At 52.3% G+C, this 57,671-nt stretch carries 50 protein-coding genes; 13 read left to right on the top strand and 37 right to left on the bottom strand.

Annotated elements, in window-relative coordinates:
- Positions 1-194: 194 nt before the first annotated feature.
- The 11 genes from HHO50_RS02835 to recA form a co-directional block, all read right to left on the bottom strand.
- Positions 195-347, bottom strand: coding sequence for a hypothetical protein (locus HHO50_RS02835; RefSeq protein ID WP_181304501.1), 153 nt, complete (start codon positions 345-347; stop codon positions 195-197).
- A 1,054-nt stretch (positions 348-1,401) separates the two neighbouring features.
- Positions 1,402-2,235: a translation elongation factor Ts gene (tsf, locus tag HHO50_RS02830; RefSeq protein WP_181304500.1), complete on the bottom strand. Its 834-nt coding sequence runs from the start codon at positions 2,233-2,235 to the stop codon at positions 1,402-1,404.
- A 151-nt stretch (positions 2,236-2,386) separates the two neighbouring features.
- Positions 2,387-3,148, bottom strand: coding sequence for a 30S ribosomal protein S2 (gene rpsB / locus HHO50_RS02825; protein WP_181304499.1), 762 nt, complete (start codon positions 3,146-3,148; stop codon positions 2,387-2,389).
- 24 nt (positions 3,149-3,172) lie between these two features.
- Entirely contained in the window at positions 3,173-3,559 is a 387-nt protein-coding gene (gene rpsI, locus HHO50_RS02820) for a 30S ribosomal protein S9 (protein WP_181304498.1), read from the bottom strand.
- 13 nt (positions 3,560-3,572) lie between these two features.
- The gene (gene rplM, locus HHO50_RS02815; RefSeq protein WP_062544037.1) at positions 3,573-4,022 is read right to left on the bottom strand and encodes a 50S ribosomal protein L13; all 450 of its coding nucleotides are present in this window, start codon (positions 4,020-4,022) and stop codon (positions 3,573-3,575) included.
- 809 nt (positions 4,023-4,831) lie between these two features.
- On the bottom strand, positions 4,832-5,545 hold the full coding sequence (locus tag HHO50_RS02810; protein ID WP_181304497.1) for an RluA family pseudouridine synthase: 714 nt from the start codon (positions 5,543-5,545) through the stop codon (positions 4,832-4,834).
- A gap of 215 nt (positions 5,546-5,760) precedes the next feature.
- Positions 5,761-6,414, bottom strand: a complete 654-nt coding sequence (locus HHO50_RS02805) for a hypothetical protein (protein ID WP_181304496.1) — start codon at positions 6,412-6,414, stop codon at positions 5,761-5,763.
- Positions 6,415-6,550: 136 nt separating this feature from the next.
- Positions 6,551-7,672, bottom strand: a complete 1,122-nt coding sequence (locus HHO50_RS02800) for a cell wall metabolism sensor histidine kinase WalK (protein WP_255478569.1) — start codon at positions 7,670-7,672, stop codon at positions 6,551-6,553.
- Positions 7,647-8,339: a response regulator transcription factor gene (locus tag HHO50_RS02795; RefSeq protein ID WP_181304495.1), complete on the bottom strand. Its 693-nt coding sequence runs from the start codon at positions 8,337-8,339 to the stop codon at positions 7,647-7,649. The genes HHO50_RS02800 and HHO50_RS02795 overlap by 26 nt, the downstream gene beginning before the upstream one ends.
- 405 nt (positions 8,340-8,744) lie before the next feature.
- The gene (locus HHO50_RS02790) at positions 8,745-9,554 is read right to left on the bottom strand and encodes a DUF3108 domain-containing protein (protein ID WP_181304494.1); all 810 of its coding nucleotides are present in this window, start codon (positions 9,552-9,554) and stop codon (positions 8,745-8,747) included.
- Between the two features lie 158 nt (positions 9,555-9,712).
- On the bottom strand, positions 9,713-10,750 hold the full coding sequence (gene recA, locus HHO50_RS02785; RefSeq protein WP_181304493.1) for a recombinase RecA: 1,038 nt from the start codon (positions 10,748-10,750) through the stop codon (positions 9,713-9,715).
- Between the two features lie 540 nt (positions 10,751-11,290).
- On the opposite strand from recA, the gene HHO50_RS02780 reads away from it, so the two are divergent.
- On the top strand, positions 11,291-12,460 hold the full coding sequence (locus tag HHO50_RS02780; RefSeq protein WP_255478568.1) for a hypothetical protein: 1,170 nt from the start codon (positions 11,291-11,293) through the stop codon (positions 12,458-12,460).
- Between the two features lie 43 nt (positions 12,461-12,503).
- Here HHO50_RS02780 and HHO50_RS02775 read toward each other — a convergent pair whose 3' ends face one another.
- From HHO50_RS02775 to HHO50_RS02730, 10 genes are all read right to left on the bottom strand, one after another.
- On the bottom strand, positions 12,504-13,100 hold the full coding sequence (locus tag HHO50_RS02775; RefSeq protein ID WP_181304492.1) for a GNAT family N-acetyltransferase: 597 nt from the start codon (positions 13,098-13,100) through the stop codon (positions 12,504-12,506).
- Between the two features lie 950 nt (positions 13,101-14,050).
- Positions 14,051-14,479 carry a hypothetical protein gene (locus tag HHO50_RS02770; protein WP_181304491.1) on the bottom strand — a complete coding sequence of 143 codons (429 nt, stop codon included), beginning with the start codon at positions 14,477-14,479 and terminating at the stop codon, positions 14,051-14,053.
- 127 nt (positions 14,480-14,606) lie between these two features.
- Positions 14,607-15,572, bottom strand: coding sequence for a MoxR family ATPase (locus HHO50_RS02765; RefSeq protein WP_181304490.1), 966 nt, complete (start codon positions 15,570-15,572; stop codon positions 14,607-14,609).
- An 11-nt stretch (positions 15,573-15,583) separates the two neighbouring features.
- Positions 15,584-16,870 carry a peptidylprolyl isomerase gene (locus HHO50_RS02760; protein ID WP_181304489.1) on the bottom strand — a complete coding sequence of 429 codons (1,287 nt, stop codon included), beginning with the start codon at positions 16,868-16,870 and terminating at the stop codon, positions 15,584-15,586.
- A gap of 178 nt (positions 16,871-17,048) precedes the next feature.
- Positions 17,049-19,334 (bottom strand): peptidylprolyl isomerase, encoded by a 2,286-nt coding sequence (locus tag HHO50_RS02755; protein WP_181304488.1) that lies wholly within the window; start codon positions 19,332-19,334, stop codon positions 17,049-17,051.
- Between the two features lie 213 nt (positions 19,335-19,547).
- Entirely contained in the window at positions 19,548-19,958 is a 411-nt protein-coding gene (locus HHO50_RS02750) for an ATP-binding protein (RefSeq protein ID WP_181304487.1), read from the bottom strand.
- A complete protein-coding gene (locus HHO50_RS02745; RefSeq protein ID WP_062544051.1) occupies positions 19,951-20,289 on the bottom strand; it encodes an STAS domain-containing protein in 339 nt (112 codons plus the stop codon). The genes HHO50_RS02750 and HHO50_RS02745 overlap by 8 nt, the downstream gene beginning before the upstream one ends.
- Positions 20,290-20,309: 20 nt before the next feature.
- Entirely contained in the window at positions 20,310-22,391 is a 2,082-nt protein-coding gene (locus HHO50_RS02740; RefSeq protein ID WP_181304486.1) for a PP2C family protein-serine/threonine phosphatase, read from the bottom strand.
- A gap of 891 nt (positions 22,392-23,282) precedes the next feature.
- Positions 23,283-24,752 carry an IMP dehydrogenase gene (gene guaB, locus HHO50_RS02735; protein ID WP_181304485.1) on the bottom strand — a complete coding sequence of 490 codons (1,470 nt, stop codon included), beginning with the start codon at positions 24,750-24,752 and terminating at the stop codon, positions 23,283-23,285.
- Between the two features lie 801 nt (positions 24,753-25,553).
- Positions 25,554-25,874, bottom strand: a complete 321-nt coding sequence (locus HHO50_RS02730; protein WP_255478567.1) for a rhodanese-like domain-containing protein — start codon at positions 25,872-25,874, stop codon at positions 25,554-25,556.
- Between the two features lie 159 nt (positions 25,875-26,033).
- On the opposite strand from HHO50_RS02730, the gene pnuC reads away from it, so the two are divergent.
- The 6 genes from pnuC (at position 26,034) to HHO50_RS02700 (ending at position 30,730) form a co-directional block, all read left to right on the top strand.
- Positions 26,034-26,651: a nicotinamide riboside transporter PnuC gene (pnuC, locus tag HHO50_RS02725; RefSeq protein ID WP_181304484.1), complete on the top strand. Its 618-nt coding sequence runs from the start codon at positions 26,034-26,036 to the stop codon at positions 26,649-26,651.
- 293 nt (positions 26,652-26,944) lie between these two features.
- Entirely contained in the window at positions 26,945-27,814 is an 870-nt protein-coding gene (locus tag HHO50_RS02720; RefSeq protein WP_181304483.1) for a phosphatase PAP2 family protein, read from the top strand.
- Positions 27,815-28,070: 256 nt separating this feature from the next.
- On the top strand, positions 28,071-28,832 hold the full coding sequence (locus HHO50_RS02715) for a DUF2490 domain-containing protein (protein ID WP_181304482.1): 762 nt from the start codon (positions 28,071-28,073) through the stop codon (positions 28,830-28,832).
- Between the two features lie 90 nt (positions 28,833-28,922).
- Positions 28,923-29,438 carry an AAA family ATPase gene (locus HHO50_RS02710; RefSeq protein WP_181304481.1) on the top strand — a complete coding sequence of 172 codons (516 nt, stop codon included), beginning with the start codon at positions 28,923-28,925 and terminating at the stop codon, positions 29,436-29,438.
- An 8-nt stretch (positions 29,439-29,446) separates the two neighbouring features.
- Complete coding sequence (locus tag HHO50_RS02705; RefSeq protein ID WP_181304480.1) at positions 29,447-30,328, top strand: aldose 1-epimerase family protein; 882 nt, start codon at positions 29,447-29,449, stop codon at positions 30,326-30,328.
- Between the two features lie 192 nt (positions 30,329-30,520).
- Positions 30,521-30,730: an alkylphosphonate utilization protein gene (locus tag HHO50_RS02700; protein WP_181304479.1), complete on the top strand. Its 210-nt coding sequence runs from the start codon at positions 30,521-30,523 to the stop codon at positions 30,728-30,730.
- 105 nt (positions 30,731-30,835) lie between these two features.
- Here the strand turns inward: HHO50_RS02700 and HHO50_RS02695 are convergent, their stop codons facing one another.
- The 4 genes from HHO50_RS02695 to HHO50_RS02680 all read right to left on the bottom strand — a co-directional run bounded on the left by HHO50_RS02695 (position 30,836) and on the right by HHO50_RS02680 (position 34,392).
- Entirely contained in the window at positions 30,836-31,564 is a 729-nt protein-coding gene (locus HHO50_RS02695) for a penicillin-binding transpeptidase domain-containing protein (protein ID WP_255478566.1), read from the bottom strand.
- 173 nt (positions 31,565-31,737) lie between these two features.
- A complete protein-coding gene (locus tag HHO50_RS02690) occupies positions 31,738-33,027 on the bottom strand; it encodes a hypothetical protein (RefSeq protein ID WP_181304478.1) in 1,290 nt (429 codons plus the stop codon).
- A gap of 166 nt (positions 33,028-33,193) precedes the next feature.
- Positions 33,194-33,712, bottom strand: coding sequence for a nuclear transport factor 2 family protein (locus HHO50_RS02685; RefSeq protein ID WP_181304477.1), 519 nt, complete (start codon positions 33,710-33,712; stop codon positions 33,194-33,196).
- Between the two features lie 80 nt (positions 33,713-33,792).
- Positions 33,793-34,392 carry a hypothetical protein gene (locus HHO50_RS02680; protein ID WP_181304476.1) on the bottom strand — a complete coding sequence of 200 codons (600 nt, stop codon included), beginning with the start codon at positions 34,390-34,392 and terminating at the stop codon, positions 33,793-33,795.
- Positions 34,393-34,785: 393 nt separating this feature from the next.
- Between HHO50_RS02680 and HHO50_RS02675 the strand changes: the two genes are divergently transcribed.
- Positions 34,786-35,730 carry an N-acetylmuramoyl-L-alanine amidase gene (locus HHO50_RS02675; RefSeq protein ID WP_219921424.1) on the top strand — a complete coding sequence of 315 codons (945 nt, stop codon included), beginning with the start codon at positions 34,786-34,788 and terminating at the stop codon, positions 35,728-35,730.
- A gap of 173 nt (positions 35,731-35,903) precedes the next feature.
- The gene (locus tag HHO50_RS02670) at positions 35,904-38,273 is read left to right on the top strand and encodes a penicillin-binding protein 1A (RefSeq protein WP_255478565.1); all 2,370 of its coding nucleotides are present in this window, start codon (positions 35,904-35,906) and stop codon (positions 38,271-38,273) included.
- A 489-nt stretch (positions 38,274-38,762) separates the two neighbouring features.
- Here the strand turns inward: HHO50_RS02670 and HHO50_RS02665 are convergent, their stop codons facing one another.
- From HHO50_RS02665 to HHO50_RS02650, 4 genes are all read right to left on the bottom strand, one after another.
- Entirely contained in the window at positions 38,763-39,188 is a 426-nt protein-coding gene (locus HHO50_RS02665) for a hypothetical protein (RefSeq protein ID WP_181304474.1), read from the bottom strand.
- A 36-nt stretch (positions 39,189-39,224) separates the two neighbouring features.
- Positions 39,225-40,139 (bottom strand): TIGR01777 family oxidoreductase, encoded by a 915-nt coding sequence (locus HHO50_RS02660; protein WP_181304473.1) that lies wholly within the window; start codon positions 40,137-40,139, stop codon positions 39,225-39,227.
- 145 nt (positions 40,140-40,284) lie between these two features.
- Positions 40,285-40,950 carry a GTP cyclohydrolase I FolE gene (gene folE / locus HHO50_RS02655; protein WP_181304472.1) on the bottom strand — a complete coding sequence of 222 codons (666 nt, stop codon included), beginning with the start codon at positions 40,948-40,950 and terminating at the stop codon, positions 40,285-40,287.
- Complete coding sequence (locus HHO50_RS02650; protein ID WP_181304471.1) at positions 40,943-41,350, bottom strand: 6-carboxytetrahydropterin synthase; 408 nt, start codon at positions 41,348-41,350, stop codon at positions 40,943-40,945. The genes folE and HHO50_RS02650 overlap by 8 nt, the downstream gene beginning before the upstream one ends.
- A gap of 305 nt (positions 41,351-41,655) precedes the next feature.
- Between HHO50_RS02650 and HHO50_RS02645 the strand changes: the two genes are divergently transcribed.
- Positions 41,656-42,576: a bestrophin family protein gene (locus HHO50_RS02645; RefSeq protein WP_181304470.1), complete on the top strand. Its 921-nt coding sequence runs from the start codon at positions 41,656-41,658 to the stop codon at positions 42,574-42,576.
- 91 nt (positions 42,577-42,667) lie between these two features.
- Here HHO50_RS02645 and HHO50_RS02640 read toward each other — a convergent pair whose 3' ends face one another.
- The 6 genes from HHO50_RS02640 to HHO50_RS02615 form a co-directional block, all read right to left on the bottom strand.
- A complete protein-coding gene (locus tag HHO50_RS02640) occupies positions 42,668-43,522 on the bottom strand; it encodes a pirin family protein (protein ID WP_181304469.1) in 855 nt (284 codons plus the stop codon).
- 79 nt (positions 43,523-43,601) lie between these two features.
- A complete protein-coding gene (locus tag HHO50_RS02635; protein WP_181304468.1) occupies positions 43,602-44,429 on the bottom strand; it encodes a Cof-type HAD-IIB family hydrolase in 828 nt (275 codons plus the stop codon).
- A gap of 237 nt (positions 44,430-44,666) precedes the next feature.
- Positions 44,667-45,182: a DUF1905 domain-containing protein gene (locus tag HHO50_RS02630; RefSeq protein WP_181304467.1), complete on the bottom strand. Its 516-nt coding sequence runs from the start codon at positions 45,180-45,182 to the stop codon at positions 44,667-44,669.
- 101 nt (positions 45,183-45,283) lie between these two features.
- Positions 45,284-46,942 (bottom strand): glucose-6-phosphate isomerase, encoded by a 1,659-nt coding sequence (gene pgi, locus HHO50_RS02625; RefSeq protein WP_181304466.1) that lies wholly within the window; start codon positions 46,940-46,942, stop codon positions 45,284-45,286.
- A 137-nt stretch (positions 46,943-47,079) separates the two neighbouring features.
- Positions 47,080-47,685: an inorganic diphosphatase gene (locus HHO50_RS02620; protein ID WP_181304465.1), complete on the bottom strand. Its 606-nt coding sequence runs from the start codon at positions 47,683-47,685 to the stop codon at positions 47,080-47,082.
- Positions 47,686-47,825: 140 nt separating this feature from the next.
- On the bottom strand, positions 47,826-50,777 hold the full coding sequence (locus HHO50_RS02615; protein WP_181304464.1) for a M1 family metallopeptidase: 2,952 nt from the start codon (positions 50,775-50,777) through the stop codon (positions 47,826-47,828).
- A 302-nt stretch (positions 50,778-51,079) separates the two neighbouring features.
- Between HHO50_RS02615 and HHO50_RS02610 the strand changes: the two genes are divergently transcribed.
- The 3 genes from HHO50_RS02610 to HHO50_RS02600 all read left to right on the top strand — a co-directional run bounded on the left by HHO50_RS02610 (position 51,080) and on the right by HHO50_RS02600 (position 55,866).
- Positions 51,080-52,873 carry a thiamine pyrophosphate-requiring protein gene (locus HHO50_RS02610; RefSeq protein ID WP_181304463.1) on the top strand — a complete coding sequence of 598 codons (1,794 nt, stop codon included), beginning with the start codon at positions 51,080-51,082 and terminating at the stop codon, positions 52,871-52,873.
- 417 nt (positions 52,874-53,290) lie between these two features.
- Positions 53,291-54,565 carry an amidohydrolase gene (locus HHO50_RS02605; protein WP_255478588.1) on the top strand — a complete coding sequence of 425 codons (1,275 nt, stop codon included), beginning with the start codon at positions 53,291-53,293 and terminating at the stop codon, positions 54,563-54,565.
- 407 nt (positions 54,566-54,972) lie between these two features.
- The gene (locus HHO50_RS02600) at positions 54,973-55,866 is read left to right on the top strand and encodes a RimK family alpha-L-glutamate ligase (RefSeq protein ID WP_181304461.1); all 894 of its coding nucleotides are present in this window, start codon (positions 54,973-54,975) and stop codon (positions 55,864-55,866) included.
- Positions 55,867-55,950: 84 nt separating this feature from the next.
- Here HHO50_RS02600 and HHO50_RS02595 read toward each other — a convergent pair whose 3' ends face one another.
- The gene (locus HHO50_RS02595) at positions 55,951-56,724 is read right to left on the bottom strand and encodes an SDR family oxidoreductase (protein WP_181304460.1); all 774 of its coding nucleotides are present in this window, start codon (positions 56,722-56,724) and stop codon (positions 55,951-55,953) included.
- A 462-nt stretch (positions 56,725-57,186) separates the two neighbouring features.
- The coding region (locus HHO50_RS02590; RefSeq protein WP_219921423.1) for a T9SS type A sorting domain-containing protein at positions 57,187-57,671 on the bottom strand (485 nt) is incomplete at its 5' end.

The following is a 57,671-nucleotide window of genomic DNA, read 5'->3' as shown; positions in this document are numbered from 1 at the left end:
ATCAGCGGGGCTTCTCTTTGATTCGATTTTTAATTTAAATAAATATAAGAGTACCTTTCAAGCATAGCTTTTGAACCTACAAATGGAAAGCACGACTCTAACTTAGATAGTATAAATTGTAGCTATAGAGATTCTTTTTGTAATATTATTGATTTTCTATTTAGGCACTTTTTCTACTGCTGAACTAAGATTGACTAGTTAGCCGTAGACATTAACGCTCTTTTCTCAAGTTGAGAAGATTGCTCTCCATGTGCATTGCTGTTCTTAGCACTGTTTGATTTTAACTGCTCTTTTCTTAATCTCTTTTCTGCGGAGATGTAACTCAAGAAGGTAGCTTTTGCTTTCATAACTTAAGGGTTTCTGTTTTAAAAATTATATGGCTTGTAGATAAAATAGGACTCAACCTCAATAACAACTTGTAACTCTTGACTAGACTTAACCAATCTACTTTTCTTCTATTCCCCTCCTGAACAGGAAGAAAGAACTAAACGTTCGCTCTAATAGAAATAATATCATAAAAAATATAAACCCTTTCATCCATTCGCACTATACAGTAAGACTTAAGTGCTATACCTTCAGCTGATTAGAACATTTTGCAAACAAAAACACCCTTAAAAGGTATTGTTTTGTTCATCGAATATAGTGCAAAAATCCTTTACTACAAAATAATGTTTACAGATTTCTATAAATTTATGGATAATACCTAAAAGTAAGTAATTTCGTAATTAAAATAATGCTGTTTAAAACCTCACCGAGGTTGTCAATTTAGTCCTGCCTCACCTGCAGATTGCTTACAAAACCAGAAGTAAGTGAAGAGAAAAACAACAATGGTGGCAATCTATTAGATGATAGGTGCTCCTTAGCAAGAGCCGGAGGAGAGTTGAACCCAACCCTCTCAGGCTGATCTAGGAGGGAGAAACTCTTTTCAGCTATCCGGGAGTTCCACTCTGGAAGAGCGGTCAATGTACTTTCGTGACTTGCTTTTCGGGTAATCTTAAGCCACGCAAATAAATCTGCGCCATAGAAAAAGGGTCTTACTTACTTTCCCCAGTTCCAGTCTTCCCAGAGCGCGCCTCGCTTTTGGCCCTGCACAGACGTCAGCTAAGAGAAGAGAATTTCTCAGGCCGAAAGGGCAGTGCGGGAGGGGAAGACGGGGCCTCGCGGCCGTGAGCGCTTACCGCAAGAGATGAAACAATACTGCACCTGCACCACGCAACAAACAGCCAAGCCAAGGGAACAGCAAAAGGCGTGCACCCACCAATCTCCCTCAATAAAAGCAAGTTCCAGGTAGAGGCCAAAGCGCACAAAGAAACCAAGAAGGAGATAATCTAAAAGAAAAGAAAAGCCCCACCGGTACAGTACCAGCGGGGCTTTTCTCTTAAAGGAGCGTGTGCTCAGATATTATCCGATAGCAACGCGTTTGAATTCAGTAACCGTCATGCCTTTAGAGGTGTTATCCAATAATTTAGCAATGGTCACAGATGGGTCTTTCACAAACTCTTGGTTCAGCAGAGTGCTTTCTTTGTAGAACTTGTTCAGTTTACCTTGGGCAATTTTCTCCAGCATTTCTTCTGGTTTGCCTTCGGCACGGGCCTGCTCTTTTCCAATCTCAATCTCACGTTGAATGGTGTTGGCATCAACACCATCTTTGTCAACGGCAATTGGTTTCATGGCCGCAATCTGCATCGCCACGTCTTTCCCAATCTCGGTTACTTCTTTACCGCCCGTGTTGGTTAAGCCAACCAATACCCCCAATTTACCATTAGAGTGGTTGTAGGCAACTACTTTCTCGGCAGAGACCGTCTCGTAAGAAACTACGTCAATTTTCTCGCCAATCTTACCCATCAGGTCAGTGATGTGGTCTTGCAGCGAGCGGCCATCGGCTTGTGGGGTAGCCAATAAGTCTTCCTTGGTGCCAGATGTGTTCGCAACGGCAGCGGCCAATACAGTTTGGGCCAGGTTTTTGAAATCTTCTACTTTAGATACCGGCTCGGTTTCGCACGCTAATGCGATTACTTTACCTACGGTGCCTTCGGCGTTTACTTGCGTCAAAACCGCTCCTTCAGAAGTGGCGTTGTCAGCGCGCTTGCTGGCAATTTTTTGACCTTGCTTGCGCAGGATATCTTTGGCGTTCTCAAAATCGCCGTTTGCTTCTGTTAAAGCTTTCTTGCAATCCATCATACCCGCGCCAGTTTCCTGACGAAGTCTGTTTACATCTTGTGCTGTAATAGCCATTGTTCTTTTATTAAGAAATACGGTTAATAAGTTTTACTGGAAGGAGGGCCACAGAGAAGTGACACCTAATTGGTTAAAAAGAAACTGAACATCAGGGGCTACGCTTCCTAATGTTCAGTTTCTTTTACACGCTTATAAAGAGATGAGAAGCTTATTCAGCGTCAATTTTCTCCTGGATACCTTCGTCTTCGGTACGTTTCTTCTCCGTCTCGTCTTTGTCAACTTTGCGCTCAGAAAGACCTTCTTCAATAGCACGGCCAATCAGGGACGTGATCAAAGAGATGGACTTGGAAGCATCATCATTGGCCGGGATTGGGAAGTCTACCAGCTCTGGGTTAGAGTTGGTATCTACAATCGCGAATACCGGCAAGTTCAGTTTGTGTGCTTCTTTGATGGCAATGCCTTCACGCTTCACGTCTACAATGAACAACGCAGCCGGGAGACGGGACAAGTCAGCGATACCACCCAACACACGATCCAATTTCTCACGCTCACGAGACAACATCAAACGCTCACGTTTCGCCATAGCAGCGTACGCCGTGTTTTCTTTCACCATTTTGTCAATGGTAGACATTTTCTTCAAAGACTTACGAACCGTCTGGAAGTTAGTCAACATACCACCTAACCAACGGTCAGTCACATACGGCATTTTAAGGCGTTTTGCCTCTTCTGCTACTATGTCCTGCGCTTGTTTCTTGGTAGCGACAAACAAAATCTTACGTCCTGACTTCGCGATCTGCTTGATAGCGTTGGTCGCCTCGTCAAGAGCCACTAAGGTTTTGTTCAGGTCAATGATGTGGATGCCGTTTTTCTCCATGAAAATGTACGGAGCCATTTTAGGATCCCATTTTCTGGTAAGGTGACCAAAGTGTACACCGGCGTCCAGTAAATCTTTATATGTGGTATTAGCCATGATAGTTTTACAGCTGATGATATATTAACGTTTAGAGAACTGGAAGGAACGACGGGCTTTGCGCTTACCGAATTTCTTACGCTCCACCATGCGGGGGTCACGCGTGATGAATCCTTCTTTTTTCAGGGCCGGACGGGTCTCGGCGTTTTCGTCTATCAGCGCTTTGGTGATAGCCAAACGAAGGGCTTCTGCCTGACCGGCTACGCCACCGCCTTTGATATTCGCCTTAATGTCGTATTTGCCTACCAGATCCAACAGCGACAATGGCTGCTGCACAATGGTTTGCAGTACTTCACTAGGGAAGTATTCCTTGATATCTCTATCGTTAATAGTGATATTCCCTTGCCCTGACGTCATGTAGATGCGCGCCACCGAGGTTTTTCTTCTACCAGATGTATTGAGAACTTCCATTAAATATGTTTAATTATTTTGTAAGTTTAACTGTAACAGGCTGTTGTGCCTCATGCGGGTGCTCTGCACCGGCGTACACAAACAGGTTGCGGAATTGCTCACGGCCCAAACGGGTTCTTGGCAACATCCCCTTCACGGCGCGTTCTACCAACAAAGTAGAAGACTTGGCCTTCAACTCACGCGGAGTGAACGTGCGCTGACCACCCGGGTAGCCCGTGTGCGTCACGAAGGTTTTCTTGTCCCACTTCTTACCGGTCATCCGAACTTTGTCCGAGTTGATCACGATTACGCTATCGCCGCAGTCGGCGTTAGGCGTGAAAGAAGGTTTGTTCTTACCGCGAAGAATCATCGCGATTTGAGAGGCCACACGGCCAAGGGTTGAGTCTCCGGCGTCTATCACTACCCAGCCTTTGTTAGCGGCCGCCTTATTAACTGATAGCGTCTTATAACTTAAATGATCCATTGTAAATGGTTAACGAGTGAAAAAAATGTATGCTTTTTCTTGAAAATGGTCACAAAGATACAATCTTTCTTTTTGGCATGCAACAGTCGCGTTGTTTATTCCCCTGAAAATCAAGGTAATTTAACCCGGAAAGGAAAGGTACGCGGTAGGAGTGAGGAGATTAGCCAAAAGTGCGAACGCCGATTTACATCTGTTTTAGGGAAAATAGGCCTGAAACGCGCTGCTCCAAAACCTTTCTAATGCGCCGTTTTGTTTAGTGATCTAAAATGAATTTGGCGCGAGATTATAGTCTTAGGACTCGCCAAGAGCCAAAATGGGCTATGGTGCGAAAGTTACTTCTGTGCCATAGCCCATTGCCGAATAGAAAGTCACGGAAGTATCTTCCGCACCATAGTAAGTATGCCCTTTAAGGAGATGGGAATGCGTAGATAGAGACAGAGATGCCTGGTCTCTACGGGTTCTCACCACGGCTTCTGCTCCGTTACTTGTTCCACTTTCCCCAGTTCCAGTCTTCCCCGAGCGCGCCTCGCTTTTGGCCCTAGATGAACATTAGCTAAGAGCAATAGACCTTTCAGGCCGAAAGGGCAGTGCGAGAGGGGAAGACGGGGCCTCGCGGCCGTGAGCGCATACCGCCAAAGATGAAACAATACAGCACTTGCCCCCACGCAACAAGCAGCCAAGCCAAGAAAACAGCAAACGGCATGCACCTGATATTTTACATCAAATCTTTTGATTATAGTTAGGTAAATACCTTACAGTTAGTATTCTATGAAAAAAAATAATATCAAAGCCCTGCGTTAAGCCTCCACCTATCCATTCTTACGAAGCAACTTCAACAACACGTCAAAGTCTTTGGGGTATTCTGCCGTGACAGTAACAGGCTCACCATTCAGCAGGGTAAAACCTAATTGGTGGGAGTGCAGCGCAAAACGTTTGATCACGGGCTGTTCCTCGGTGTCCTTGGCCAGGTTGAATTTGCGTTTGAGGCTGGAGAGGTAAAGCGGTTCGCCGCCGTAGAGTTCATCCTGCACAATGGATGCTTTCAGGAAAGCCAAGTGCAAACGGATCTGGTGCATGCGGCCCGTGATGGGTTTGCATTCCACCAGCGTATGGCGGCCGAATTTCTCTAAGGTGGTGAAATAGGTTTGCGCCGGCTTGCCTTTGAAAGCCAGCTTGGCAATTCCTTTCAAGCCGGGCTGAATGGCGCGGTCTACCAACAGGTGGTCAAACTCATGGCTTCCCCAGGCCACGGCGTGGTAGATTTTCTGCACCTGCCGGTTTTCAAACTGCATGGAAAGATGGCGGTACGCCTCTGGGTTCTTAGCAATGGCCAGGCAACCCGAGGTTTCCTTGTCTAGCCGGTGGCAGGCCTGGGCGTCATGGTGGTACTGGCGGGCCAGGGAAAGTAGATTGGAGGCGTTGAAAGAGCGGTCTTCCAGCGTAGACAGAAACGGCGGTTTGTTGACAACAATGTAATCGTCGTTCTCAAAAACAATAAGATCGCGGAAAGCGGGTAATTTCATAGAAATGGGTGTGTGCCAGCAAGCCGGTGGGCCGTTTATAGGCTGTTTTTACGAAAACAAGGCAAAAACGGCTGCCGCCGCCAGAAAGCCACAAAGGTACCGAATATTTTCTGGTTGACGGAAGGCTGCGTTTTAGGTCTGTTTTTCAGAAAACAGCACTGAAACGGAAGAAGCGCGCAGCCTTGGCGCAATCATCAGAAAAAGATAAGGGGAAATTATCGGCAACTCTCAAGCAGCTTTTTCACGCCTTTGGTCATGGCTTTCTGGATGGCCATAGAGGCTTTGGAAAGATTAACGGTATGCAGGTCGCCGTCATTCTCTGCAATGGGCAAGGCGCGCATTTCGGTGGTGGTCACGAGGGTGTAAATTAGCCTTCTTTCGTCGGTGGTGTAGAGCGAGAAGGTGAGTTGCGCTTTGGAGACATCCTCTTCTTTTCTGAAGTTGGCGGGCGTTAAAGCGGCATCGGCTTCCCTTCTTTCTTCGGCGGAGGTGTGGGTATAGCTTTCGGGGGCTTCTTTCCCCTCTACTTGCACGCGCAGGTAATACGCGTAACCTAATTTCTGCAACGCGGCCAGGCTGGCCGTATCAGCGGTTGGTTTTACCTGGTGTAGGCGTAAGTCCATTTCCTGCTCCACGGCGTAGGCGGGCTGCACCCCGGCTTCCGAAGCCTTTTTCTCCAGAATCTTGTACAGCGCCGCCGACTCATACGGGGAGATTCCCGGTATTTCGGCCATTAGGAGTTGGTCGCCCGCCTTAAAGTTAACCAGGCAGCCGCCCAGGGGAGCAGCGTGTTTGGTGCTGACACAGCCGGTTAGCAAAGCCAGGGTGATGGCCAGAAGGCCAAACCCAGAGAGAAAGGAAAATCGCATGGACAGAAAAGTTGAAGGCGAGGGTGCTGAAGGTAAAACGCCCGTTAACCAGAAATTATAAAAGCACCCCTGAAAGGTAGTGAATCTGTTTGTTTTAAGCCTGTTTTCTGGAAAACAGGCTTAAAACACTTCCCCATCAGGCTTTTGCTTTGATAAGTTTAAACCGCAGCGTAGTCCCTTTGCCTACTTCAGAGTCAATCACAATCACAGATTTGTGCGCTTCCACAATGTGCTTGGAAATAGCCAGGCCCAAGCCGGAGCCTCCGCCCGAGGTATCTTTGGTGCGGCTTTTGTCTATGCGGTAAAAACGCTCAAAGATGCGGTTGTGGTGCTGTTTGGAAATACCCGGCCCGTCATCACGCACGGTGACCAGCGTTTTTTTCTTACCGTCCTGGAACGAGAGCCAGATGTTGCCGTTCTCCAGCCCGTACTTGATGGCGTTGTCCATGAAGTTGATGAGCACTTGCTTGATGCGGCCCCGGTCTCCTATCACCATGAAGCTTTCCTCGGGGGCGTTCAGCAGATGGATGGTGATGTTTCTGGCCTTCGCTTTGCTTTCCAGTTGTTCAAGCACTTCCTGGCCCAGTTCATTCAGGTCGAAGGTCTTTTTCTTCATCTGAATCACGCCCTTCTCTAACTGCGAGATGGTGATTAGATCTTGCACCAGCGTGTCCAGTCCGTCCAGGCTTTTGGCGGCTTTCTGGAGGAATTTGTCCCGCACGCGCTCATCATCCATGGCCCCGTCCAGGAGCGTATGGATAAAACCCTGGGCCGCGAAAATGGGGGTCTTGAGTTCGTGGGAAACATCGGCCAGGAATTCGCGGCGCATGGCTTGCAGGCGCTTCAGTTCCTCAATCTCCTTCTGGTTGCGCTCCGCCAAATGGTAAATCTCATCTTTGATGCGCTGCAAGGGGTCTGGCCGGAACAGGAATTTGTTGCTCATCTGCTTGAACTCCTTGCGCTTGAACTTCTCCAGGCTGGCGTAAATGTTGTTGATTTCCCGGAAGATCAACGCCTCATAAGAAAAATACACCAGCAAAAAGCACGCAGAGAAAGTCAAGGCCAGGCCCAGCACCCGCTGCTTGAATTCCAGGTACGGCGAGATGCCTAGGTAAATGGCAATGATGCCCGCCACCAGCACCGAGATGAGGATGGCGATTCGCTGCGAACTCAGCTTTGTTCCCTTTTTAGGAGAAGGCGGAAGGGGAGCAGGAGTAGCTGAACTAGCGGAATTAGTCGGTGTTGAATTTGTAGCCAACGCCTTTGATGGTTTTAATCTGGTCTTCGCCTATTTTCTCGCGCACTTTCCTGATGTGCACATCTACGGTGCGGGCAATCACGAACACGTCGTTCCCCCAGACGTTGTTCAGCAATTCATCACGAGAGAACACTTTGTTGGGCGTAGTTGCCAGGAAAGCCAGCAACTCAAACTCCTTTTTGGGCAGGGTGATTTTCTGTTCGCCTTTGTGCACGATAAAGCTGGTACGGTCAATCTTGAACTCGCCAATCTCTATGACCTGCGCCTGTTCTGATCCCTGGCTGATGTCGCGGCGCTTGAAGGCTGCCAACCGGCTGATGAGCGCCCGGGGCTTGATGGGTTTCACAATAAAGTCATCGGCCCCGGCGTCAAAGGCGGCTACCTCAGAGAATTCCTCAGAGCGGGCCGTCAGGAACAGGATGTGGGTGTCTTTGAACTTAGGATTGTCCCGGAGTTGGCGGCAGGTGGTGATTCCGTCCATAACGGGCATCATCACGTCCAGCAGAATGATGTCTGGGGCAAACTTGCGGGCTACTTCCAGCGCCACCTGGCCGTTGGAGGCGTGGGCCACTTCGTAGCCTTCTTTTTCCAGGTTGTACTGCAGCAGTTCCACAATGTCTGGATCATCATCTACTACCAGAATCTTGTATTTAGCCGTGGTTTGCATAGCATGCGGTTTACTTTTAAAGAGTTCTGCAGTTTGGGTGAACTCTTTCAAAAACAGCCCAGAAACGCCCAAGTGCTACCAAGCGCGCGTCTGAATTTCAGGATAAAGATAGGTAATAGTCTGTAGCGGTAGGCGAATAGTGGTTTCTAATTCGTGTTAAGAAATTGTTACGTGTTTTTTAGTTGTCAGTGATTGGTTGTTGGTTTTCAGTGGGGCAGGGTGGCGGTGTATTTGAAGCTGCCGATGCCTTTGGCCTAGGTCAGGCTGGCTGTTTTAAGGCTTATTTTCTGAAAACGGGCCTAAAACAGTTCAGCCGCCGGGGTGGAACTCCGGCGGCTGAACTGTTTTGCTAAGATTCAGCAACTGACAACTAACCTCTAGCAACTGATAACTAAACACTGACAACTACTTCACTACATTGAGTCTGCTCTGGAGCCCGCCGTATTTGTAAAGATCTACTTTCACAGAGCCCACAAACATCTCGGCCTGGAACAGCACCGGTATTTTATTCTCGTCATCAGAGAAGTAGACAGAGATGGCGTCTTCGCCGCTGAATAACTTGTTTTTTGGCATTTTAGGCACTAACCGGTGCGCCCTGATCTTGCCGGCTTTGGTTTCAACGGTGGTCTTGCCCCGGTAAGTAACGGTCATGTCAAACACTTCATCGCCCAGAAACCCCTGCATCCTGACCGTCTGGCCCGGGCGGAAGCTGGAGAGGTCAAGCGTGCGCAGGTAGTAGAAACCGCTAATCATGTCCTGGGCGTTGTCTGGCACTTTAAAGACCTGGTTCTTTTTCGTGTCGCGGCTGTCGTTTACCACCACGGTGTTGTTGGCGTGGTTGAAATCGGTGGTTTCTTTGCGGCGGTACTTGCCTTCTTCTATGTTGCGGTGAAACCGCAGGGGCAGCATGGAGGACGTGTCTATGTAAGATGTCCAGGTGTCGCGCACGCGGTGGAAGAAATCAAAGGAACCTGTGGTTTTGCCGCTGACCGTTGTCTGGTAGCAAGGGCGGTTGTTGATGCGCTGGAGGTTGGGAGCCACGTTGATGGTAGCTTCGCCCGCATTGATAAGCCCGTAATGGACTTTGTATTGCAAGACTTCGCCGGGGGCGAAAGAGTCATTTTTCACGGTACGCAGGGTGTCATTCAAGGCGAAGCCACTCAAAACTAATCCCAACAGCGGTACTACAAGTAATAGTTGATGTTTTACACGCATAAGCCAATCTTTCCAGTATGCCTGAAGCTATTCAAATGTCGTACCAAATCCTATTGGGGCTCAGGAGGGGTACGCAAAGGTACATTTTTTCAGAGGCAACTCCAGTTAAACAGAAACGGCACCTAAAAAGGTGCCGTTTCATGGGAAATATAAGAAGATTATTCAGGGGTGTCTGCTAGGGCCGCCGCCACTTTCTCGGGCTCGCCTTTCACAATCGCTCTGATTTTGTTTTCAATGTCCTGCATCAGTTCTTCGTTGTCTAACAGGAACTGCTTCACGGCATCGCGGCCTTGGCCTAAGCGGTCGCCGTTGTAAGAGAACCAGGAACCTGATTTCTGCACCACGCTCAGCTCAACCCCCAAGTCCAGGATTTCGCCTACTTTGGAGATACCTTCGCCGTACATGATGTCAAACTCCACTACTTTGAACGGAGGCGCCACCTTGTTTTTCACCACTTTCACTTTGGTGCGGTTACCCGTGATATTGTCCGGGCCTTCTTTGATCTGACCAATACGACGGATATCCAGACGTACCGAGGCGTAGAATTTCAGGGCGTTACCACCCGTGGTGGTCTCGGGGTTCCCGAACATGACGCCAATCTTCTCGCGCAACTGGTTGATGAAAATGCAGCAGCAACCGGTTTTGTTGATGGTACCCGTGAGCTTTCTTAGGGCCTGAGACATCAAACGCGCCTGAAGCCCCATTTTGCTGTCGCCCATGTCGCCTTCCAGTTCGCCTTTGGGCACCAGCGCGGCCACAGAGTCAATTACAATAATGTCAATGGCACCAGAGCTAATCAAGTGATCGGCAATCTCCAGGGCCTGCTCGCCGTTGTCTGGCTGCGCAATAAGGAGATTCTCAGTATCAATGCCCAATTTCTCGGCGTATGCTTTGTCAAAAGCGTGCTCAGCGTCAATAAACGCGGCAATACCCCCTTTTTTCTGCGCTTCCGCGATGCAGTGCATGGTGAGGGTAGTTTTACCGGACGATTCTGGCCCGTAAATCTCCACCACTCTTCCGCGCGGAAGACCACCAATTCCCAAGGCGATGTCTAAGCCCAAGGAGCCGGTAGAAATGGCTGGGACGTCCACCACCTGGGTATCGTTCAGCTTCATGACCGTACCTTTACCGTAGGTTTTGTCCAGCTTGTCGATGGTGAGTTGGAGCGCCTTTAATTTTTCGCTTTGTACACTCATGTTTGTGTTTTCTATGCTTAAGTTTTTGATGAATTTACAACTTCCTGAGGCAATCTGCAAACGCTAGCCGCGGCGTTTTCCTGCTTTCCAGACATATTCCGGAGGTGTATAAAGGAAACACCCAAAGTACCGGATTTGTGCCAAGATTTACTACTTTTTTTAGTTTTATTTTTAACCTTTTTGCTACTGAAACTAGCAAAAAGCCAACTGCCAAAGCAGCAAAGACTTAGCGCCCGAGTCCCAAAGTAGGCGATGCCCGCGCTTCTTGGCAACAAAAAATCTCGCTTATTAGTTACAGGCCAAGGCCGTATTTTTACGGGTAAACCTTGCAAGCATCTCCCACGTTAAACAGCCGTTTTAAGGCTGTTTTCCTGTAAACAGCCCTAAAACCGATTATCAATCTGGAAGGAGCAGCGGGCGGAAAGTGCTTTCACGTACAAGTTTCTTCCGGTTTTTAAGTACCTTTCAGCAGGTGGGTAGGAGAGTGGGTTGGTGGGTTTTTAGCCTCTATTTCACAAACAGTAGCGTAACCGTATTCTTATGTCTAAAAAATGGCTTCTGGTAGCCACCGCTGCTATTCTAGCAGGTCAAACCGCCCTCGCGCAGCTAAACAACAAAGCCCTGGAGTTCAGGCGACCGGTAAAGCCCGACCAGGCCGGTGAGTTGCAGTTGGGGCTCAATGTGCTGGGTTTTCAGAAGAACAACGAGTATTTCAATGACATCGCTGAAGGCTACACGCTTTTTGGCTATCACCTCAACCCGCGGCTCATTTATTTTCCGTCGGCCAACGTGCGCATTGACGCGGGCGTGCAGGTGCAGAAAGACTTCGGCTCGCGCCGATACTCCCTCCTGCAGCCCACGTTCACCATCCGCTATGAGGAAAACGGTATGGCCCTGCTTTTTGGTACGCTGGAGGGCCACCTGAACCACGGCTACATAGAACCGCTGTATGATTTTGAGCGCGTGATCACCAACCGGCTGGAGAACGGGATTCAGTTTCTGCTGAACAAACCCGGCGCCAAGTTGGATGTCTGGATTGACTGGCAGCGCTACCTGCGCCGCATGGATCCGTTCCAGGAAGAAGTAGCGGGCGGTGCCTCGGCGGAACTCACGCTTTATAGAACGCCGGTTTCGCTTGATTTTCCGGAAAACACCCCCGAAACGGGAACCTACATCGGCTTGCCGCTCCAGTTCACGGCCCAGCACCGGGGCGGGCAGATTGATGTGGCCGATTTACCTTTGGTGACCCTGACCAACGTAGCGGCCGGGCTGGTGATCAGGAAAAGCTATGACAAGAAAGTATTGAAGGCGCTGCACTTTCAGCCATATGTGGTGGGCTGGAAAGACTTTTCCAATACCAAGGTGCAGCCGTTCAAGCAGGGCGGCGGTTTGTACCTGAACGCCGGGGTAGACACCAAATACCAGAACGTGCTGCTGAGTTACTGGCGCGGCAACGGGTATTACTCTGAACTGGGCGGTAAGCTGTTCCCGTCGGTGTCCTCCAATTTCAAATCGGCAGACTACACGCAGAAAAACCGCCAGCTCCTGATTGTGCGCTTCCTGCATGACCTGGAATTGACCCAAGGGCTCACCTTAACCCTGCGCCTGGAGCCGTACATTGATCTGGATGACCCGCAGCTGGAGTTCTCCAATAGTCTGTACCTCAACTTCAACTCAGATTTTTTTCTGGCCCGGCTCAAGAAAAGATAGCTCTGTTTTACGCTTGGTTTTCAGAAAAGGAGCCTAAAACCGGTTACCACAGCAGAGCGGCGTTGGTATCATCTTTTGATAAGCGGTACACATGGATGGGCGAGGACGGTGCGCCCGCCGAATCCTGCAAAACAGGGGTATAGGTCTTGAGGTGGGTGAACCCGCTCCGTTCTGCTACCCGCTTGCTGCGTGCATTGTCAATGGTGCAGCGGAGGTTGATACTTTCCATCTTAAGATCCTGGAAGGCGTGACGGGCAATGCCTTTGAGTGCCTCAGTGGCGTAGCCGTGGCCTTCCGCCTGCTCGCCCAGATAATAGCCTACCTCAGAAAAAGGTTTTCCGCGGGCCAGGCGGCGCAGGGTGATGTCCCCTATGTAGTCGCCGGTTTCTTTGCGCCAAATCCCGAAGCTGTACAAATCGCCACTCTGGTGCTGCGCCATGAACACTTTAATTCGGTTTTGGGCATCGGTTAAGGTCATCACCGCCGAGGTACGGTCAGGGAAATCGGGCAGCAGGCGGGCCCGGTTCTGGCTCAGCAACTTCCAGAAAGTAGGAGCCATCTCCAGCGTGTACGGACGTATGCTAAGCCTTTCGGTGGAAATTTCAACGCTTGTCGCAGAAGTGGTGGTGAGGGGTTGCATGTAAAGTGTCTGGTTTTGTTTGGTGTACGAGACAGCTTTCAGGCAGATTCTAAAATTGCGGGTTTTATGAGCAGGAAGTTTGATTCGTGAGGTTTGGTGGGTGTATCCTTGTAAAGGAAGCGAGGTCTACGTTGGGTTTCTAGCCTGACGTAAGTTTATTTCTGCGCTTTAACCTCTGCCTGGAACTGGCTTCCTTAGGGAGAATTCTCTCTTGGGAGGTTTGGGTGCTCACCTGATATTGCGGTTAGCAGATGTCATATGGTTTGCCGTTCCTTTGCCCGCTTAGTGCTTGGATATTAGTTTGTGCATGCCTTACGCTGTTCCCTTGGCTTGGTCGCTTCTGCGTGGGATGTATTAGCAGGTGCACGCAGTTTGCTGTTCCCTTGGCTTGTCCGCTTTCTAGTGGGTGCAAGTGCGGTATTGTTTCATCTTTGGCGGTATGCGCTCACGGCCGCGGGGCCCCGCCTTCCCCTCTCGCACTGCCCTTTCGGCCTGAGAAGTCCTCTGCTCTTAGTAGCTGTCCATTCAGGGCCAAAAGCGAGGCGCGCTCGGGGAAGACTGGAACTGGGGAAAGTAGCAGAAGTAACGGAGCAGAAGCCGTGGTGAGAACCCGTAAGGATCAGGTACTGGCCTTGTCTCTAACGCATTCCTATCCCCTGCAAAGGCGTATTCCCCTCTTTGGGGGGGTGGGGTGGGTTCTAGCTCTTCTCCATCTCCTTCAAAGGCGCACCAATTATGCAATAGTGGGTATGAGAAGGCAGGTAAAGTGTTTTTACGCAAAGTAGAAGAGAACAACCTTGCTGTCTGGCCATGGGCATGGTCTGGTGATATATGCCTATGGCATATATCACCAAGCACGGGAGGGCTGTCTATATGCAGATGAGGCTCCCGCGCTTTAGGTATGTTTCTATGAAATGGGGCAATCTGGTGAACAGGAAAGCTTCGGCGGTTTATTGGTTCAGGAAGGGGTAGTTGTACTGCAAGGGACTGCCTAATTGCTGTAGGCGGGCAATCACTTCCATGGAGTGGGCAATCTCATTGAAATATTCTAACCGTCTGATAAGCTGCTCTTTCATTAACACAGTGCCATCTGCGGTGCGGATGTACGCGCGTTTGTCTTCCAGTATCCGGTGCATCACGTCAGAAATCCGTTGGCCTTCCTGCATGTATAGGTCGTGAAACTCAGTAAGCGCATCAAAACCGTCTTTGGTCACCCGGCAGGGGAAACCCGCGTTGGCCAGGACGTCGCACAGGAGGCTCAGCTCTAAGGGCATGGAGATGTGGTACGGCGTAGTACGTACATCTAAACCTCGCTTAATGTAAGAGAAGATGGTTTCCAGGTTGTTTTCAAAGCGTTCGTAAAGAGCTGCTGCTTCCATGCGGAGTTAGGTTTAAAGAATCTGGGCAAAAGTACACAATGCGTTACTCTTTTTCATCACTTACCGTTGCCTTGCCTTTCGGCAAGTGCTGTTTTGGTGCTGTTTTCTGGAAAACAGGCTTAAAACGCTATAGCAGACCTTTGATGATTTGTTCTACGGTAATGCCCTCGGCCTCGGCTTTGAAGTTGCGCACCAGGCGGTGACGCAGAATAGGAACGGCTACTGCCTGTACGTCTTCAATATCAGGGGAGTATTTTCCTCTGATGAGGGCGTTGCACTTGGCACCCATGATCAGGTGCTGCGAGGCGCGGGGGCCGGCTCCCCACTCCAGGTACTGGTCTGTTTGTGGCCCGGCCAATGAGGTGTTGGGGCGGGTTTTGTGTACCAGTTTCACGGCGTATTCCACCACGTTGTCGGTGACCGGGACGCGGCGCACCAATTGCTGGAAAGCGGTGATTTCATCGGCGTGCAGGACTACGTTGGGCGTGTGTTTGCGGTCGCCGGTGGTGTTCTTGACAATCTGCAGTTCGGCCTCGTAGCTGGGGTAGGCGAGGGCTATATGGAACATGAAACGGTCTAACTGGGCTTCGGGTAACGGGTACGTGCCTTCCTGCTCAATGGGGTTCTGGGTGGCCAGCACAAAGAAAGGCCGGGGCAAGTTATAATGGTGGCCTGCCACCGTCACCGAGTATTCCTGCATGGCCTCCAGCAAGGCGGCCTGGGTTTTAGGTGGCGTCCGGTTAATCTCATCTGCCAGTACAATGTTGGCAAACACCGGGCCTTTCACAAACTGGAATTGCCGGTTATTATCTAAGGTCTCTGAACCCAGAATATCTGAGGGCATTAAATCTGGGGTGAACTGCACCCGGTTGAACGACAGATCCAATGAATTGGAGATGGTCTGAATCAATAAGGTCTTGGCCAGGCCCGGTACTCCCACCAAAAGACAATGCCCCTGACAAAAAACAGCAGTCAGCACCAGTTTCACCACTTCTTCCTGGCCAATGATGGTTTGGGAGATCTCAGCGGTCAGACGCTTGTAGGCATGGTGAAGCGCATCTGCGGCTTCTTTGTCAGAGGCAAAGGGAGGCATAGAAGGGGAGGTTAGTCGTCTAAACTACAGGTTTTGAAATCTGGCGCAATGTCTACAAACACCGTTTCTTTGTTTTTCTCGAACCACTCAGTAATGGCTCGGTTGCGTTTGTCGGCAAGGGCCGCAGCGGCAATTTTCTGGTAATCGTCCCGCAGGTTGGCTTGGTGCGGAGCGGCTTTAGATTTGAGGTAAAGGATACGCATGGCTTCTTTGCCGTCTTCGGTACGGTACGGAAGCGGCCCACTGATAGAGCCTACTTGCATGGTGTCAATCACGAAGAAAACAGACGGGTCTACTTTGTCAACGGGAATATAGGTGGTAGGGCTACCAGGCAGCGTGATCATACCGCCGTTTCCTTTGGTGGCCATGTCATCTGAAAAGTCTTTGGCCGCTTTGGCAAACGAAAGGGTGTCTTTCTGAACAAGCGTCCGGATGCTATCCAGCAGATGCGCGGTTTGTTGCAGGTCTACCTGAGCCGTAGCGGGCTTGATAAGGATATGGCGGGTATTGAACTCTTCTCCGCGGCGCTCCAGCAACTGGATGATGTGGAACCCGAACATAGACTCAATCACCGGAGAGGTTTCACCGGGCTGCAGCTTTAACGCCGCGGCTTCATATTCTGGTACCAACTCGCGTTTCTTGAAGAAGCCAAGTTCTCCGCCAGCGGCGCCAGAGCCTGGGTCTTGTGAATACTGACGGGCGAGCGCCGCGAAATCTTCCCCGGCTAGAATACGCTTCCGGATGGATTCCAACTGCTCACGGGCCGCCTGTTTCTGGGCCGTGCCAATCTGCGCGATCTTTACAATCTGGCCCACTTCCACCTCAGTGGAGAAATAGGGTAAGCTGTCTTTAGGAATGCGGTTAAAGTATTGTTGCACCTCTTTGGGGGTCACCTTCATTTTGCCGGCAATCTCCCGCTCCATTTTCTGAACGGTCAACTGTTCTTTCAGGCTGCGGCGAAGATCACTTCTGATCTCACTCATGGGTTTGTTGTAATACGCCTCCAGCTTTTCCTGGCTCCCAATCTGAGCAACAAATTGGTTTAAACGGCCTTCCAGTTCGGCATTGATAGTGCCTTCCTCTACAATGACAGAATCCACCTCGGCCCGGGCCAAGAGGAGTTTGTTCTGTACCAAAGACTGTAAAATCTGGCATTTCAGATCTGGTGTTTTGTAGCCTTGGGCAGCGGCGTTGGCGTGCTGGAACTCCAATTCTGAACGTAAGATGATATGGCCTCCTACCTTGGCTACAATGTTGTCTATCAACGTAGCTTGTTGGGCTTCTGCGCGTTGCGCCATAGAACCCAAAACACCGAGGAGGAGAAGGCTTTTAAAGAATGAAGAAAAAGAAATTCTGATTTTCATGGTATTCTGTATAGCGGTTGCTTTGTATAGAACCGCTTCTCTTGCAAAATAGTATAGTGGTAAACAAACAAAGCTAGGCAAACGGCTTCACTAAAAGAAACTTCGGGCCTGCTTACTTCTTAATAAGCTTCTGTACCTCCGTCTGGTTCACACTTATTGGGTACTTCTGGCGTAGTTCTTTGATCCATTCCTGCTCCAGATAAGTCTGGTAATCTGAGATGGCCGCGCCCCGGGTTTCATTGAGCTTTTTAGGAGCAGGGGCTTCTACCCGGTCAATCTTAATCCAGATGGAGCGGCCGTCTTGCGTGACGTTGTAGGTGCCCGGCTTCCAGGTCACTCCGTCCAACACTTTATGGTCACCCCGCTGGAATTTACGGGAAGTCACTTGCAGGGCCAGTGGGTTACCCTGGTTCAGTTGCTCGGCTAGGGCCTGCACATCTGAGGTGTACACGCGCAAAGACACCCGGCGGGCACCAATAGATTCACTGGAAGCAGGCACTAGTTTCATGTTTTCTCCGCTAACGCCTTTCTGCTGCAAGTAGTTCTTTACGGCTGTGGTACGGCGGGCGGGCAGGGTAGAGTTCTTCCGGTTCGCGCTTTCGCGGGCATCTTGGTACCCAGTCATTTCCAGCGATAAAGTGGTGTCTGCCAAAACAGCGCCAGCCAGTTGGTCTAGCTGGGCGGTGGCCGCTTTAGAAAGAGTGGCGCTGCCTGACGTAAACAGCAAGTCTATGGGTTTCATTCTGGGAGACAGGAATTTGCCTGCTCTTAGCAGCGACTGGGCCTGGGCAAGAACGGTTGGGTTGGCGGCGCTCAGGATGGTGGCCTGGGCACGTTCTCCCCACATGTATTTTTCTTTATTGGCTTCAAAGAAAGCTTTCAACCCTACGGTGTCTTCCACCGCTTTGGCCCATACTTTCTCTTCCATCAACTGGAACAGCAGAATGCCGTCATGGTACTCGTTCACCAGCATTTTGTAATCGGGGTGCTTTTCTTCCAGGTGCTCGCGCTCATAGTCCAGCAGGCTGGTTTCCACAAACTTGTCATACAGCAGGTTCAGGGCGTGGGCCGGAGACACGTTCTGTCTAGGGCGTTGGTTCGCATCAATGTACGTGGCAAACTTGCCCACGGTGTACGGCTGGCCGTTAATGGTGAACAGCGCGGCGGTGGGTAAATTCTTCGGCTCTGCCGGAACATTGAACTGCCATTTGCCCGCCAGCAGGGTAGAATCTGCCAAGCGCAGGGTTGCTTCCTTGATGGGTGGGTTCTCCTGAAATTTGTTTTCGGTTTTGATGCGGCGCAGGAAGGCGGCTTTGTTCAGCTCTGAGCGGGAATCTTTGGCGATGCGGTTACGGAGCGAGGTTTCCATCTCTTCATATGAGGGCAGTTCTTTGCGCTCCAGTAATTTGATGATGTGCCACCCGTAAGCGGTCTGCACCGGAGGCGTGATGGCACCCGGTTGGGCCAAGGCAAAGGCAGCTTCCTCAAAGGAAGGAATCATGCGGCCCGTGCCGAACCACGGCAGTTCGCCCCCATTATCTGCGGAGGCGGCGTCTTCAGAGAACTGGGAAGTGAGTTTGTTCCAGTCTTCTTTGCGTTGTACCCGGCTGTAGATTTCGTCTATCTTCTTTTTGGCCACCAAAGAATCGGCCTTGGGCAGGCCTTGCTGGGCCCGCACCATGATGTGCGCCACTTTGATCTCGCCCTGGGCCGGACGCACCTCGTTCACTTTGATGATATGGTAGCCAAAACGGGTTCTTACCGGCTGCGAGATTTGGCCTGCCGGCGTAGTGAAGGCGGCATTCTCAAACGGGTACACCATCTGCAAGGCCGTGAAATAGCCCAAATTTCCGCCGTTCTCCCTAGCCGAAGGGTCTTCAGAGAAACGCTGGGCCAGTGACTCAAACGGGGTTCCGTTTATAGCCTGGTTTCGCAAATCCATGATCTTCTGGTAGGCGGCCAGCGTGTCTTTGGGGTCGGCCTCCATGTCAACGTTTATGAGAAGATGGGTGGCGTTTACTTCTTTCTTCAGGCGTTCATAGGCTTCCCGCACCAATTGGTCGGTCACGCTTTTCTCTGTGAGGAACGGTTGGGCCAATTGCTCTTTGTACCCGCCTAGTTCGGTCTTAAACGCTTGGGTAGTGTCTAAGCCGCGGCTTTTGGCCTCAGCCACTTTCAGTTTGAAGTTGGTGTACAGGTTCAGGTACTCGTTTACACTGGCGCTGGAAAAGGCGCTGTCTGTGCTGGTGTTGTTTTTCTCATACACATAGGCAAACTCAGAAACCGGAACTTTCTCTGGGCCAATGGTAAGCAAAACAGGTTCAGCTGCCTTTTTAGGAGAAGTACACTGGAAAAGGAGCAGGGCACTCAGGCCCACGTACAAGGAAGAAACTCGCATAGATGTCAGCAAAATGCGGAAGGTCTGGCAAATAGACTTCCCATACATTATGCAATTTTACTCATTTTTTTGGAGAGAACAGGACACTATTGAAAAACATAGTGCCAGAGCAGCAGGGAAGGGGAAAGCCTGCTCCGTTTCTGGCATCTTTTGGTCAAAACAGGCCAGAAACGGTTTTTATTGTGTGCAGGAAAGAAATTATAGGAAAGCAGGTTACGCAATGAGTTTGTGCATGCGGCAGATGTTGGTAGAGCCCTTCACACTGTATTCTACTTTGTCCATGATTCGGTTTACCAGCGCCACGCCCACGCCTCCTTTTTTGCCGATTTTTATGTTATCTAGAATGTCAGGCTCTTTGTAATTGGCCTGCACAAAGGGAGTACCGTTGTCTTCCAGCTCAAAAATGATTTGTCTTTCATCATACCTGATGGTAAGGCAAAGGTGTTTCTGGCTGTTTTCCTGGTTGGAGTGGATGATCAGGTTGGCGCAGATCTCGTCTACGGCCAAAATGATCTGGTTTAACATGATCTCAGACAAATGGACAGGTAAGAGCGTCTCCGTCACAAAGGCCCGGATAACTTTCAGATTCTTCCTGTCACAGCTGACCCGGATCTTGTTAGTCATTGGCGATGGTCACAGCTTCTTCATAAGAAGAGACAATGGTCATGAGCAGATCCAGCCCCAGAATCTCAAATACATTGCGCACTTTCTCTTGCATGTTGAAGAAAATAAGCTTGATCTGGGCATCTTCAAACCGCTGCAAATGCGAGATGAACACGCCTAAACCGGCCGAGGAAATGTAATTGAGGTTTTTGCAGTCAACCAAGATCTTTCCAAACATCATGATGCTGGGGTTGGAGAGTTCTTCATCCAGCAGCACAGAGGAGCTGGCGTCTAGTTCACCATCTAAACTGATGGTGATGGTGTTGTCGGTGATAGTATGTTTTATTTTCATCGTGCTTCTTTACGAATCCTCTATTTGTTAGGTTGACGGTGTTTGAATTTGATCACGAGTAAGGTTTGGTCATCGTGCAGGATATCACTGCTGAAGTCATTGACATCGTTGATGATCGCACTTTTGATGTCCTCGGCCTCTAGGTGATAGGTTTGGGAAAGCATATATTTCAGGCGTTCCTCGCCGTACTCGTCCTGCCGGGTGTTACGGGCTTCCACAATCCCATCGGTGTAAATGACCATCACATCATTGGGGTTGTAATCATAGTGCAGCCGGTGGATGCGTTTGGCGTAGGAGGGATCCCGCACAATGCCCAAGCCTAGTCCCTCTGTCTGAAAGTAGAACGTATCTTCCATCATAGAGTTATAGTAAAGCGTATGGCAGTGGCCCGCCCGGGCGAAGGACACGCCCTGCATCTCGTAATCAATGATGTACAGCGCCGAGGTAATGAAGGAGGTACGTTCCAGGCACCGGCTGAGGGCGCTGTTGGCCTGCACCATGAACTCATCGGGCAGTAAATCCTGCTGCATGAGCCCGTGGAAAATGCCTTTCATCTGGGCCATGTGGAAAGCCGCCGAAATCCCTTTGCCCGACACGTCTCCTATGATGATGGCAATGCGTGACTTGCTCAACTGCAGGTAATCATAAAAATCGCCGCCCACTTCTTTGGCCGCCTGCGAGTAGGTGCTGATGTCAAACCAGGTATCGGTGGGGAAGGTTTTGGGGTTCAGGCGGTCTTGCACCAGCGTCGCGATCTTGAGTTCCTCTTTGTAGCGCTCATTCTGCAATGATTCCTGCATGAGGCGCAGGTTTTCAATGGTGAGCACCGTCTGGTTGGCGAAAGACTGCACCACACTTATGGTGTCTGGGGCAAAGCCTTGTTCTAGCTCCAGCAGCAGATACAGGTAGCCGTACCGGCGCTTGGAAGAAACCAGCGGCACCAGCAGAAGGGAGTTAAAGACAATCTGGTGGTTTTTGAACTCCGGAAGAAGGCCCAAATCTCCGTTTACGTACACGCTGTCTATGGCAGCTGCCTTATTCTGTTCCTGCGCCTTTTTGATCAGAGCCCTCACCAAGACCTGCGTTTCTGCATCAACAGGATTGCCGGTTGCCTGGGACGTGTCTAGTTGCGTGACTTCGCCAACCTCCAGCCAGGCGGCGTCTGCCCCGGTGGCTTTGATGGCGCTCTCAAACAGCATGTTGTAGACCTCGTCTTCGCTTCGGCCCTGCTGAATGGTGTGGCTCAGGCGTTGGAAACTCAGGAGGTCGGCGTTCCGCTGCTCAAAAACCCGGGTGGTGGGCAAGCTGAAAAGCGCTACCAGAAAGGAAGCCAGCGCGTAAATAAGAACAAAGGCCAGAACCAGGAGAATGAACGGGTTGTCTGTGTAATCTACCTCCAGCTCCCGAGAACTGTTGTAGAGATACAGGAAGTTGGCAAACAGGATGCCCGAGGCGATGACCGCCGTGAGCAGGAAGATACAGCCCCATTTCTTGTCCAGGGTCAGGAACGCGATCCACCGTTGGTGCACGCTCATGTAAAGGCTGTACAGCAGCAACAGGCCCAGATCCAGGATAAGGAAGAAATGCTCTGTGTAGGCCACATCAAGCAACGTCACCAATAGAGAAAGGTATACCAGAATCTCAAACCATTTCCACTGGTTCTGAACGTCTTTGGTTTTGTGGTACAGAATAAGCTGCCGCCACGTGTAGAACGCCTTGGCCAGGAAATAGATCAGTAACCCGAAAAGTACCTGATAGGAGACATCCAGCAGATACGGGCTGCTAAACCAGTGCCGGCTCAGGTTGGGGTAACTCAAGTAAAACAGCAACCAGGCATACGCACCCAGCCCACCTTTGACAAAGAGGCTCCACAGGGGAGAGGTGAACTCGGCGCTGCGCTGAATGGGAACGTTGTGCCGCTGGTACAGGAATACAGACAGGATGAACACCACAGACAACAGGTTGTTGAGGTACGGGAAGGCACCATTGGCTTCGCCTATCTGTTCCTGGCGGGCCAAAAACAAAACATTCACCAATAGCAGCACCCAGCTCACACTTGCGGTTATTAGGCCTAGCTGTTTGATGGTTTTGTCTTGGGGCATTGGAGGGATTGCCTGCTGTGGTTGGTTAGGTGATAGATGAGGGTGAATACGATATTTTCTTAAAAGTAATTAAAAAAAAGTTATGTTCTTCAAACCGGGCCCTGATAGCTCCCCCTGCGGCTGGCTAAGCCACCTGGCTTGTACAGCATAGCTTCTGTTATTTAAAACTACGCTCTCCGTAATAGGGGAGGCCTATATAGTAAACGCTAAATCTTTTACAATGATTCACAGCAAAACGGCTTTAAAACGCTCTATTGGCACGGGTAGAAGCTGATGTGGGGCTAATCTGTTGTGGCAAAGCCGTTTACTCAGCATCTGCGCCGAGGGAATCTGAATTATACCAAACCGCGTAACGATCTTTCATGAAGACGAGAGAGAACCCCGCCGATGCGTTTTGAGGCTATTTTCCGGAAACTAGGCCGGAAACCGGATACATTAGATTCCGGTAAAGACCAGGCACCGCCTTGTCTCGGGCACGCATTGCTTTCTGCGGTTGGTTTTTTCTGCGGGGCAGACATCCTCCCTTCCTCTCAACGTTTCGGGGCTGTTTTGCAGAAAACGGGCTGTAAACGGCATCGGCGCAGACGCTCGCAGGTCTAAAGACGCTACGAGTTCTTGGGAGCGAGCGGTATTGCGGAAGCAGGCTTTAGAACCTACTGGCGCGAGACTCCAGTCTTGTGCCATGGGATATGAAGCGAGTCTCCAGACTCGCCGGGAACCACTGGCAGTTTTGCGGGTGGAATGTCAGTAGTTCCGTCTTCCTCCTTAGCTGGGGTTCGTTTGCAGCTACTTTAGAAAAAAGACCCATAAAACGAATTTTGCTCTGCCCAAGAAATTTCTTGAACAGAGCAAAACAGGAAGGTAGTAGAAAATAGCGGGTTTCTTACGTGACTAGCGGCTGTAGTTGGGTGCCTCGCGGGTGATCTGCACGTCATGCGGATGGCTTTCGCGCAGGCCGGCCCCGGTGATCTTCACCATTTTGGCTTTCTTCAGCGCCTCAATGTCTGGGGCACCGCAGTAGCCCATGCCCGCCTTGAGGCCGCCTACCAGTTGGTACAGCACCTCGCCGGCCAGGCCTTTGTACGGCACGCGGCCCACAATGCCTTCGGGCACCAGTTTTTTGACATCATCCTCGGCATCCTGGAAGTAGCGGTCTTTGGAACCTTCGCCCATGGCCTCAATGGAGCCCATGCCGCGGTACGTTTTGAATTTACGGCCTTCGTAGATCTGCATGTCGCCGGGGGCTTCCTCAGTGCCGGCCAACAGAGACCCGATCATGATGGTGCTGGCCCCGCCCGCAATGGCTTTCACCAGATCACCAGAGAACTTGATGCCGCCGTCGGCGATGACCGGCACGCCGGTGCCTTCCAGGCCTTTTACGGCCTCCATCACGGCAGACAACTGCGGCACCCCAATACCGGCAATGATACGGGTGGTACAGATAGAGCCCGGGCCCACGCCTACCTTCACCGCATCGGCCCCGGAGTCGGCCAGGGCTCTGGCTCCTGCGGCGGTAGCCACGTTGCCGGCAATGAGGTCAATCTCGGGGAAAGCGTCTTTGATTTTGCGCACCGCGTCCATCACCCCTTTGGAGTGGCCGTGGGCCGTGTCCACACTGATCACGTCTACCCCGGCTTCCACCAGCGCGCCTACGCGATCCAGCACGTCGGGCGTCACGCCCACGGCGGCCCCCACGCGCAAACGCCCGAACTCGTCTTTGCAGGCGTACGGGCGGTGTTTTCTTTTCAGGATATCTTTGTAAGTGATCAATCCGGCCAGCACCCCGTTTTCGTCCACCACCGGCAGTTTCTCGATTTTGTATTCCTGCAGAATGTCTTCGGCCTTGTCCAGTTCAATGCCTTTGGGGGCGGTGATGAGCCGGTCTTTGGTCATGATCTCAGACACCTTCACCGAGAAGTTTTTCTCGAACCGAAGGTCGCGGTTGGTGATGATGCCCACCAGTTTCTTGTCGGTAGACACAATGGGAATTCCGCCGATGCGGTGTTCCTTCATGATCTGGATGGCCTCGCCCAGCGTGGCGTGCTCATGCAGCGTAACCGGATCCAGGATCATGCCACTCTCAGAGCGTTTCACCTTGCGCACCTGTTCGGCTTGCTGCTTGATGCTCATGTTTTTGTGGATGAACCCGATGCCGCCTTCCTGCGCCATGGCAATGGCCATATCGGCCTCGGTCACGGTGTCCATGGCCGCCGACACAATAGGAATGTTCACCCGGATGTTGCGGGTAAGCTGGGTGGAAGTATTGGTGTCTTTGGGAAGTACCTCTGAATAGGCGGGTAATAGCAGAACGTCGTCGTAAGTCAGGGCTTCGAACAACAGATTGGGAGCGTGAAACTGCATAGCAAATAGCGGATATGGTATTTGCCACGTAAAGTTAAGGGAAAAATTGAATATCCTAGCGTTTAGGGGCTGATTTTGGAAAACTAGCTTAAAAGTGGGGTTTGTTTGTTCTTGGTAGGGGCTTATGATGTTGGTGCATGCCTTTTGCTGTTCCCTAGGTTTGGCTGCTTCTTGCGTGGATATGAGCAGGTACACGCCTTACGCTGTTCCCTAGGATTGTCCGCTTTTTGCGTGGGTGCAAGTGCTGTAATGTTTCATCTGTTCCGCTAAGCGCTCACGGCCGCGAGGCCCCGTCCTCCCCTCTCGCACTGCCCTTTCGGCCTGAGAAGATATTCGCTCTTAGCTGAAGTCTGTCTAGGGCCAAAAGCGAGGCGCGCTCGGGGAAGACTGGAACTGGGGAAAGTAGCAGAAGTGGTGATGGTAGAAACGGTGATTAGTTGCATTGCCTGTATTCTGCCGCAAAGGAGTATTCCCCTCCTCGGAGGGGTAGGGGTGGGTTCAAGTACGTTTCGGGGCCGTTTCCCGGAAAACAGGCCGAAAACGGAGCTTATGAACACACTTCCTCAGCAAGAATTCCGGGGGCGAAGGCGCATGTACACTGGAAAACTGCACATAGCTGCTAGATGTCTGCCAACCACAAGACCGCCTACTTAAAAGACCTCGTAGTGCGCGCAGCTCCTACGAGTGTCTGTTGTTGTGCGTAGAGTTAGCGACAGCGCCCTGCGCACAACAACAGACGGCCAATCTCCTGATTGGCGAAACGGGAAATCAGAGCAAAAACAGCTCCCAGACAAACCAGCCTTAATACACCGGAAACGTAGGGTCTACCTCCTGGGCCCAGGCGTGCACGCCGCCTTTCAGGTTGAGCAGATTGGTGAAGCCGTGGCGTTGCTGCAGAAATAAAAGGGCCTGTGCGCTTCTGAAACCGTGGTGGCAAAGGAGGACGGTGGGCGTGTCTTTGTCTAAAGAAGCAGCTTGTCTGGGGAGTTCACCCAGCGGGATCAGTTGGCCGCCCAAGTTGCAGATGGCCCATTCCTGCGGTTCGCGCACGTCAATAAGTTGCAGGGGTTCCTGGGATACCAGGCGTTCTTTCAGTTGTTGGGGAGTGATCTCGGGCAGCATGGGGCAAAGATACGGTGAAAAAGTTTGGCCTAAATACCTAGCCTCGGCTTGAACCCACTGCGAAGCTTCTATTTTTGTGCCTGCTACCAATGCGCCCATCTGTTTAAGGGCAGGTTTTCTGAAAACAGGGCTAAAACGGGAGGCGGCAATTTCTTCTCTATGGATTTTCTATCGCCCAGCCAATGGAATCTGGCTACCGTCACCGAAGTAGTAGGCGTCATGACCGGTCTCCTGTGTGTGTGGCTCGCGGCCAGGCAAAACATCTGGACGTTTCCCACCGCGCTCATCAGCGTGACGTTGTACATCGTCATCTTCTATGACGCCCGCCTCTACGCCGACATGGGCCTGCAGGTCATGTTTGCCGGACTCAACTTTTATGGCTGGTACCTGTGGCTGTATAAAGGAAACAAACGGGAAGAACGGCCGGTCACTAAAATGACCTCCAGCCAGTGGGGGTGGCTCCTGCTGTTTGTGCCGCTGTTCACGCTGGGGCTGGGTTCTTACCTGCACTATAACACCAACGCCGATCTGGCTTACTGGGATGCTGCCACCACCGCCGTGAGTTTAGGCGCGCAATGGCTCATGAGCCGGAAAAAACTGGAGAACTGGCTGATCTGGATGGCGGTAGACGCCGTGTACGTGCCCATTTACATTTACAAGGAACTCTATCTCACGGCGGTTCTTTACTTCCTCTACCTTGCGCTGGCGTGGTGGGGCTACGTTGACTGGAAGAAAAGCCTGCAGGTGCGTGAACAAGCCGTGCCGTCTACCCAGTAGGCGCGCAAAAAGGCCTGGTAAGCATTAATTTCTTTAAAGGTGCTCTTGCCAGATCTTCTGAGACTGGGTTTCAAGGCTGTTTTCAAGGAATAAGCGGGGCGGGGTAAATTAGAGAAAGGACTACTAAGCGGAAGCCATTAGAAAAAGGAGGCGTTTAGCTCGGTTAAGTGCTATTTAAGCTGATTATACCCTCTGCAAACCAGGCAGAGGTAAAAAAAAGAGGCTCTGCAAGTAACCCTTTTATTTTTTATAACGATTAAGCAGAAGTTACCTTCTCACTCAACCGTTGTATTATGAAAAATATAGTACGTATTTGGCTTGCGCTTACTTTCTGCTTTGGCTTGTCTACCCAGGAACTGCTGGCCCAGGAAGCAGACACCCTTAAAAAGTACCAGGATCCGGTGGTGACGGATACGCTGAAAAAATATCAGGGGCCGGTTACCCCTCCCGGTATCAAAACCCCTTTTTTCAAGTCCAAGGCATTCAGAGCCACCATCATTCCCTCTATCCTGATTGCCTATGGTCTAACCACCATCAAAGACAATGGCCTGTACAGCAGTTATGACGCCCAGCGCGACATCCGGAAGCACTTCCCTAATTTCAATACAAAGGTTGATGATGTGTTGCTCGTGATGCCCTATGTAGAACTGGCGGCGGCCAACTTGTTTAACGTGAAGTCAAACAACGACTTCCTGAACACCTCTATCCTTATTCTGAAAGCCGAAGCCATCTTTGCCATCACGGTGTTTGGGATTAAACAGGTTTCCAACCTGGAGCGGCCCAACGGCGAAAACCGAGAGTCTATGCCTTCGGGCCACACGGCCCAGGCTTTTCTGGCGGCGTCCATCCTCAACTCAGAGCTGAAGCACAAGAGCCCGTGGTACGGCATTGGCGCGTACACCATCGCCACCAGCGTGGGGGCGTTCAGGATGCTCAACAACAAGCACTGGCAGTCAGACGTGTTTGTGGGCGCCGGGATAGGAATGCTGTCATCCCACTTGGCGTACCTCTCCCACCGCAACCGCTGGGGGCGCAAACCATCTATTGTCAATTTATCACCCGCCTATATTTACGGAGCTCCCGGTTTTGCCTTGACCATGAACCTGGATGATTACCGTAACCGGAAGAAAAACACCAACTTCTACCAAGGCACCCTGGAATAACAGTCTCAAAGTTTGTTATGAAAAAGTAATGACAAATTAAAGCAGAACACTCGCGCGCGGGACGCGAGCGAGTGAAAAACTTTTTATAAACCTACCCCTGACCCGCGGCTTCGGCTGCGGGTTTTATTTTATAGGCGGCTACGCTGGTTTTAGGCCATTTTCAGAAAAAGAGGCTTAAAACAGGCTGTTTCAGTTGTGCTTGTTAATTTTGGCGTACCTGCCGCATCTGCAGCAGGTAATCCCAAATGCTTACCCTATGAAAAAATTTCTCTTTTTCTGTCTCCTCGTAGCCACTTTGTCTCTGCCAGACCGTGCCTTGGCCCAGAACCCCCGGCGGCATGACACCAATTTCAACGGCTGGTACATGTACTTCGGAACGCACCGGTTAACCGATAGATGGAGCCTGCACACTGAGTTCCAACTGAGGCGCTACAAAGTGATCACTGAGCCGCAGCAGTTCATGCCGCGCGTAGCAGCCGTCTATAGCCTCTCAGACCGGGCCTCCGTGGCGGCGGGCTACGCCTACGTGCACACCTATCCGTACGGCGACAACCCGGCCCGTGAAGACTTCCCGGAGCAGCGCACGTATCAGCAACTGCAGTTCAGGGACAACCACGGCCGGTTCATTTTGCAGCACCGTTTCCGGCTGGAGCAGCGCTGGGTTAAATTCGCCGGGGCAGATGACTACACCTATTTGAACCGCGCCCGTTACCAGTTCAGAACCACCCTTCCGCTGCAAGGCGCTACCCTGGAAGACAAGGAATTTTATCTGGGGCTGTATGATGAGATTTTTGTGAATTTTGGGCCCAATGTGACCAGCAACATCTTTGACCAGAACCGCGCCTATGCCGCTGTGGGCTACCGCTTCCACAGAGACGCCACGCTGGAGGTGGGCTACCTGCACCAGCACGTGGCCCAGCGCAACGGCATCTGGTTTGAAAGCAACCACACCCTGCAAGTGGGCCTCACCTACAACCTGGACTTCCGGAAGAAAACGGCTCCCATTCCGGCTCCGTAATTTTAAGTACCTTGCCTAGGCAACCCGCCTGTTTCAAGCCAGTTTTTCAGAAAACAGCTCTAAAACAGGATAGCCCTAAACGTCAATCTTTTGCTAAAAATAGCGATTACTGGCCCAGAGAGTACCGGAAAATCTACCTTGGCGGCGGCGCTGGCCCAGCACTACGGCGCGCCCTGGCTGCCGGAATACGCCCGCCCTTTTCTGGAAAACCTGGGCCGTCCGTACGAGGCGCCCGACCTGGAGACCATCGCCAAAGGCCAACTGAACCTCTGGCAAGCCGAGGCCGACAAGAACCCGCCGCTGCTTTTCCTGGACACCGAGTTGCTGGTGCTCAAAATCTGGTCTGAGCACGCGTACGGCCACTGCTCAGATTTTATTCTGTCGCAACTCAAGAAACAGGACTGCGACCTGTACCTGCTCCTGAACGTAGACTTACCCTGGCAGCCCGACCCGCAGCGCGAGCATCCGCATTTGCGGCATTTTTTCTATGACTGGTACAAACGCGAACTGGAACAGATGGGCGCGCCCTTCGTAGAGATTTCCGGCTCCTCTCAAACAAGATTCCGCAATGCGGTGCAGGCCGTGGAGCAAGTGCGTCAACGTTAAAAACTTTTATGAAAGCAACTTACCTGGAGAATGAATACGTGCGCGTGGGCGTGAAAAGCACCGGTGCCGAGCTGTGCAGTTTCCTCAAAAAAGAAGGCAACCGCGAGTATATTTGGCAAGCCGATGGCACCTTCTGGAACCGCCACGCGCCCGTGCTTTTTCCTATTGTGGGCCGTTTGCCCCAAGACCAGTACCTGCACCAGGGGCAGACCTATTCGCTGCCGCAGCACGGCTTCGCCCGAGATAAGGAATTTGCCTTGGTGGAAGAACAGGAAAACCGGCTGGTGTTTGAGCTGAAAGCCACGGAGGAAACCAAGAAAAACTATCCTTTTGATTTCGCGCTGCGCCTTGTCTATACGTTGCGGGGCCAGACGCTGGAGGTGACCTGGCAGGTGCAGCACTTGGGCGAAGGCGAGATGTTGTTCTCCATTGGCGCGCACCCGGCCTTCAACGTGCCTATGCTGCCCGGCGGGGCATTTGAAGACTACTACCTGGAGTTCTCCCAACCCGAGACCTTGTCGCGCTACCTGCTGGAAGACGGCACCGGCCTGCAAAACGGCCAAACCGAACCCGTGCTGGACAACATGGCCATTCTGCCGCTGCGCTACGAACACTATGAAAAAGACGCCATCGTGTTCAAAAGCTTCCGCTCAGACCGCGTGACCCTCAAGAGCGACCAACACCCACACTTCGTACAAGTGCAGTTCGCCAACTTCCCGTACCTGGGCATCTGGACAAAACGCGTGGGCGCACCGTTCCTCTGCATTGAGCCGTGGTACGGGGTGGCGGGCAGCGCCGGAGAACCCATTGAACTCCGCGACAAAGAAGGAATGCAGTCTCTGGGCCCCGGTGAAACGTTTGAGGCAGCGTATTCCATCACCATCGGCTAACCTGGTTTCAGGGCTGCTTTTGGAAAAACAGGCCTGAAACGGAAGTGCCTGACTTGTTAAGCGAGAGAGTTACTTACGAATTGATTCGGCATACTCTGGTTGGCCCAGATTGTTTACCGCTTAAAACTGGAGTAGCTTTGCGCGGCGGCTCAGCACCAGAAGCAAAGCCCGCTTTTCATCAAAAAGACCATCATGGAAGTAAGAGACAGCAACGGAAACCTGCTCAGCGAGGGCGACTCTGTTACGGTAATCAAAGATTTAAAGGTGAAGGGTTCTTCTACCACCATCAAAAGAGGAACCGTAGTCAAGAACATCAGGCTCACCAATGACGAAGCCGAGATTGAGGGCCGTGTGGAAAGAACCGTTATGGTTTTGAAAACCGCTTTCCTGAAGAAAGTATAACAAAAAAGGCGCTGGAAAGCGCCTTTTTTGTGCCTTGATTTGCCCAGCACGGAAACCGCGTTTAGCGCCTTTTTTTGTGAAAAGAACCTTGAAACGGGTTTGTAGTTAAAGGGCCGGTAAAATGCCCAGTTGCCGCAGAATCTGGTGGGTGATGGTTTTGCGGCAGGCCGCGAAATTCTCGTTTTTGGTGTTCTGGTCTTTGTGCAGCCGGGTGGCGAAGAAGTAGACGTTTCCTTTGGTTTCAACGTAGCCAATCCACCAGCCGCTGCTGGTTCCGCCGTAACTGGTCAGGCCGGTTTTGCCGCGTAGGGTGTAGGTTGGCGTTTGTTCGGCCGCCATCATCTGTTTCACTTTCTGGATGTTCTCCTTGGCGAAGGGCAGTTTCTCTTCGTACAACTTCCGCAGGAACTCAATCTGGTCTTTGGGTGAAATGGCGAAATCGCCGTAATTCCAGAAATCAGCCCCAAAACCGTTCTTTAGCTTGCCGTTTCCGTAGCCGCAGCGTTTCAGCCAGCTTCGGTATTCGTCTTGGCCTATGCGCTCGGCCAGCCGCACGTAGAACCAAACCGTGGAGTTGGTGAAGGCGCTTTTCATGTCGGTATCGGCGTTCCAGGCGGGAATTCCTCGTTGCTGGCCGTCCCATGGCAAAACTTCGTTTTCGTCCCGCACCGCTTTCTCTTCCAGCAGAATCAGGCTGTTCAGTATTTTGAACGTGGAGGCGGGAAGGGAGGCACGGTTCGTATCATTTTCCTCAGAATACACCCAGCTTTCCTTTGAGTAGTCATAGACGGTGGTGCTGCCTGCTACTCCGCACTCTGTAAAAGGCTTCTGCAAATCCTGCCCGTTTCCTTGAAAAGGCACCAGAAACAGAACTGTAGTACACAGGAGAAATAGCGTAAGAGTAACTCGGGGCGCTTTCTGTTGGGCTTGGATCACAGGATCTTTAGAAGAAGTGGGTACTGTTGCCTGTGGTTTAAGCAGGCGTTAATCTGCCGTTTGCAAAGCGGTTATAGGGTGCGGGCTTTTATCTTTTGCAGGCCTTGCTTGAATCTATCAGCGGAGAGGTTTGCTTTGCTGGCCAGGTCTACGGCCTTCTGTTGCATGGCCTCGGCCTCGGCATAAAGTTGAAGCCGGTAAAGCAGGTGCGCCAAGGTATCATAAAAAGGGGCCGAAGGGTCTAAATCTACGGTGCGTTTGCTCCACAGCATGGCCTTGGTGAGATAGGTAGGGTTTTGGGTGCCGGTCTCGTAAATGGAATAAGCCGCGTTGTTCAGTTGCAACAGAAAGGAAGAAGAATTGCTGGCAACAATGGCGGTTTCCTCCCTGACCACTTCTTCTGAGGTGGGAGCGGGTTTTCTTTTGGACGAAGGCGGCATTATCGTATTGCGGCGTTCTGCCTCTGCGGCCATGATTTTCTGCACAGAGTCTGCGGAAAGCGCCATGTAGTAACGCTCATAGTAATTGACGGCCTCTCTCAGGTAATTGGCCGTGTCTTTCACCGATTTGTAATACGAGACCATGTTGGACTGGTACGCCCTTTGCCCCCGCAGGTAATTCTGCTGCCAGGTGGTTCGCGCAAACTGCGCCCCTTTCTGCGCCAGGGTTACGTCTTTGGTAGCGGTGGCCTTGCGCATGGTATTATTGATGATGCTATTGTTGATGTCTGACCGTTGGGAAAACGGCAGCGACCGGTAAAGACTGTCCAGAATGGTTTGGTTGGAACGGGAAAACACAAAGGCCTTGCTCTCTACCACGGGGCCCTGCTCCAGAATGAACTGCACGGTAGAGAATTTATCAAATTCGCTCACGGGTAATTGGCTTACATAGGTTTCCAGCAGATCCAGGTCGGGCGCCAGGCCCATCTTTTGGCGCAACTTCAGGTACTGTTCCAGAAAATCGGGGGTTCTTCGGCCCTGTTCAAACTCTTTCTGGAAATAGCTGAGATTGTGCGTACTGGCTGCTTTCTCCTTGAACGCCTTCAGGTCATTCAAGTATTTCTGCGGGCTGCTGGAATTGCTGGTGCTCCGGTGAATTAGATTGCCGTCAGAACTGAGGTACAGGTACGTGGGGTATTGCTTCACCACAAACTGGCGGATCAACTGACTGCCCTGCGGCGTGTTCCGCGGCACCAGTACGTTTAGGAACTGCGCATTGAACGCTTTCACCACCGCGGGGTCTTCCAGCGCGCTGGTAAAGGAGACGTTTCCGGGAAGGTTTCGGGCTGGATTGTCAGGTAGCGTCAAGTGAATGAAAACGGGTTTGCCTTCTATTCTGGCTTTGGCCAGAACCTCTTCCACCGTCCCCTTTTCATAATTGAGTTGTTGAGCCTGGGTTTTTACGGCAGAGAAAAGAAAACACAGGAAAAGGAAAAATGAGCAACCAGATACTTTCATTTGATTAAAACAAGACTTAGACGGAAGATACGTTAGTTGAAGTGCTACGGGCCAGATAGTAGAAAATCGCCTACGGGGTAGACTTCCCTTTGGCGGCCTGCGCGGCTTTCAGGTCGCAGCCTTCTTTGCGGCGGGTATCTGTGATAGAGAAAATCTTCCAGCCTTGAGGGCTGCGGTACAACTGGAAAGCGTCCACGCCGCAGTGGCTGAAGGTATCGCCCACGTAAAAAGCGTACTGGCACCAAAGGGTGGCCAAGTCGCCGTCAATGTTCACGTCCACGTCCCAAATGCGCTCGTCCAGCACTTGCGGGTGTTTCTGGCCAATACTCTTTATGAACGCATTCATGGGCGTTTCACGGGGAAGTACGGTGCCGTCTTTCCCGGCACCTACAGAAAACAGACGGGCATTGGGGGCCAGCACCGAGCGGGCCATGGTGCTGTCACTTGCCCGCATGCCGTCAAAGAAACGCACCACGGCCGCCGCTACCGCCTTGGCATCTGGCGTGCGCGGGGCAGCCCCTTTTTTAGTCTGGGCCATAGAAGCGCCGCTCAACAGCAGGCAGAAAGAAAGCAGGAGAAGGGAACGCATGTAGATCTGGGTGTGAGAAGTGAAAGTGAAACGGCAGGCCTGGCGTTGGTCATGCGACTCTCAGAAAGAGCACTTTGCCATCAGATAAGAATCAGTCTTTCCTGCAGCAGGGCCCTGAGTTCGGGCGGAAGCCCGAAGTTGGCATCCATGAAGTCATCCAGTATCTGGCGGGTCTGCGGCGAGATGAGGTGCTGCATTTCGGCCATCGCCTCGGCACTGATAAGGTAGGGAATGTAGGTGTACAGCAGATTTTCACCCTGGCACTGCGCGAAGATCTGGTATTCTGTGCAGGCCGTGCGCGGCGTGCCCGTGACCATGCAGTGCGACAGCCAATTGTCCAGTTTCAGCGGTTCTGGGAGCGACAGCAGGGCCTCGCGCCGGGCCACTAAGTTCACGCGCTCGGCAAAGTAAGATTCAATGCGCTGCTTGGAGTCTTCAGATAACTCATCCCGTATCTGCTGGGCGCAGTGCAGGCACATGGCGTATTCAAACACCACGTAATGCACCCCATCCAGGGGGTAAAAGCGGATGGCCTTTTCCACCAGGTAATTCATGCCATCCCGCAGCAGGTGGCGGTTACAGGCAATGCAGGAGTGAAACGGTTGCCCGGTGGCTACAGAATGCAGTTCGGGCGGAAGTGGCTCAAATTCGTGCGAAAGGTGAATTGGAGGTAAATCCATGGAAGAAAAGAAAAAGAAAGTAAATGCAGGGCTAAGTTACCGTTTTGTCTGAATTGAGAAAGCTAAAGGCCTGTTTTTGTGCTATTTTCTGAAAAAGAACCGCTAAACAGAGACCGCCAGAACCCAGCTGAATACCTGTAATTAAAGGCAATCGCTTTCCAGGCAGGTCATTTCATTCCCCGTCAGATACCGCAGGTGCCCGTTGCTGTCCCTGGTCACCGAAGCGTCCCGTTTTCAGCCAGTTTTTCTGAAAGTAGCCCGAAAACAAGAGTGTATCTGGCCTGTGCGCTAACGAGTGACGCGTCTTTGCAGAGCCCCTTCACAACTTCCTGGCGTGCCGCGATGGTGCCAGAGGAAAATTTCCCATCTTTGGCTAAGTTAATGAGCTTTCCAATGAAACAAACCACACTCTCGTTCTTTCTACCGCTTGCCTTAAGCCTGGCCTTGGCTGCATGCTCCAGCAATCCGTACGCCGCTACCAACAAGGAGTATAAGAAAAAGGCGAAAGCCTATGCCAAAACGCTGCGGGCTACGCCGGTCACCAACCCCGGGGAAGACAGCCTCATGCAGGGCGACCACTGGGTGGGCACCACTAACTTCAACATGCGCAAACCCAACTACGTGGTCATCCACCACACCGCGCAGAACTCCACGGAGCAGACCCTCAAAACCTTTACCCTGCCCAGAACCCAGGTGAGCGCCCACTACGTGATTGGCCGCGACGGAAAGGTGTACCACATGCTCAGCGACTACCTGCGGGCTTGGCACGGCGGCTCAGGCAAATGGGGCAACAACACCGACCTCAACTCTTCGTCCATTGGCATTGAGCTGGATAATAACGGCTATGAACCCTTCGCCGAGGAGCAGATCAACAGCTTACTACAGGTTTTGGCTATTCTGAAGAAAACGCACGGTATTCCGGCCGCCAACTTTATTGGGCACTCAGACATTGCGCCCAGCCGCAAGGTAGACCCCAACCCCACCTTCCCCTGGAAGAAATTGGCCGACGCTGGTTTCGGGATTTGGTATGATGAGGAAGCCGTCCGCAATTCGGTTTTTGAATCGGTGATCCCGCTCTTCCAAGATTCCGCCGCGGCGGCCACAGACAGTACAGCCATGCCCGTCCCAATAGCGGTTCCCACCGCAACCGTGGCGGTAGACACTATTCCGGCTACTTTTCAGCCCAAAGACGCCCTGCGCATTATTGGATATGACGTCCAAAACCTAGATGCGGCCACCAAAGCCTTCAAGCTCCATTTCATCCAAAAAGAAGTAAACGGCATTCTTACGGATGATGACAAAAAAGTACTGTACCATCTTTACAAAAAGAGCCTGTAAACGGAAAAGAGTGTGGTTTTCTAAAAAGAAAAGCCATAGTGATCATCCTTCCCTCGCTCGGCAGAGGCGAGCGAGGGAAAAGTTTCCATGTCTTTCTGTTTTTGGCCTGTTTCTTAGAAAAGAAGCGGTAAACCGGAACACAACTTCGGGAAAGCCAACACTTTCCCGTAACTTTGATCGTTTTTGAGAAAGCGGGTTCTGTGCCCGTGAATAGCCGCATGCCAGAAATACAGACGAGCAAACCCCCGCATACCAAATACTATAAATGGATCAGGAACCTCTGGAGGCTTTTTGCCTTCGGCACCTTGTTCATTGTCCTTTATTTTGTTTCCGTTGACCTCAACCTGTTCTACTTGTTTGGGGAGTCTCCGGGGCTGGATGACCTGGAAAACCCAAGAAACAACCTGCCTTCTGAGATCTACACGTCAGACGGGCTGCTGGTGGGCCGCTATTTCCGGGAGAACCGCGACCTGGTGCCGTATGACAGCATTGCCCCCATCATGGTCAATGCCCTGGTAGCCACCGAAGATGAGCGTTTCTATGAGCACCAGGGCATTGACCCCATCTCAGTACTGGCGGCGGTGAAAGATAACCTGCGCGGGGAATCCCGCGGGGCCTCTACGCTTACCCAGCAGTTAGCCAAAAACCTCTATAAAACCCGTACCAAAAACACCAAAGGCATGCTGGGCCATGTGCCGCTGGTATCTACGGTGGTAGCCAAAACCAAAGAGTGGAACACCTCTATCAAGTTAGAGCAGCGCTACACCAAAGACGAGATTCTGGGCATGTACCTCAACACCGTTGATTTCGGGAGCAATGCCTTCGGGATTAAGGTAGCGTCCAAGACGTTCTTCAGTACCACCCCAGACAAGCTGAAAGCCGAGGAGGCCGCCATGCTGGTGGGTGTTCTGAAAGCCCCCACTACCTACAACCCCCGGTTCAACCCCAAGAATGCCCTGGCCCGCCGCAATGTGGTGCTACAGCAGATGGCCCGTAACCAGGTCATCACCTCGGCCCAGGCCGATTCCCTTTCTGAGCTTCCCATTGAACTGAAATACCACGTAGAGCAGCACTTAGACGGCGTGCCCGCCTATTACCGGCAGGCGGTAAACGAATTTGTGCGCAATTGGGCCGAGGGGCGCGGGTTGGATATTTACGCCGATGGCCTGAAAGTCTACCTCACCATTGACTCCCGCATGCAGCGCCTGGCCGAGGAAGCCCTGCATGAACGGATGAAAAGCCTGCAAAGCCGGTTTGATAGCCACTGGCGCGGCAAGAACCCGTGGGTAGATGACCAGAACAAAGAGATTCCGGGGTTCATTGAGAATGCCATCAAGCGCACGGGTGTCTACCAATCCCTCAAAAACAAGTACGGCGATGATACCGCTGCCATCAATGCGGCCCTGAACACGCCCAAAAAGATGACGGTCTTCAGCTGGAAAGGCCCCAAAGAGATGACCATGAGTTCTATGGACTCACTGCGCTATTACAAGCGGTTCCTGCGGGCCGGTATGATGACCATGGATCCCTTCACCGGCCATATCAAAGCGTGGGTGGGCGGCATTGACTACGATAATTTCAAGTTTGACCACGTAAAGCAGGCCAGACGCCAACCGGGTTCTACGTTTAAGCCCTTTGTGTACGGGGCCGCCATTGACGGAGGCTATTCGCCCTGCGATAAAATCCAAGATCAGCGGGTGACCATTAAGTACGTAGAGAACGGAAAACCCATGGAATGGACGCCCAACAACGCGAGCTATGAAGTGTCTGGCCGCAATATGACGCTGCGGCACGCCATGGGCCGTTCCATCAACACCGTTACCGCGCAGCTGACTGAGGCCATCGGGTGGGACACCGTCCGGGATTTCGCCCGCCGTTTGGGCATCACCAGCCCGCTTGAGGCAGTGCCGTCCATTGGTCTGGGCTCTTCAGACGTGAGCATCTACGAGATGGTGAACGCCTACAGTACCTTTGTGAACAACGGTTTCCTGAACAAACCCATGCTGGTGATGCGCATAGAAGACCGCAACGGCAACGTGGTGGAGCAATTCAACCCGCAGCAGAAACGGGTCATCTCAGAAGAAACGGCGTTTTTGATGGTACACATGCTCAAAGGCACCATGGAAGAACCGGGCGGAACCTCACAGGCCCTCTGGGAGTACGATCTCTGGAAAAAAGGCAACCAGGTGGGCGGTAAAACCGGAACCACTTCTAACCACTCAGACGGCTGGTACATGGGCGTGACCAAAGACCTGGTGACGGGCGTATGGGTGGGCGGCGAAGACCGCAGCATTCACTTTAGAACCTCGTCTACCGGCGAGGGCTCTAAAACGGCGCTTCCCATCTTTGGCCGGTTCATGGAAAAGGTGTACCGGGAGCCAAGTCTGGGGGTTAAGTTAGGAACCTTCCCTAAGCCAAAGGTGAAAATCAATAAGCCGTATACCTGCGTCACCGTAGTGCCCCGCAGGGCCAAGGTAGTGGACACTACCGCCGTAGATACCATGCTGGAGCAACTGAACGACAGTGTTTCATCGCAGTTTTAAGGAGAACTTTTAAGGCTTTTTCCTGAAATGAGCCCTAAAACAAAAGCCGGGGCCCGCTTTTCTTCAAGGAAAGCGGGCCCCGGCTTTTATAAACGATTGGAGATAGGGAGGCGGGTAGCATTATCTTACCCTATGTTGTCCTCCTAAAAAGATAGTGCGGGCAAGCTCTAAGGCGCTTCTGCCGTTTGCCACTCTTCCAGAACAGCAAGTGAAAAGGAGCTAACTATTTGTGCCCTCTTCCTTCCTGCTGTTGCGCACTCCGGCTGGTGGTTCCCGGCGAGTCTGGAGACTCGCTTCATCCCAAGTCACGAGACTGGAGTCTCGCGCCAGTTTACTCTACACCTGTGAGGTCTTGGAGACCTCACAGGTTTTTGTGTTTTGGGCCTATTTTCTGAAAAACGGGCTCAAAACACCTCACCCCCTTGCCTCAATATAACTGGAGAGACAAGGGGGTGAGACCGGCGGCCGAAGGCTAACATTTAGGTGTTGCTATGGCCAGTTTTTCTTTACAAGTGCATGCAGTGCTTCAACCTTTTTTGGTTCTTCTAAAGTCCACTTTCTCCTTGTACTCAAGTTCACCATTCTTGCGAAATCGGTAGTCCCCTCTATTATGTAGTTGTATTTATTCCCTTCAAACCAAACCACTGCATAACATATTTCGCCTCCATGCTTCTGTTGAAAGAAGCGTTTTTCCTTTGTTTCTTTAAAAAGTGCTTTCAAATTGGTTGTTTCTGCTCCGTCCAATTTCACTGTTTCAGCTTGCCGGGAAGCGAGGTCATGATGGTTATGCTGTAGTCTTGCCGTTGTCCCAGCACGTTTGAAGCCTTTGTAAATAAATATTGAATCTGCTTCAATTTGGCAAAATGCAGGAATTGTAAGAAGTATCAGAAATGGTAGGAGCAGTATCTTGTTCATATTTATAAATTGGCCATGCCTGGAGGGTTAAACCGGTTAGCTGTTCTTGTCATACAGTGATTCCAGCGCCTCATTCAGGTGATTGTACTCAAAGGTGAAGCCGGTCTGCAGTACTTTGGTGGCGCTCACGCGGGAACTGTTCAGTATAATCTCGCTCATCTCGCCCAACATCAGCTTTAGCCCGAAGGCAGGCACGTTGGGGAACACCATAGGTTTGTGCATGACCTTGGCCAGGCTGCGGGTCAGGTGCTCGTTGGTGGCCGGGTTAGGAGCCACGGCATTGTACACCCCCTGCATCTGGCGGTCTTCAATGGCTTTGATGCACAGCCGGCACAGATCGTCAACGTGAATCCAGGACATGTACTGCTTGCCGGAACCCAGAGGTGCGCCAGCCATCATTTTAATAGGTTTGGCCATCTGCGGCAGCGCCCCGCCTTTGTTGCTCAGGACAATCCCAATCCGGAAGATGACGGTTCTGATGCCCAGGCTATGGATTTGCCAGGAGGCGTGTTCCCACTGTTTGCAGACCTCGGCCAGGAAATCTGAGCCGTAGGTGCTTTCCTCCATCATGAGCCGGTCACCGGAGTTTCCGTAAATTCCTACCGCCGAGGAGGCCAGAAAGCCTTTTACGCGGTGCTGGGTTTTTTCCAGATACTGGCAAAGCAGGTTGGTAGAAAGAACACGGCTGTTGAGGATTTCTTTTTTACGGGTTGCAGACCATTTCTCGCCAGAAACGCTGGTGCCCGCCAGATTGATGATGTAATCTGCGTACCGGATGGCGTTTTCATCAATAATGCCTTTGGCTACATCCCATTTAAAGGTTTTGTACCGGGCATACTTGTCCGGGGTGCGGCTTAGGTGGGCAACTTCATAGCCACTGTCAATTAACATCTCTGACAGGCGAGTTCCCAATAAGCCGGTGCCCCCGGCAATCAATATCTTCTCTGACATGTTGCGTTATCTACGGTCTACGCCCAGACCCACGTATCCGGTGTTTCACCTAAACAGGTAGGGCGGCTATTTTTGGCAATAGTAGCAAGAATGGAAACACAGCATTGGCCTGAAAAATTCATCTTTATAGAGAGGGCCGTAGGCTTTATCTGTTACGTCTGATGGCCTGCAAAAACTCCAGCCGGTAGGCGTCCTGCTCAAACAGACCAGAGTACTCAGAGGTGATGGTGCTGCTGCTTACGTCATTCACGCCGCGGCTCATCACGCACAGGTGGTCGGCTTCAATGAGCACAGCCACGTTGTCAGATTGGAGCACATCGCGCAGTTCCTGGGCAATCTGGCGGGTGAGGCGTTCCTGCACCTGCGGCCTACGGCCGTAGTACTGCACAATGCGGTTCAACTTAGACAACCCAATCACGTGCCCGTTGGGAATGTAGGCCACGTGCGCTTTGCCAATGATAGGCACAAAGTGGTGTTCGCAGCTAGAGTACAGGGTAATGTCGCGCTCCACCAGCATCTGGCGGTAGCCGTATTTGTTTTCAAACAGACGGGCTACGGGACGGTTCTTGGGGTTAAGGCCGTCAAAGATCTCTTTCACGTACATCTTGGCCACCCGGCGCGGGGTGCCTTTGAGGCTATCGTCTTCCAAATCCAGCCCCAGAAGCTGCATAATCTCCCTGAAGTGGAGGGCAATGCCGTCTATCTTTTGCTCATCGGTGAGGTCAAACGCGTCGGGGCGCAGGGGCGTGTCTAAAGAACCAGCCACGTGCCCTTCTTCGGGATCTTCCTCGTTCCAATCCCTTCTATCCATGGTATTCAACAAAGTTTCTTTCGGTTTCAAATAAGGTGAGGGACAACCCAAGGTTCTCTGGGAGGTGGGGGCGTAAGCGCTGCCAGATAATTACGGCGATATTCTCGGCGGTAGGGTTCAGGTGTCGGAACTCCTCGGTGTCCAAATTCAGGTTTTTGTGGTCAAATTTATCTAAAATTTCTGCTTTTATCAGAAGACTCAGCTTTTTCATGTCATAGACATAGCCGGTCTCCTCGTCTATGGGGCCGGTGAGCTTCACAACCAGGCTGTAGTTGTGGCCATGGTAGTTGGGGTTATTGCACAGCCCGAAGACATTCTGGTTCTGCGCATCGCTCCAATTGGGGTTGTGGAGGCGGTGGGCAGCGTTGAAGTTTTCTTTTCGGCAGACGGTTACATTCATAAGGCTGAAAACAGGAGTAGGGGCAATTTAGTTTTCATACGGCGTTTTTCTACTATACGTGTCCCGTATAAATTAGCCGTGGCCGGAGGTACTGGTCAGGTTCTCCATAAAAACTGATGTATTCTGCTGCTAATTGTTTAAAGCCCAAGCTCCCTTTCATCCTTTCTTCGGTTAGCTGCTATTTTCAAAAAAACAGGCGTTATTCAGAGATATTGCGGGTAAAAGTCTGCCTTGAAGTAGATTTGTAGCCGCACGCGCTACCTTTGCGTGCGCAGAAGCTAGCGCGTGGCTGGCACTGTTGAATTATGATTGTAAGACAGAGAGAAAATTGGTTTAAGATGCTCTTCGTGTGGAAGGGCTCCGTTTTACCGGCCATTCTACCCAGGTTGGGAGTGTTACTGCTGGTATCGGTGGGAGTGGTGTTTGTGCAGGGCCGCCTGTTTGAATACAAAATCCCGTTGAACCCGGCGGCATTCACTTTGCTGGGGGTGGCTTTGGCCATCTTCCTGGGCTTCCGGAACAACGCCAGCTACGAGCGTTTCTGGGAAGGCCGAAAACTCTGGGGCGCGCTCCTGATTGATACCCGCTCGCTCACCCGCCAGGCGCTCACCATGACGGGTCTGCCCGCCAATGCACCCGAAGTCCTTTCCTTCGTGCGCCTGCTCATTGCCTTCACCTACGCCCTCAAACACCAGCTCCGCAAAACTGACCCGTCCGGAGATTTCCAACGCCTGTTGCCCCAGGAGTTAGTGCAGAAACTGGCGAAAGCCCGGTTTAAACCGATACTGCTGCTCAAAGAGATGGGGATGTGGGTGCAAGCCGGAAAGGAAGCGGGCCGCATAGATTCCATCACGCAAGCGGCCATTGACCACAACCTGAACCAACTCTCTGGCATTGTGGGCGGCTGTGAGCGCATTGCCAGCACGCCTATTCCCTACACGTACAATGTGCTGCTGCACCGCACCGTGTACCTGTACTGCTTTCTGTTGCCGTTTGGCTTGGTAGACAGCATTGGCTGGATGACCCCGCTCATGGTGGTGTTTGTAGGTTACACCTTTATGGCCCTGGAATCCATCGTGACCGAGATTGAGGAACCTTTCGGTACTGAGCCGAACGACCTGGCCCTGAACGCCATCAGCCAAACCATTGAGGCCTCTCTGCTGGAGATGGCCGGTCAGGACGTGCCAAAAGCCCTGAAGCCTAAAAAGAAGTTTATTCTGGATTGATTTCCTGAGCGAAAGGTGCAAACAAAAATCCCGTTTTAGGGCTGGATTTCTGAAAACAGCCCTAAAACGGGATTGGAGAAAGAATGTCAGATCAGTGGTTCCAGGAACCGAATTTGCCTTGCTGGTAATCGGCGTAGGCTTGGTGAATCTCGGCTTGGGTGTTCATCACGAAGGGGCCTTGCGCCACCACCGGCTCCTGGAACGGCACGGCATGCCCGAACAACAGGATACTGTCCTCAGAAGCCGCTACGGTTAACTCCGGCGCATCATTGTTGAACTCCACCAGATTCCGGAACGGCACTTGCTGTCCATTCACGGTCAAGGTTCCTTTGATGAGGTAGAAGAAGATGTTCCGCTCGGCGGGTACGGGCACGTCCAGTTTTCCGCCCGGCTGAAAATACACGGTGCTGAGCACAATGTCCGTTAAGGTTTCAAACGCACCTTGGTGGCTATCCCAGGTGCCGGAAACCAGATTTACCGTTACGTTGCCTTCGTCCAAGGTGAACGTGGGAATGCTTTCCTTTTGCAGGCCTTCGTAGCGCGGCTCAGTCATTTTGTGTTTGGCGGGCAGGTTCACCCACAACTGCAGAATCTCCAGCGGGCCGCCGGTTCTCTTGAACTCCGAAGAGGAAACCTCAGCGTGAATTAAGCCTCGGCCCGCCGTCATCCACTGCACGCCGCCCGCCGTGATCACGCTTTCATGGCCGCCGGAGTCTTTGTGCATGATATCGCCTTCCAGGATAAACGTCACGGTTTCCATGCCCCGGTGCGGGTGCGGCCCGAACGGCAGTCCGCGGTTATTGGGTTGGTAGACCTGGTGCCCGTGGTGGTTCAGGAACAGGAACGGGTCTACCTGTTGCAGACTGCGCGAAGGCAGCGGCGAATACGTGACCAGATCTGCGATGGGCGAGTACTCGGCTTTATGGATTTTCTTGATGCTTCTCATGTGGGTACAGAAATGTAGGGCTATTTACGCAAACGGCCGCCGACAAGTAACCTCCGCTATCCTTCAGGAAAGCAATGGACTAAGACAGGCAGTGCTTTTCAATGGCAATGGCTACGCCGTCTTCAATGCTGGGGGCGGTTACCTCCTGGGCCGCGGCCTTGGCTTCATCCCGACCGTTGCCCACGGCAATGCCCAATCCTACCGCTTTCAGCAGGTCTACATCATTGTAATTGTCACCGAAGGCCATCACCGATTCCATCCCGAAAGCATAGTGTTTTTTCAAAAGCAGCTCCAAAGCGGTAGCCTTGGAAATGGTTTTGGGGGCGATTTCCAGATAGCGGTCATTAGACCGGTAAATGTGCAGCTGCCCCCCAAACCTGGGGCTCAAGGCTTCCCACAGCCTCTGAATCTCTTCCGCTGCGCCCATGCACATCACTTTGTGCGCTCCCGTAGAAGCAGCTTGCCACTCCTGCAATACTTCGTGAATAGCAGAGATGGTGGGGTTCACTTTGGTATGACGGATTTCCCGCTGTGTCCACTGGTCATCCTGCGGCGCGTGCCAGACATCGTTCTGGTATAAACTCACGTTGATGCTGGTGCCTTGGGCCAACTGAGCAATTTCCATACATACCGATGCTGGAATCTGCACGGTGTCCAGCACCTGGGGTTCCTGGGTTGCATCATCATACAGCAACACGTACCCGCCGTTGAAGCAAATCATGGGGTGGTGCAGAATGCCTAGTTGCTCCTGCAAATGGCGCACGGCGCTAGGCATCCGGGCCGAGGCCAGAATAACCGGCAGGTTCTTGTCCAGGCGCTGAACGGTGTCAATGGTTCTTTGGGAAAGCTCCCGGTCACTGTTGAGCAGCGTTCCGTCAACATCAGAGCAAATGGCGCGAATGGTCATGGGGTAAGTTAAAAGCGAAGGTTTATTCCGGTAAAGGTACGGGCCGGGTGGCTTTTAGGAGGAAAGAAGTGGAGAAACGTTTTAGAGGCGTTTTCTGAAAATTGATGCAAAAACGGATATCGAAGGCAGGAACTGCCAATGTCCCCTTTGAAGGCTGGGGTGTTTATGGCCGTTTTCAGGAAAACAGGCCATAAACACCCCTCTACTTTTAAGCCTCGCAAGACTCAGGACTTCCCGTTACGCCTCCCGCTTCTCCAGACCCAGAATCTCCCGAAACGTTTCCTGGCCGGGTTTGAGGCGTTTCAGGTTTTCAATCAAAGTGATGGAACGGTCAATGCGGAGTTGGGAGCTTTTTACCGCGCCCACGTGCTGGATGATGTAGCGCTGCATGCCGGGTTTGAGTTGGTCAAAACGGGCTTTGCCGGCCTCGTCCTGTAGGAATAGTTCTGTTAATTCCTCCGGGACGGCGGTACCGTATTGGCTGTCGTCTTTCTCCAGGCTCACAGAAACGGAGCTTCCTTCTTTCAGGCCCAACTGCTTTAGGCGCTGTTTGGTGATGGTGATGTAGCCCCGGCCCTGGCCCAGTGCCATAATGCCGCACTGGTAGGTGACCGCATTGTTGACGGTGCAGACCAGCCGAACGTTGAACTTGCCGCCCAACTGTTGCACCACCTCCGCGGGAATCTCCAGGTAATGCGTGCCCATGAGGTATTCCAGCTTGCCGATGTGGGTGGTGAATTGGATGGGTGGCATGAGGAAGGTTAAGTGAAACAGTCTTCAAAAAAGAACCCGTTTCAAAGCCGTTTTCCACAAAACAACCTTAAAACGGTTTCATGATACATCTCAATATTAACTTACGCTTCTTGTCTAAACGCCTTAAACTGCTTTATCAGGCCGTTGGTGGAAGAGTCGTGGGAGGTGACCTCCTGGGTAGAAGTTAATTCCGGGAGAATCTTCTTGGCGAGCTGTTTGCCTAGTTCCACGCCCCACTGGTCGAAGCTGTAGACGTTCCAGATGACGCCTTGCACGAAGATCTTGTGCTCGTACATGGCCAGCAGGCTGCCCAGCGTTCTAGGGTCAAGTTGCTTGAACAGGATGGAGTTGGTAGGGCGGTTTCCTTCAAAGACCTTGAAGGCTTTCAGGCTGTTGATTTCTTCATCAGAACAGTTGGTTCTTTGCATCTCCTCTACTACCTCGGCCTCGGTTTTGCCGTTCATCAAGGCCTCGGTCTGGGCGAAGAAATTGGCCATGAGTTTCGGGTGATGGTCGCCCAGCGGGTTGTGGCTGATGGCCGGGGCCAGGAAATCGCAGGGAATCAGTTTGGTGCCCTGGTGAATCAATTGGTAGAACGCGTGCTGGCCGTTGGTGCCCGGCTCGCCCCAGATGATGGGGCCGGTCTGGTAGGTTACTTTCTCGCCGTTGCGGTCTATGTACTTGCCGTTGCTTTCCATGTCGCCCTGCTGAAAATACGCGGCAAAACGGTGCATGTACTGGTCATAAGGCAATAGCGCGTGCGATTGCGCATCAAAGAAGTTGTTGTACCAGATGCCCAGCATGGCCAGAATCACCGGCAGGTTCTGCTCAAAGGGCGCTTCTCTAAAGTGATTGTCCATGGCGTGGGCACCGGCCAGCAATTCCCGGAAGTTCTCGTAGCCCACGGTGCAGGCAATGGACAAGCCAATCGCCGACCACAACGAGTAACGGCCGCCTACCCAATCCCAGAATTCAAACATGTTCTGCGTGTCAATCCCAAACTCGGCCACGGCCGAAGCGTTGGTAGACAGCGCCACGAAATGTTTTTTGATGTGCTCTTCGTCTTTTGCGTTTTCCAGAAACCAGCTGCGCGCGCTGTGGGCGTTGGTCATGGTCTCCTGCGTGGTAAACGTCTTGGAGGCAATCATGAAGAGCGTGGTCTCCGGGTTGATTTTCTTCAGCGTCTCGGCAATGTGCGTTGCGTCCACGTTGGAGACAAAGTACGTGGTGATGTTGGGTTTCTGGTAGGCTTTGAGAGCCTCGGTCACCATTACGGGGCCCAGGTCAGAACCGCCAATGCCTATGTTCACAATGGTGTCAATGCTCTTGCCGGTATAGCCTTTCCAAACTCCGCTGATCACTTGGTTGGAGAATCTTTCCACCTGCGCCAACACGCGGTTCACCTCGGGCATCACGTCTTTTCCGTCTACCAGCACCGGCGTATTGGCTTGGTTCCGCAGGGCTACGTGCAGCACCGAACGACCCTCGGTGAAGTTGATTTCCTCACCGGAGAACATGGCTGCAATGGCTTCTTTCAGACCACATTCCTCCGCCAGAGAGATGAGCAGTTGTTGGGTTTCCTGGGTGATTCTGTTTTTGGAGTAATCCAGCAGGATGTTCTCAAACGTGACGCTGAATTTCTCAAACCGTTGCGGGTCTTGCGCAAACGCGTCTTTCAGGTGGCTGTCTTTGAGGTGCGCGTAATGCTGCGTCAGGTTGGCCCAGGCTTGGGTGGTGGTAGGGTTTATGGATGGAAACATGCGTCTGTTATTAGTTCTGTGCTAAGAAGAGCGAAGTTAGGGATTGTGGCGACTTTAGGAAAAAGAGTTTCTGAACCGGCGCAGAAGTGGCGGGCGTTTAGGGGGCGATTTTGAGAAAACAGCCCAGAAACGTCCGGCTACTTTACCCACTTCTGAATGAGCTGGTCAGCGAAGGCCTCATCTTTCCAGGCCGACAAACGGGTAGGCTGACGGGCATTCACGTTGAGGTACCACTGCTCCAGAATACTTTTCACGGCGGGGTAACGGGCCGAAAAGTCGCTGTAGGAGTTGGGGGAGATGGTTTGCTCGCTTGGTTTGGCCGGTACGCTGATGACAATATGCCGCAGTTCACCTCCGGTTTCCAGAATGAGCACGCCCACCGGCACAATCTCCAACACCGTTCCCGGTTCTTTCTGGTTACAGAGCACCAACACCGGCAAAGGAGCCGCGGGCCTTCCGGTCACTGAATCTACCAACGTAGAAGGAACAAAACCTTCGTTCCCCGGATAAGGCAAAAACTCCAGCTTGCGGGGCTGTCCGGCCTCCAGTTCTGGCACAAACTTCTTCTCCTGCGCATTGTACACCTGCGGCAGCGTAGACCCAGAGGGGGTTTCAATGACGGCCTGCCAGTGCTTGGTCTCAGAAATGGCCGGTAATTCAAGGTAATTAGGTTTGCAACCCAGGCAGAAGAAGGCTAGGAGCAGCAACGGTAACTGCCAATTCATTTGTATAACAGAGCGCATGGGCAAGGGTAGGGTGGTGTTTGGAGCTTGTTTCCTGTAAGATAAGCCAAAAACGGGATTCTTTCCACTAAAATCATTATTGGCATTTTTTGTCCTTTCCAATCCATTCTCTCCATCATACCATCTCTCCATCAATCATTCTACTGCAACTCATCCAACAATCTGAAGGGGTTCAGCTTTTGCAGGCTCAGGGAGTACCTGATGTTGTTTCTAAAGTCTTTGAAGCTCTTGGGGAAGGTGCTTTCATAGTTGTCCCCAGCCACCGGAAAGTAAATCTGCACGGCGTTGTTGAAGAAACTCCATTGCAAGCCTGTGCCGTAGAAGATTTTGTCCTGTTCCTGCACCCTGCCCAAATCAAGGTACACGGCCAAAGGCGTCACGGGTAAATCGGCGGTGAGGTTGAGGGTCGCCATCCATTCCCGGCTCACCACGGGCACCCCGCTCCTGAACCCGCCGTCCTGGCGGTCAGTCTGCCTGGTGGAGGTCAGGCCTTCGGCCGAGGTGTACATGTCAGTTCGGTTGAAAAAGGGTGTCTGCTTCAGGTAATCGGGGCTACCCGCCAAGCCCAGCACGAACTCTCCCGTCTGGTTTCCCGCCATCAATCCCACAAAGCCGCGGAGTTTTATTTCTTTGCCGGGCCGGTACTTGTGCCAATTCTCCAGGCGCACTCTAAAGCGGGTGGGGGAGAAACTTCCCGCTTGCAACCCGCTCCTAAGGGTTCCTCCGCTGGGTTCAACACCGCCAACCAAACCGGCTACTTTGTACCTGAAATGGGTTACATCAAAGTCAAAGCGGGTGCCGCTCACCGCGTTTTTGGTGGTTAACAGATAAGCCAGTCGGGGTGCCTGGAAATCCGGGAGGAAATCATCCTGCACAAAATGCCAGGCCAACGTCAATTGCTGCCTAAAGGTGTTGGGGTTAGTGAGCCGGTTCTGGAAAGTAAGGCTGGGCGTGACGGTATGGAAATTGGCAAACCGCTGGCCCTGTACCCCCAACTCCACCTTCCGCAGAAAACCCTGCGCCGGAAGCCGGAAACGCACATCGGCCAGTCCGGTGAGACGGCTGCTCTTAAAGCCGTACATGGGCGTGACCACATAATTGAGTTTGTGCTCCGTGAGGAACGAGTTGTAGAATGCGGCTCCCAATTGAAACCCGTCATAGGTGTTAAACCCGAGGGAAGGTGCCACGAAGAGCTGTTTCTGGTCTATGCGGTCTACGCCCAAGAACGGTTGGAGGTGGATTGGCTCACTTTTCGGGAAAACACGCCGTAAACGGAACTGGTTGTCGCCACGATCCAATTCCGGGAAAAGGTACTCGGGGTCTACCACCACCCGGTCAATACCCTGCGCCTGAAACGTGACGGTTTGCTCCCGTTCGCCGGGTTTAGTCCAGTGCGATTCCACCACTTTTCCTTCAGGGTCTAAAGCGGCAACCTGTACCGGCAAGGCCAGTTTCCCTTGTTGCCGCACTACAACTTGAGTAGTTCCGCCGGAGGTAATTACGTTGGCTAAGTGCGCATCTGGGAGGGTGGTGGAAGGCAGCAGTTCCTGGAAAAACCAACCCAGCGACTCTCCCGTAGATTTCTCCAGCGTGGTTTGCAAATCCTCGGGGTAGGGGTGCCTGAACTGCCACTGCCGGTAATACGTGTGCATGGCGCTGTCAAAGCGGGCGGTGCCCAGGTACTTCTCTAAATACTGGAACAACTGAGTTGTTTTCAGATAAACGATAGTGCCGTAATTGAGGGTTCTGAACCGGGCGGCGGGGGCCGTCACCGGTTGATCCAAGCCCCGGCTGGCCGCCGATAAATAGGCCGGATTGTCAATGGCGGCTGGGGGCAAATCATCAACCCCCAAGAACTTCCCGAAGGCATTCTGGTTCACCTCGCTGGACACCATACCCGCATACCGGGTGCGCCGGGCTTTGGTTCTGAATTCATAGTACGAGTTGATGCCCTCGTCCAGCCAGGGGTGCTCCCGCTCATTGCTGCCCAAAATGCCGTAAAACCAGTTGTGGCCCACCTCGTGGATGATGGCCTCCGGCTCGGTGACCGTTACCATGGGGTACTCCATGCCTGCCCCAGCGCTTAACGCCGCATCTACCGCCGTAGCTTGGGCGTACGGGTAATCGCCCAGCCACAGCGAATAAGCATACACGGCATCATTGATATCGGGCACGCTTTTCACCCATTTCTGGGCTTCGCGGTTGGTGAACAGGAGCCACGTGGTAACGGTGCGTTTGGAATGCGGCAACGTAACCTGGCTTTTCAGGACATTAAACCGTTTGTCAGCGAACCACGCGAAGTCATGGATGCGGTCTTGCCGGTAGTGCAGGGTCTTGGTGGCTTCCGCCGAGGCCGGAAAGGCCAAATCCTCCGCATCAAATTCCTTTTTAGCCGCAGTGGCCTGCGCCAGGCTCTCCAAACGGGCTTGTTCTTCGGGGTTCTGCAATTCGCCGGTAGCACCAATGGTGTAGTTGGCAGGCAACGTAATCCGCACATCAAAAGACCCGAACTCCGAGTAAAATTCGCCTTGATCCAGGTAGGGCATGGGGTGCCAGCCTTTGTGGTCGAACACCGCCGGTTTGGGGTACCACTGCGAAATCTGGTACGATTGGCCCACGTGCCCCAACCGGGAGAAAGAATCGGGCAACTTCACCTGGAACGGCGTGCTGATGGTGATGCGCCCGCCCGGAGCCAACGGTTGGTTCAGCGTCAGTTTGGCAATGTCTGGGTTCTGCGCATCAAGCTCCCATGTCACGTTTTGGCCGTTTATTTTGAAATCCAGGCCCGAAATGGAACCCCGCGCCTCCTTCGGGGCGAAGTGGAACCGGTCTTCATTGTGCACCAGTTGCTGCCTCGCGAAGGCCGTGCTACGGTCTTGGTAGGCATTGGGCCACAGGTGGAAGTACAGAAAGGTCAGCGTTGCCGGCGAATTATTCACATACTCAATCTGCTCCGTGGCCGAAAGCGTGTGGTGCACATCATCCAGCGTCACGTCAATTTTATAGTTCACCTCCTGCTGCCAGTACGGTTGCTGGGCAGGAGCGAAAAACGGAAACAGGAGCAATAGCGGGAGTAAAAGCCGATGGCGCATTCTGAAAGTCTAAAATTCGCCTGAAATTACAGTTTTCAGTGATTGATTGCCCACTATGGCGCGGAAGTTACTTCCGTGACTCACGAATGAATGGCAGGGGCAATCCCTTGTGGTTGCCCTTTCTCGTTTACAACCGCATTGGGGCAACCACAAGGTGCCCCTGCAGTAGAATGTTGTTTCAGGCCTGTTTTTCGGAAAACACCTCAAAAACAATCCGTCATCTTTTCTGCTGAACCATCTGCCCCTGAGGTCGTACCTGTTTAGAGCCTCTTTTGTCAAAAGAAGCCTTAAAACAGCAGCGTATGCCACAGCAAGTCAGTGATTTTATAATAGAACGCCTTCAGAAATGGGGCGTGAACCGCATCTTCGGGTACCCCGGCGATGGCATCAACGGCGTCATGGGTGCTTTGGATCGCGCCAACGGGCAGATAAAGTTCATTCAGGTGCGGCACGAGGAGGTAGCGTCTCTGATGGCCTGCGCCCACGCTAAGTTCACCGGCGAGGTGGGCGTGTGTCTGGCAACCTCGGGCCCCGGCGCTATTCATTTGCTTAACGGTTTGTATGATGCCAAACTTGACCATCAGCCGGTGGTGGCCTTGGTGGGGCAGAAAGCGCGTAAATCATTGGGCGGGCACAGCCAGCAGGAGGTAGATTTAGTCACGCTGTTCAAAGACGTGGCCAGCGAGTTTGTGCAGATGGCCACCGAGCCCAGCCAGGTACGCCACCTGATTGACCGCGCCTTCCGCATCGCCCAAGACCAGCGCACCGTCACCTGCGTCATCCTCCCCAGCGATGTACAGGAACTAGAATACCAGGAACCGGAACACGCCCATGGCACCGTGCACTCCGGCATTGGCTACCTGCCGCCGCGCGTGCTGCCCCGTGACGAAGATTTGCGCAAGGCCGCCGAGGTGCTGAATGCCGGAAAAAAGGTTGCCATTCTGATTGGGGCCGGGGCCAAAGATGCCGCCGAGGAAGTAACCCAGCTAGCCGAAGTTCTGGGGGCCGGCGTGGCCAAGGCGTACCTGGGCAAAGCCGCGTTGCCAGATGAACTGCCTTTTGTGACGGGCGCTATTGGGTTCTTCGGGACGGAGGCCAGCCACCAGATGATGGCGCACTGCGACACCCTGCTTATGATTGGTTCCAGCTTTCCGTACGCCGAGTTCCTGCCCCAAGAAGGCCAGGCCCGCGGCGTGCAGGTAGACATTGACGGCCGCATGCTCAGCATCCGGTACCCCATGGAAGTACCGCTCATTGGCGACAGTGCCGAAACCCTGCGCGCGCTCCTGCCGCTGCTGCAACCAAAAGAAGACCGTACCTGGCGCCAGACCATTGAACAGAACATCCAGAACTGGGAGAAACAATTAACCGAGGAAGCCCGCCATCCGGCCAATCCCGTGAACCCGCGGTTGGTGTTTGAAAAGCTGTCGCCCCGCCTGCCAGGTAACAGTATCCTAGCCGCCGATTCTGGTTCTTCGTCCAGTTGGACGGCCCAATACCTCAAGATTAGGAAGGGCATGAAGTTTTCCGTTTCCGGCACCTTGGCGACCATGGGCTGCGCCTTGCCCTACGCCCTCGCCGCCAAGTTCGCCTTTCCAGACCGTCCGGCCTTCGCGTTCGCGGGCGACGGAGCCATGCAGATGGGCAGTACCGAGGAGCTGTTGACCATCCAAAAATATTACCGCCAGTGGACTGACCCGCGCCTGATTGTGCTGGTGCTCAACAACCGCGACCTCAACTTTGTGACCTGGGAACAGCGCATGAACGAAGGCAATCCTAAGTTCAACGAATCGCAGGAACTGCCCGACTTCAATTACGCCGCCTACGCCGAAAGCATCGGCCTGCTAGGTATCCGGATTGAAAGCCCCGACCAGATAGACGCGGCCTGGGAAACGGCCCTGAAGGCCGACCGGCCCGTAGTCATTGACGCCCTCACCGACCCCGAGATTATGCCCATCACCCCGCAAGTGGCCGCCAACTTCGCCCAGAACATTGCCGAGGCCATTGAAAAAGGAGACACCGCCGCCGAACAGCGCCTGGAAGAGCCTTTGAAAGCAGCCGTGGAAGAAGCGAAGGAGAAAGACAAAGAAGGATAGCCGTTTTGTTTTTTGGTTGGTTTTAAGAAAACAGACCTAAAACGTTTTTCTCCCCTGGCGCGAGTTTGCAGCTCGTGTTCGCACGTGTTCGGAAAACCTTTTGCTTTCTGCTTTTCAGAGTTCAGGTCTTCTGGCTGGTTCAAAAGGAACTTACTTCCATTTGTCATCTTGGAAAGATCTTGTGGGCGGAGCGTTCAGCAATGCGTGCGGACACGAGATACAAGCTTGCGCCAGCGGGAGAATATTTACTTTCTCTGCTTGAAGCAGTTGACCAACTCTGCTGCTAAAATTCCTTTTCCCGATTGGGCGGTGTACTTTTGTGTTTTCAAGCTGTTTTTTGAAAATCGGCAGTTAAACAAAAGGTACCTGATGTTTTCCCATAAATCATTTCTGTTCTTTCTGGCTGCTTTTTTAAGCATGTCCATGAACGGCAAAGCCCAGCCATCGGGCGCAGCTGCCCAAATTGACCAACTCGCAGAGAAAGTAGAGCCCAAGGTTATTCAATGGCGCCGTGACCTGCACCAGAACCCCGAGCTGGGCAACTTTGAAGTGAAAACCGCGGAGAAAATTGCGAAGCACTTGAAGTCCCTGGGGCTGGAAGTGAAAACCGGAGTGGCCAGAACCGGCGTGGTAGGCATTCTCAAAGGCGGGCAACCAGGCCCGGTGGTAGCGCTGCGCGCCGATATGGATGCCTTGCCTGTCACCGAGAACAACACCCATACCCTACCGTTCGCGTCAAAAGTGAAAACCACCTTTGAGGGGCAGCAAGTGGGGGTGATGCACGCCTGCGGCCATGACGCGCACGTAGCCATGCTCATGGGCGTGGCCGAGGTGCTGAGCAACCTGAAGAAAGACCTCAAAGGCACCGTGAAATTCATCTTCCAACCCGCCGAGGAAGGTTCGGCTCCCGGGCAAGTGGGTGGCGCGAAACTGATGGTGCAGGAGGGGGTGCTGGAATCCCCTAAAGTAGATGCTATTTTCGGGCTGCACATCCGGTCAGACGTGGAGGTGGGCACCATTACCTATCGGCCGCAGGGCATGATGGCCAGTTCTGACAACTTCAAGATAACCGTGAAAGGCCAGCAGGCGCACGGCGGAACCCCTTGGATGGGCGTAGACCCGGTGGTTACCTCGGCGTACATTGTGACCGCGCTGCAAACCATTGTGAGCCGGCAGGTAGACGTTACCAACGCCGCGGCCATCTTGACCGTGGGAGCCATCAACGGCGGCGTTCGCGCCAACATCGTGCCCAGTCAGGTAGAGATGATTGGCACCATCCGGGCGTTGGACGTGCCCATGCAGCAACTTATCCATGAGCGCCTCCGGAAAACCGCCACCAGCATTGCGACCGGAGCGGGGGCCACGGCCGAGGTGGAGATCCAGGAAATGACGCCTGTCACCTACAACCACGAAGCCCTCACCGCCCACATGCTGCCTTCTTTGCAACGCGTGGCCGGTACCAACCAGGTGAAACTCACCAAGCCGGTGACCATTGCTGAGGATTATGCCTACTTCCAACAGAAAATCCCGGGCTTGTATCTTTTTCTGGGCGGAATGCCCAAAGGCGCAGATCCCGCCAAAGCGCCCTCGCACCACACCCCAGATTTCTACATCGAGGAGAGCGGCCTGAAGTTGGGCGTCCAGGCGCTAGCCAATTTGGCCGTTGATTACCTGAACAATCCCTTGGAATAGCGTTTAACCGCTGTTTTCTGAAAAGTAGCCCAGAAACCAGTTACCTGCCCCTCCAGGGAGGGGGAATATCTTTTATAAAAGGAGTTCTAAACTGAATAGGCAGAAAGAATTCCCCTCCCTGGAGGCTACTCTTGTAGGGAAAATGAACGGGTATTTATTTCTATTTCCAAAAGATTCCAGAGAATCAAACCGCTCTTTCGGAGTTCCACTCCCCTTCTTTTGCCCATGGCTCCCGGCGGAGTGGAACTCCGCAGCAGGCGGGTTCGGGAGTAGAACTCCCGAACAGCAAGAGTAGAACTCCCGAACAGCAAGAAAAGAAATTTTCCCTACAAGATGAGCCTCGCAGGGGGCAGGGGTGGGTTCTACATCCACAGATAAATTTTACAGATTACCAACGTATAGCCACCTTGAAATTAGCATTAGTTACCTATGAAGCCATCCACAGCTATGGCTCATTAAGCGGAAGCGAAGATGGCGTTCTCCTGGAGTTTCTGACTTCCAAGGGAGTAGACATCACCCTTGAAGACTGGAATGGCCCTGCCGTGAACTGGCAGCAATATGACGTAGCCGTCTTCAAATCGCCATGGGATTACTTTGACAAGTTTAACGAGTTCCGTGCATGGCTAGACCGCATGGAGGCGATGAACATTCGCACCTTGAACCCCATTTCCACCATCCGCTGGAACGCCGACAAGCATTATCTGCTGGAGGTGGAGAAAGCAGGACTGCCCATTGTTCCTTCGGCCTTGCTCAAAAGAGGAACCGCCGTACCGTTGGAGCAATACTTTACCCGCTTCCAGACAGATAAACTTATTATCAAACCCTGCGTGAGCGGCGGCGCGAAGAATACGTTTATTGTCTCTAAAGAAGAAGCAGAGCAAGTGGTGCCGAAGCTGGAAGGGTTGCTTCGGGAAGAAGACTTCCTGGCCCAACCGTTCATGCCGCAGATTCAGGAGGAGGGCGAGTGGTCGTTCCTGTTCTTCAACGGAAAGTACAGCCATTGCCTGCTGAAGTCGGCCAAGTCCGGTGATTTCAGGGTGCAGCATTTCTTCGGGGGCACTATCCATCCGCAGGAAGCACCGGCCCATCTGTTAGCACAGGCCCAGAAATTAGTAGGCCAGTTTGCCGAAGGTTGCCTCTACGCCCGCGTGGACGGTGTGGTGGTAGGTGAGGAACTGCAATTGATGGAGTTGGAGCTGATTGAACCGTTCCTGTACCTGCACACCAACCCGAACTCCCAAGAGAATTACTACCAGGCCTTGATGCAGATGCTGCAGGAGATTCCTTCTTCGGTTTCTTAGCTCATTTAAGAAAAACAGGCCCAAAACAGAAATCCCTCCATGCTCATGCACGGAGGGATTTCTGTTTTGTAAAAGGAGCAAGATTTATCCAAACAGGTTAATGCTCATGCCGCCGTCCACGGCAACGCACTGGCCGGTGATGTACGCGGCAGCGGGCATGCACAGAAAGGCCACGGCAGCCGCCACATCCTCGGGGTTGCCGATGGTGCGGGAAGGGGTGCGGCTCAACACACTTTCCAGGTACTCCTGGTTCTGCAAAACCTGGTCGGCCAATGGCGTTCTGATGTACCACGGAGCCACGCAGTTCACCCGTATTCCGTCCGGAGCCCATTCGCCGGCCAGGTTCTTGGAGAGCTGTATCAAAGCCGCTTTGGTCATACCGTAAATCGCCCCGGTGCGTACGTGCCCCAACCCTGATACCGACGAGACGTTTACCACGCTTCCGTGCGGAGATTGCTTTAAAAAGGGGTGCGACAGTCTACACAGCTCAAAGGCCGAGGTGAGGTTGGTTTGCAGCAGGTAATTGTATTCCTCGGGCGTGTACTCGCCAATTTTTTTCCGGATGTTGGTGCCTACGTTGTTCACCAGAATGTCTAACGAGCCCCAGGTGTTTCCCACCAGTTGGAGCAGGTTGTGCCGGTCAGCGGGTTGACTTACGTCGGCCACCATGCCCGATGCTTTCAGGCCACGGGCCCGCCAGTCGGTGACGGCTTGGTTGACCTCCAGTTCTTTGCGGGCCACAATCAGTACCTCGGCCCCGAAGGAAAGCAATTCCTCTGCAATAGAGGCGCCTATACCTTTGGTTCCCCCGGTTACCAAGGCGCGGCGGCCTTCTAAACTCCAACGGTTGTTCTGCATTTGCTTTTAATAGTAGATATGGAAAGGTAAGTGTACGCAGAATTTGGCAGACGGTAAAGAAAGGGGAAGCAAGGTAATTGGGTGTTGGTGGTTTTAACTGTCTTTTCTGAAAAACAGACTAAAAACTATACCTCAACTTCGTAAATCCAGAGCTGCATTCAATTGTTTTACCAAGCTAGTCTAAGCCTCCTATAAAAAAGAAGAGGCTTCCATCTTAGGAAACCTCTTCTTTTAGAGTTGAACCTGTTTAGAGTTTTTCAAAAACCGGTATTTAGAGCAATTACCCTGGTGCAAGCGTCTGCCTGGGCTGTCGTTTTTAGGCTACTTTCATAAAAACAGGCCTTAAACAGATGGTTTATCTGTACACGGCCGCAAGCAGCTGCCTGTGCCGCCGTTTCCTGCCTGTTTTTATGAAACAGGCAGGAAACTCTAAACAACTTCGTTTAGAATTAAGAAGGCGTACTATCTATTAAGTACAAGCCTCTTCACCGTTGTCTTACCTGCTGCTGTAATTCTGCAGATGTAAACTCCATTGGCGTACTTGTTTCCATCAAATTCATACTGGTAAGCTCTTCCTGCCTCAGCTTTTCCAGCATGCAGAGTCTTCACTAACTGACCCTGCATGTTGAAAAGTTCTAAACTCACATCACCCTCGTTTTCTACGGAGAAACCGATGTTTACCTTTTCTGTGAATGGGTTAGGGCTAGCGGTGAAGGTATTTGATGATACCTCAAAAGCTGACTGCTTCATGGCTAAAGTGCTCGTCTCAGTAATGGTGGTGTACGGAATCAGATTTGCTCCAGGGATAATCTGCGTGGTGCCTTCAGGCATAGTCCAGGCGACGGAGAGGTGATCCTTGGAGCCGAACTCGCGCAGCACCGCCTCTATGTAGTAGCGCTGCCCGGCCTGGAGCATGATCATTCCCGACTGCTGGGTGGGGGTGCTGG

This window comes from Rufibacter sp. XAAS-G3-1, from assembly GCF_013623775.1.
Lineage (GTDB): Bacteria > Bacteroidota > Bacteroidia > Cytophagales > Hymenobacteraceae > Nibribacter.
This window is presented reverse-complemented; position numbering and strand designations above follow the sequence as displayed.

Coding starts and splice junctions, on each gene's coding strand:
- HHO50_RS02835 (WP_181304501.1), bottom strand. CDS start 347: ATGAAAGCAAAAGCTACCTTCTTGAGTTACATCTCCGCAGAAAAGAGA.
- tsf (WP_181304500.1), bottom strand. CDS start 2,235: ATGGCTATTACAGCACAAGATGTAAACAGACTTCGTCAGGAAACTGGC.
- rpsB (WP_181304499.1), bottom strand. CDS start 3,148: ATGGCTAATACCACATATAAAGATTTACTGGACGCCGGTGTACACTTT.
- rpsI (WP_181304498.1), bottom strand. CDS start 3,559: ATGGAAGTTCTCAATACATCTGGTAGAAGAAAAACCTCGGTGGCGCGC.
- rplM (WP_062544037.1), bottom strand. CDS start 4,022: ATGGATCATTTAAGTTATAAGACGCTATCAGTTAATAAGGCGGCCGCT.
- HHO50_RS02810 (WP_181304497.1), bottom strand. CDS start 5,545: ATGAAATTACCCGCTTTCCGCGATCTTATTGTTTTTGAGAACGACGAT.
- HHO50_RS02805 (WP_181304496.1), bottom strand. CDS start 6,414: ATGCGATTTTCCTTTCTCTCTGGGTTTGGCCTTCTGGCCATCACCCTG.
- HHO50_RS02795 (WP_181304495.1), bottom strand. CDS start 8,339: ATGCAAACCACGGCTAAATACAAGATTCTGGTAGTAGATGATGATCCA.
- HHO50_RS02790 (WP_181304494.1), bottom strand. CDS start 9,554: ATGCGTGTAAAACATCAACTATTACTTGTAGTACCGCTGTTGGGATTA.
- recA (WP_181304493.1), bottom strand. CDS start 10,750: ATGAGTGTACAAAGCGAAAAATTAAAGGCGCTCCAACTCACCATCGAC.
- HHO50_RS02780 (WP_255478568.1), top strand. CDS start 11,291: ATGTCTAAAAAATGGCTTCTGGTAGCCACCGCTGCTATTCTAGCAGGT.
- HHO50_RS02775 (WP_181304492.1), bottom strand. CDS start 13,100: ATGCAACCCCTCACCACCACTTCTGCGACAAGCGTTGAAATTTCCACC.
- HHO50_RS02770 (WP_181304491.1), bottom strand. CDS start 14,479: ATGGAAGCAGCAGCTCTTTACGAACGCTTTGAAAACAACCTGGAAACC.
- HHO50_RS02765 (WP_181304490.1), bottom strand. CDS start 15,572: ATGCCTCCCTTTGCCTCTGACAAAGAAGCCGCAGATGCGCTTCACCAT.
- HHO50_RS02760 (WP_181304489.1), bottom strand. CDS start 16,870: ATGGCGCAACGCGCAGAAGCCCAACAAGCTACGTTGATAGACAACATT.
- HHO50_RS02755 (WP_181304488.1), bottom strand. CDS start 19,334: ATGCGAGTTTCTTCCTTGTACGTGGGCCTGAGTGCCCTGCTCCTTTTC.
- HHO50_RS02750 (WP_181304487.1), bottom strand. CDS start 19,958: ATGACTAACAAGATCCGGGTCAGCTGTGACAGGAAGAATCTGAAAGTT.
- HHO50_RS02745 (WP_062544051.1), bottom strand. CDS start 20,289: ATGAAAATAAAACATACTATCACCGACAACACCATCACCATCAGTTTA.
- HHO50_RS02740 (WP_181304486.1), bottom strand. CDS start 22,391: ATGCCCCAAGACAAAACCATCAAACAGCTAGGCCTAATAACCGCAAGT.
- guaB (WP_181304485.1), bottom strand. CDS start 24,752: ATGCAGTTTCACGCTCCCAATCTGTTGTTCGAAGCCCTGACTTACGAC.
- HHO50_RS02730 (WP_255478567.1), bottom strand. CDS start 25,874: ATGCTGCCCGAGATCACTCCCCAACAACTGAAAGAACGCCTGGTATCC.
- pnuC (WP_181304484.1), top strand. CDS start 26,034: ATGGATTTTCTATCGCCCAGCCAATGGAATCTGGCTACCGTCACCGAA.
- HHO50_RS02720 (WP_181304483.1), top strand. CDS start 26,945: ATGAAAAATATAGTACGTATTTGGCTTGCGCTTACTTTCTGCTTTGGC.
- HHO50_RS02715 (WP_181304482.1), top strand. CDS start 28,071: ATGAAAAAATTTCTCTTTTTCTGTCTCCTCGTAGCCACTTTGTCTCTG.
- HHO50_RS02705 (WP_181304480.1), top strand. CDS start 29,447: ATGAAAGCAACTTACCTGGAGAATGAATACGTGCGCGTGGGCGTGAAA.
- HHO50_RS02700 (WP_181304479.1), top strand. CDS start 30,521: ATGGAAGTAAGAGACAGCAACGGAAACCTGCTCAGCGAGGGCGACTCT.
- HHO50_RS02685 (WP_181304477.1), bottom strand. CDS start 33,712: ATGCGTTCCCTTCTCCTGCTTTCTTTCTGCCTGCTGTTGAGCGGCGCT.
- HHO50_RS02680 (WP_181304476.1), bottom strand. CDS start 34,392: ATGGATTTACCTCCAATTCACCTTTCGCACGAATTTGAGCCACTTCCG.
- HHO50_RS02675 (WP_219921424.1), top strand. CDS start 34,786: ATGAAACAAACCACACTCTCGTTCTTTCTACCGCTTGCCTTAAGCCTG.
- HHO50_RS02665 (WP_181304474.1), bottom strand. CDS start 39,188: ATGAACAAGATACTGCTCCTACCATTTCTGATACTTCTTACAATTCCT.
- HHO50_RS02660 (WP_181304473.1), bottom strand. CDS start 40,139: ATGTCAGAGAAGATATTGATTGCCGGGGGCACCGGCTTATTGGGAACT.
- folE (WP_181304472.1), bottom strand. CDS start 40,950: ATGGATAGAAGGGATTGGAACGAGGAAGATCCCGAAGAAGGGCACGTG.
- HHO50_RS02650 (WP_181304471.1), bottom strand. CDS start 41,350: ATGAATGTAACCGTCTGCCGAAAAGAAAACTTCAACGCTGCCCACCGC.
- HHO50_RS02645 (WP_181304470.1), top strand. CDS start 41,656: ATGATTGTAAGACAGAGAGAAAATTGGTTTAAGATGCTCTTCGTGTGG.
- HHO50_RS02640 (WP_181304469.1), bottom strand. CDS start 43,522: ATGAGAAGCATCAAGAAAATCCATAAAGCCGAGTACTCGCCCATCGCA.
- HHO50_RS02635 (WP_181304468.1), bottom strand. CDS start 44,429: ATGACCATTCGCGCCATTTGCTCTGATGTTGACGGAACGCTGCTCAAC.
- HHO50_RS02630 (WP_181304467.1), bottom strand. CDS start 45,182: ATGCCACCCATCCAATTCACCACCCACATCGGCAAGCTGGAATACCTC.
- pgi (WP_181304466.1), bottom strand. CDS start 46,942: ATGTTTCCATCCATAAACCCTACCACCACCCAAGCCTGGGCCAACCTG.
- HHO50_RS02620 (WP_181304465.1), bottom strand. CDS start 47,685: ATGCGCTCTGTTATACAAATGAATTGGCAGTTACCGTTGCTGCTCCTA.
- HHO50_RS02615 (WP_181304464.1), bottom strand. CDS start 50,777: ATGCGCCATCGGCTTTTACTCCCGCTATTGCTCCTGTTTCCGTTTTTC.
- HHO50_RS02610 (WP_181304463.1), top strand. CDS start 51,080: ATGCCACAGCAAGTCAGTGATTTTATAATAGAACGCCTTCAGAAATGG.
- HHO50_RS02605 (WP_255478588.1), top strand. CDS start 53,291: ATGTCCATGAACGGCAAAGCCCAGCCATCGGGCGCAGCTGCCCAAATT.
- HHO50_RS02595 (WP_181304460.1), bottom strand. CDS start 56,724: ATGCAGAACAACCGTTGGAGTTTAGAAGGCCGCCGCGCCTTGGTAACC.